The sequence below is a fragment of the Sphingopyxis witflariensis genome (assembly GCF_002205635.1).
Lineage (GTDB): Bacteria > Pseudomonadota > Alphaproteobacteria > Sphingomonadales > Sphingomonadaceae > Sphingopyxis > Sphingopyxis witflariensis.
Window position 1 is genome coordinate 1 of record NZ_NISJ01000006.1, and the last position, 56282, is coordinate 56282.

At 63.8% G+C, this 56282-nt stretch carries 56 protein-coding genes (1 of these 56 running past the window's edge); 25 read left to right on the top strand and 31 right to left on the bottom strand.

Annotated elements, in window-relative coordinates:
* Window positions 1-164: 164 nt before the first annotated feature.
* The gene (locus CDQ91_RS11890) at window positions 165-680 is read left to right on the top strand and encodes an MFS transporter (protein WP_419722565.1); all 516 of its coding nucleotides are present in this window, start codon (window positions 165-167) and stop codon (window positions 678-680) included.
* Between the two features lie 55 nt (window positions 681-735).
* Here the strand turns inward: CDQ91_RS11890 and CDQ91_RS11895 are convergent, their stop codons facing one another.
* Together CDQ91_RS11895 and CDQ91_RS11900 are read right to left on the bottom strand one after the other, a co-directional pair.
* Window positions 736-2106, bottom strand: coding sequence for an amidohydrolase (locus CDQ91_RS11895; RefSeq protein ID WP_088472964.1), 1371 nt, complete (start codon window positions 2104-2106; stop codon window positions 736-738).
* Between the two features lie 34 nt (window positions 2107-2140).
* Window positions 2141-2710 carry a TetR/AcrR family transcriptional regulator gene (locus tag CDQ91_RS11900; RefSeq protein ID WP_088472965.1) on the bottom strand — a complete coding sequence of 190 codons (570 nt, stop codon included), beginning with the start codon at window positions 2708-2710 and terminating at the stop codon, window positions 2141-2143.
* A 300-nt stretch (window positions 2711-3010) separates the two neighbouring features.
* Here CDQ91_RS11900 and CDQ91_RS11905 point away from each other — a divergent pair, with 300 nt between their 5' ends.
* Together CDQ91_RS11905 and CDQ91_RS11910 are read left to right on the top strand one after the other, a co-directional pair.
* A complete protein-coding gene (locus tag CDQ91_RS11905) occupies window positions 3011-5905 on the top strand; it encodes a TonB-dependent receptor domain-containing protein (RefSeq protein ID WP_088472966.1) in 2895 nt (964 codons plus the stop codon).
* A gap of 21 nt (window positions 5906-5926) precedes the next feature.
* On the top strand, window positions 5927-7099 hold the full coding sequence (locus CDQ91_RS11910; protein WP_088472967.1) for a lipase family protein: 1173 nt from the start codon (window positions 5927-5929) through the stop codon (window positions 7097-7099).
* Window positions 7100-7349: 250 nt separating this feature from the next.
* Here CDQ91_RS11910 and guaA read toward each other — a convergent pair whose 3' ends face one another.
* Window positions 7350-8936 carry a glutamine-hydrolyzing GMP synthase gene (gene guaA / locus CDQ91_RS11915; RefSeq protein ID WP_088472968.1) on the bottom strand — a complete coding sequence of 529 codons (1587 nt, stop codon included), beginning with the start codon at window positions 8934-8936 and terminating at the stop codon, window positions 7350-7352.
* A gap of 196 nt (window positions 8937-9132) precedes the next feature.
* Between guaA and CDQ91_RS11920 the strand changes: the two genes are divergently transcribed.
* Window positions 9133-11661 carry a TonB-dependent receptor plug domain-containing protein gene (locus CDQ91_RS11920; protein WP_088472969.1) on the top strand — a complete coding sequence of 843 codons (2529 nt, stop codon included), beginning with the start codon at window positions 9133-9135 and terminating at the stop codon, window positions 11659-11661.
* On the opposite strand, the gene CDQ91_RS11925 is transcribed toward CDQ91_RS11920, so the two are convergent.
* The 7 genes from CDQ91_RS11925 to CDQ91_RS11955 all read right to left on the bottom strand — a co-directional run bounded on the left by CDQ91_RS11925 (window position 11658) and on the right by CDQ91_RS11955 (window position 18583).
* On the bottom strand, window positions 11658-12710 hold the full coding sequence (locus tag CDQ91_RS11925; protein WP_088472970.1) for a glycosyltransferase family 4 protein: 1053 nt from the start codon (window positions 12708-12710) through the stop codon (window positions 11658-11660). The two genes, CDQ91_RS11920 and CDQ91_RS11925, sit on opposite strands and share 4 nt — an antisense overlap.
* Window positions 12707-13588, bottom strand: coding sequence for a UDP-2,3-diacylglucosamine diphosphatase (locus CDQ91_RS11930; RefSeq protein WP_088472971.1), 882 nt, complete (start codon window positions 13586-13588; stop codon window positions 12707-12709). Before CDQ91_RS11930 ends, CDQ91_RS11925 begins: the two co-directional genes overlap by 4 nt.
* Window positions 13589-13735: 147 nt before the next feature.
* Complete coding sequence (locus tag CDQ91_RS11935; protein ID WP_088472972.1) at window positions 13736-15169, bottom strand: aldehyde dehydrogenase family protein; 1434 nt, start codon at window positions 15167-15169, stop codon at window positions 13736-13738.
* A gap of 86 nt (window positions 15170-15255) precedes the next feature.
* Entirely contained in the window at window positions 15256-15549 is a 294-nt protein-coding gene (locus CDQ91_RS11940) for a GIY-YIG nuclease family protein (RefSeq protein WP_088472973.1), read from the bottom strand.
* 97 nt (window positions 15550-15646) lie between these two features.
* Window positions 15647-17293, bottom strand: coding sequence for an acetolactate synthase large subunit (locus CDQ91_RS11945; RefSeq protein ID WP_088472974.1), 1647 nt, complete (start codon window positions 17291-17293; stop codon window positions 15647-15649).
* A 175-nt stretch (window positions 17294-17468) separates the two neighbouring features.
* Entirely contained in the window at window positions 17469-17957 is a 489-nt protein-coding gene (locus CDQ91_RS11950; protein ID WP_144036765.1) for a hypothetical protein, read from the bottom strand.
* Window positions 17958-17989: 32 nt separating this feature from the next.
* Window positions 17990-18583: a hypothetical protein gene (locus tag CDQ91_RS11955; RefSeq protein WP_088472976.1), complete on the bottom strand. Its 594-nt coding sequence runs from the start codon at window positions 18581-18583 to the stop codon at window positions 17990-17992.
* 122 nt (window positions 18584-18705) lie between these two features.
* On the opposite strand from CDQ91_RS11955, the gene CDQ91_RS11960 reads away from it, so the two are divergent.
* Window positions 18706-19149, top strand: a complete 444-nt coding sequence (locus CDQ91_RS11960; protein WP_237245956.1) for a hypothetical protein — start codon at window positions 18706-18708, stop codon at window positions 19147-19149.
* A gap of 79 nt (window positions 19150-19228) precedes the next feature.
* On the opposite strand, the gene cobT is transcribed toward CDQ91_RS11960, so the two are convergent.
* Window positions 19229-21052 (bottom strand): cobaltochelatase subunit CobT, encoded by a 1824-nt coding sequence (gene cobT / locus CDQ91_RS11965; RefSeq protein WP_088472977.1) that lies wholly within the window; start codon window positions 21050-21052, stop codon window positions 19229-19231.
* 64 nt (window positions 21053-21116) lie between these two features.
* The gene (locus CDQ91_RS11970; protein WP_088472978.1) at window positions 21117-22112 is read right to left on the bottom strand and encodes an IS30 family transposase; all 996 of its coding nucleotides are present in this window, start codon (window positions 22110-22112) and stop codon (window positions 21117-21119) included.
* Between the two features lie 214 nt (window positions 22113-22326).
* Between CDQ91_RS11970 and CDQ91_RS11975 the strand changes: the two genes are divergently transcribed.
* The gene (locus CDQ91_RS11975) at window positions 22327-23520 is read left to right on the top strand and encodes an MFS transporter (protein ID WP_201791894.1); all 1194 of its coding nucleotides are present in this window, start codon (window positions 22327-22329) and stop codon (window positions 23518-23520) included.
* On the top strand, window positions 23517-23651 hold the full coding sequence (locus CDQ91_RS21880; protein ID WP_272897615.1) for a hypothetical protein: 135 nt from the start codon (window positions 23517-23519) through the stop codon (window positions 23649-23651). Before CDQ91_RS11975 ends, CDQ91_RS21880 begins: the two co-directional genes overlap by 4 nt.
* Here CDQ91_RS21880 and CDQ91_RS11980 read toward each other — a convergent pair.
* The 4 genes from CDQ91_RS11980 to CDQ91_RS11995 all read right to left on the bottom strand — a co-directional run bounded on the left by CDQ91_RS11980 (window position 23648) and on the right by CDQ91_RS11995 (window position 27026).
* Window positions 23648-24838, bottom strand: coding sequence for an alpha/beta hydrolase (locus CDQ91_RS11980; protein ID WP_088472980.1), 1191 nt, complete (start codon window positions 24836-24838; stop codon window positions 23648-23650). The genes CDQ91_RS21880 and CDQ91_RS11980 overlap by 4 nt on opposite strands.
* Window positions 24835-25824, bottom strand: coding sequence for a cobaltochelatase subunit CobS (gene cobS / locus CDQ91_RS11985; protein ID WP_088472981.1), 990 nt, complete (start codon window positions 25822-25824; stop codon window positions 24835-24837). The genes CDQ91_RS11980 and cobS overlap by 4 nt, the downstream gene beginning before the upstream one ends.
* Window positions 25825-25931: 107 nt before the next feature.
* Window positions 25932-26369, bottom strand: a complete 438-nt coding sequence (locus tag CDQ91_RS11990) for a nuclear transport factor 2 family protein (protein ID WP_088472982.1) — start codon at window positions 26367-26369, stop codon at window positions 25932-25934.
* A 27-nt stretch (window positions 26370-26396) separates the two neighbouring features.
* On the bottom strand, window positions 26397-27026 hold the full coding sequence (locus CDQ91_RS11995; RefSeq protein WP_088472983.1) for a J domain-containing protein: 630 nt from the start codon (window positions 27024-27026) through the stop codon (window positions 26397-26399).
* Window positions 27027-27054: 28 nt separating this feature from the next.
* Between CDQ91_RS11995 and CDQ91_RS12000 the strand changes: the two genes are divergently transcribed.
* The 4 genes from CDQ91_RS12000 to CDQ91_RS12015 all read left to right on the top strand — a co-directional run bounded on the left by CDQ91_RS12000 (window position 27055) and on the right by CDQ91_RS12015 (window position 29177).
* Window positions 27055-27333, top strand: coding sequence for a BolA family protein (locus tag CDQ91_RS12000; RefSeq protein ID WP_164499254.1), 279 nt, complete (start codon window positions 27055-27057; stop codon window positions 27331-27333).
* Window positions 27330-27794 (top strand): NUDIX hydrolase, encoded by a 465-nt coding sequence (locus tag CDQ91_RS12005; protein WP_088472984.1) that lies wholly within the window; start codon window positions 27330-27332, stop codon window positions 27792-27794. Before CDQ91_RS12000 ends, CDQ91_RS12005 begins: the two co-directional genes overlap by 4 nt.
* Entirely contained in the window at window positions 27784-28152 is a 369-nt protein-coding gene (locus tag CDQ91_RS12010) for a cupin domain-containing protein (protein ID WP_201791895.1), read from the top strand. Before CDQ91_RS12005 ends, CDQ91_RS12010 begins: the two co-directional genes overlap by 11 nt.
* Before the next feature lie 95 nt (window positions 28153-28247).
* The gene (locus CDQ91_RS12015) at window positions 28248-29177 is read left to right on the top strand and encodes an alpha/beta fold hydrolase (RefSeq protein ID WP_088473163.1); all 930 of its coding nucleotides are present in this window, start codon (window positions 28248-28250) and stop codon (window positions 29175-29177) included.
* 4 nt (window positions 29178-29181) lie between these two features.
* Here CDQ91_RS12015 and CDQ91_RS12020 read toward each other — a convergent pair whose 3' ends face one another.
* Window positions 29182-29955 carry an SDR family oxidoreductase gene (locus CDQ91_RS12020; RefSeq protein ID WP_088472985.1) on the bottom strand — a complete coding sequence of 258 codons (774 nt, stop codon included), beginning with the start codon at window positions 29953-29955 and terminating at the stop codon, window positions 29182-29184.
* Between the two features lie 96 nt (window positions 29956-30051).
* Here CDQ91_RS12020 and CDQ91_RS12025 point away from each other — a divergent pair, with 96 nt between their 5' ends.
* Together CDQ91_RS12025 and CDQ91_RS12030 are read left to right on the top strand one after the other, a co-directional pair.
* Entirely contained in the window at window positions 30052-30834 is a 783-nt protein-coding gene (locus tag CDQ91_RS12025) for a helix-turn-helix domain-containing protein (protein ID WP_158213669.1), read from the top strand.
* Window positions 30835-30837: 3 nt separating this feature from the next.
* Window positions 30838-31089: a hypothetical protein gene (locus CDQ91_RS12030; RefSeq protein WP_088472987.1), complete on the top strand. Its 252-nt coding sequence runs from the start codon at window positions 30838-30840 to the stop codon at window positions 31087-31089.
* On the opposite strand, the gene CDQ91_RS12035 is transcribed toward CDQ91_RS12030, so the two are convergent.
* On the bottom strand, window positions 31073-31465 hold the full coding sequence (locus tag CDQ91_RS12035) for a hypothetical protein (protein ID WP_237245976.1): 393 nt from the start codon (window positions 31463-31465) through the stop codon (window positions 31073-31075). The genes CDQ91_RS12030 and CDQ91_RS12035 overlap by 17 nt on opposite strands.
* 16 nt (window positions 31466-31481) lie before the next feature.
* On the opposite strand from CDQ91_RS12035, the gene CDQ91_RS12040 reads away from it, so the two are divergent.
* Window positions 31482-32621: a serine hydrolase domain-containing protein gene (locus CDQ91_RS12040; RefSeq protein ID WP_237245957.1), complete on the top strand. Its 1140-nt coding sequence runs from the start codon at window positions 31482-31484 to the stop codon at window positions 32619-32621.
* On the opposite strand, the gene CDQ91_RS12045 is transcribed toward CDQ91_RS12040, so the two are convergent.
* The gene (locus CDQ91_RS12045; RefSeq protein ID WP_088472990.1) at window positions 32616-33437 is read right to left on the bottom strand and encodes a PhzF family phenazine biosynthesis protein; all 822 of its coding nucleotides are present in this window, start codon (window positions 33435-33437) and stop codon (window positions 32616-32618) included. The two genes, CDQ91_RS12040 and CDQ91_RS12045, sit on opposite strands and share 6 nt — an antisense overlap.
* On the bottom strand, window positions 33434-34009 hold the full coding sequence (gene pdxH, locus CDQ91_RS12050; protein ID WP_088473164.1) for a pyridoxamine 5'-phosphate oxidase: 576 nt from the start codon (window positions 34007-34009) through the stop codon (window positions 33434-33436). The genes CDQ91_RS12045 and pdxH overlap by 4 nt, the downstream gene beginning before the upstream one ends.
* Window positions 34010-34148: 139 nt before the next feature.
* Between pdxH and CDQ91_RS12055 the strand changes: the two genes are divergently transcribed.
* From CDQ91_RS12055 to CDQ91_RS12090, 8 genes are all read left to right on the top strand, one after another.
* The gene (locus CDQ91_RS12055; protein WP_088472991.1) at window positions 34149-35090 is read left to right on the top strand and encodes a DnaJ C-terminal domain-containing protein; all 942 of its coding nucleotides are present in this window, start codon (window positions 34149-34151) and stop codon (window positions 35088-35090) included.
* A 3-nt stretch (window positions 35091-35093) separates the two neighbouring features.
* Window positions 35094-36179 carry a YihY/virulence factor BrkB family protein gene (locus tag CDQ91_RS12060; RefSeq protein ID WP_088472992.1) on the top strand — a complete coding sequence of 362 codons (1086 nt, stop codon included), beginning with the start codon at window positions 35094-35096 and terminating at the stop codon, window positions 36177-36179.
* Window positions 36180-36181: 2 nt separating this feature from the next.
* The gene (gene fabI, locus CDQ91_RS12065; RefSeq protein WP_088472993.1) at window positions 36182-37009 is read left to right on the top strand and encodes an enoyl-ACP reductase FabI; all 828 of its coding nucleotides are present in this window, start codon (window positions 36182-36184) and stop codon (window positions 37007-37009) included.
* On the top strand, window positions 37002-37532 hold the full coding sequence (locus CDQ91_RS12070) for a GNAT family N-acetyltransferase (protein WP_088472994.1): 531 nt from the start codon (window positions 37002-37004) through the stop codon (window positions 37530-37532). The genes fabI and CDQ91_RS12070 overlap by 8 nt, the downstream gene beginning before the upstream one ends.
* A 4-nt stretch (window positions 37533-37536) precedes the next feature.
* Window positions 37537-38613 carry a chorismate synthase gene (aroC, locus tag CDQ91_RS12075; protein WP_088472995.1) on the top strand — a complete coding sequence of 359 codons (1077 nt, stop codon included), beginning with the start codon at window positions 37537-37539 and terminating at the stop codon, window positions 38611-38613.
* A 7-nt stretch (window positions 38614-38620) separates the two neighbouring features.
* Window positions 38621-40405: an SLC13 family permease gene (locus tag CDQ91_RS12080; RefSeq protein ID WP_088472996.1), complete on the top strand. Its 1785-nt coding sequence runs from the start codon at window positions 38621-38623 to the stop codon at window positions 40403-40405.
* A gap of 94 nt (window positions 40406-40499) precedes the next feature.
* Window positions 40500-41846, top strand: a complete 1347-nt coding sequence (locus CDQ91_RS12085; RefSeq protein ID WP_088472997.1) for a dicarboxylate/amino acid:cation symporter — start codon at window positions 40500-40502, stop codon at window positions 41844-41846.
* Between the two features lie 47 nt (window positions 41847-41893).
* Complete coding sequence (locus CDQ91_RS12090; RefSeq protein ID WP_088472998.1) at window positions 41894-43225, top strand: dicarboxylate/amino acid:cation symporter; 1332 nt, start codon at window positions 41894-41896, stop codon at window positions 43223-43225.
* A 39-nt stretch (window positions 43226-43264) separates the two neighbouring features.
* Here CDQ91_RS12090 and CDQ91_RS12095 read toward each other — a convergent pair whose 3' ends face one another.
* A complete protein-coding gene (locus tag CDQ91_RS12095) occupies window positions 43265-44164 on the bottom strand; it encodes a hypothetical protein (protein WP_174688503.1) in 900 nt (299 codons plus the stop codon).
* Window positions 44165-44334: 170 nt separating this feature from the next.
* On the opposite strand from CDQ91_RS12095, the gene CDQ91_RS12100 reads away from it, so the two are divergent.
* Window positions 44335-45726, top strand: coding sequence for a cytochrome P450 (locus tag CDQ91_RS12100; RefSeq protein WP_088473165.1), 1392 nt, complete (start codon window positions 44335-44337; stop codon window positions 45724-45726).
* Between the two features lie 101 nt (window positions 45727-45827).
* Window positions 45828-46544 carry an extensin-like domain-containing protein gene (locus tag CDQ91_RS12105; protein WP_088473166.1) on the top strand — a complete coding sequence of 239 codons (717 nt, stop codon included), beginning with the start codon at window positions 45828-45830 and terminating at the stop codon, window positions 46542-46544.
* Here CDQ91_RS12105 and CDQ91_RS12110 read toward each other — a convergent pair whose 3' ends face one another.
* The 10 genes from CDQ91_RS12110 to CDQ91_RS12155 form a co-directional block, all read right to left on the bottom strand.
* On the bottom strand, window positions 46545-46901 hold the full coding sequence (locus tag CDQ91_RS12110; RefSeq protein ID WP_088472999.1) for a HesB/IscA family protein: 357 nt from the start codon (window positions 46899-46901) through the stop codon (window positions 46545-46547).
* Window positions 46902-47014: 113 nt separating this feature from the next.
* A complete protein-coding gene (locus CDQ91_RS12115; RefSeq protein WP_088473000.1) occupies window positions 47015-47509 on the bottom strand; it encodes an SUF system Fe-S cluster assembly protein in 495 nt (164 codons plus the stop codon).
* Window positions 47506-48708: an aminotransferase class V-fold PLP-dependent enzyme gene (locus CDQ91_RS12120; protein ID WP_088473167.1), complete on the bottom strand. Its 1203-nt coding sequence runs from the start codon at window positions 48706-48708 to the stop codon at window positions 47506-47508. The genes CDQ91_RS12115 and CDQ91_RS12120 overlap by 4 nt, the downstream gene beginning before the upstream one ends.
* A gap of 38 nt (window positions 48709-48746) precedes the next feature.
* Window positions 48747-49478, bottom strand: coding sequence for a SufD family Fe-S cluster assembly protein (locus tag CDQ91_RS12125; protein WP_088473001.1), 732 nt, complete (start codon window positions 49476-49478; stop codon window positions 48747-48749).
* A gap of 106 nt (window positions 49479-49584) precedes the next feature.
* Window positions 49585-50439: a Fe-S cluster assembly ATPase SufC gene (gene sufC / locus CDQ91_RS12130; protein WP_088473002.1), complete on the bottom strand. Its 855-nt coding sequence runs from the start codon at window positions 50437-50439 to the stop codon at window positions 49585-49587.
* A complete protein-coding gene (locus tag CDQ91_RS12135) occupies window positions 50426-50875 on the bottom strand; it encodes a hypothetical protein (RefSeq protein WP_088473003.1) in 450 nt (149 codons plus the stop codon). The genes sufC and CDQ91_RS12135 overlap by 14 nt, the downstream gene beginning before the upstream one ends.
* Window positions 50875-52362, bottom strand: a complete 1488-nt coding sequence (gene sufB, locus CDQ91_RS12140) for a Fe-S cluster assembly protein SufB (protein ID WP_088473004.1) — start codon at window positions 52360-52362, stop codon at window positions 50875-50877. The genes CDQ91_RS12135 and sufB overlap by 1 nt, the downstream gene beginning before the upstream one ends.
* Window positions 52359-52868 carry an SUF system Fe-S cluster assembly regulator gene (locus CDQ91_RS12145; RefSeq protein WP_237245958.1) on the bottom strand — a complete coding sequence of 170 codons (510 nt, stop codon included), beginning with the start codon at window positions 52866-52868 and terminating at the stop codon, window positions 52359-52361. The genes sufB and CDQ91_RS12145 overlap by 4 nt, the downstream gene beginning before the upstream one ends.
* A gap of 287 nt (window positions 52869-53155) precedes the next feature.
* On the bottom strand, window positions 53156-54043 hold the full coding sequence (locus tag CDQ91_RS12150) for an AraC family transcriptional regulator (protein ID WP_088473005.1): 888 nt from the start codon (window positions 54041-54043) through the stop codon (window positions 53156-53158).
* 101 nt (window positions 54044-54144) lie between these two features.
* A complete protein-coding gene (locus CDQ91_RS12155) occupies window positions 54145-55911 on the bottom strand; it encodes a DUF885 domain-containing protein (protein ID WP_237245977.1) in 1767 nt (588 codons plus the stop codon).
* A gap of 114 nt (window positions 55912-56025) precedes the next feature.
* Between CDQ91_RS12155 and CDQ91_RS12160 the strand changes: the two genes are divergently transcribed.
* Window positions 56026-56282: the beginning of a quinone-dependent dihydroorotate dehydrogenase gene (locus tag CDQ91_RS12160; protein WP_088473168.1), read on the top strand. 811 nt of this gene lie beyond the right edge of the window; only the first 257 of its 1068 coding nucleotides appear in the window; it begins with the start codon at window positions 56026-56028; its stop codon lies off the right edge, out of view.

Here is a 56282-nt window from a genome sequence, read left to right on the forward strand (position 1 = left end):
GCACAACCTCCGCTTCACGCAGCTTGCCAATAATCTCTTCCGGGCGATGCTTCTTGCTCGGCATTCATAATCTCCTTCGTAATCCAAAATATCATCAATTTTGGACCACTCAGAAGGGGGCAGATCAGGTTTTTTGCTTTACCGCACTGGGCTTGGCGTTGCTGATGCTACCGTTCGCCTTGCACGAGCGGCTCGGACTATCGGCCCGGGGCACGGCCTTGATGATGACGCCCTGGCCGCTCGCCGTGCTTCTGACGACGCCGATGACCTCGCGTCTCCTGAATCGCGTTCACCCGGCACGGCTCTGCGCCGTGGGGGCTTTCGTTCTGGCGTGTGGTCTCGCAACATTGGCGGCGGTCCCGTCCGGCTCGGGTGCGTCGGTGCATGTCGTTGGTGTCATTTTCTGCGGGATCGGATTCGGACTTTTCCAGACTCCGAACAACCGCACCATGTTTCTCGCTGCGCCCGCAGACCGCGCCGCTTCGGCTGGAGGGGTGCAGGGAACCGCACGGCTTGCAGGACAGGTGACGGGCGCTCTGGCAGCTTCGATCTTGCTTTCAGAGGCGGCCGTCGAAATCGCTTTCTCATCCGCTTTTGGTGTTGCCGCGATTGCTGCCTTTGCGTCTGCCGGGATTAGCTGGTGGAACAAACGGGCGAAGAGCCGCTATTCACCCGATTGAGGCCGAAAGCCGACAGTCAGCAAACGGCCAATGGAAGCGGCTCCACGGCGACCGGCTATTTTTTTTGCCCGTCGCTCATCGCCATCAGGACCGACAGGGCGAGCGTGGCGGCGCCGCGCTTGATCGTCGGTTCGGGGACGGGTGCGAAGAAAGGGGAGTGGTTGACGGGCATCGCCTTGCCCTCGGCCTTGTATTGCGCGGCCATCGCGGGGTCCTGGCCCCCGATCGCGAAGAAGACCGAAGGGACACCGGCGTTGATAAATTCCGAAAAATCCTCGCTCGCGGTGCCGCCGGCTTCGCTGGCGGGTACGAAGGCGACCGCCTTGCCAAAGGCTGCGGTCAGCACCGCGGCCGAGCGCGCCGACAGCGAGGAATCATTGTAGACCGCACTGGTTCCGCCGGGACGCTCGATCGTGGGCGCCGGCGCGCGGGCCATGTCTGCGACACTCCGCGCCGTGCGCTGAACGCCGTCGATGAGCAGTTTGCGTGTGGCATCGTCGTGCGACCGCAGCGTCAGCTTCAGGTCGGCATGGTCGGGGATGATGTTGTTGACTGTCCCCGCGACGAAGCTGCCGACGGTGATGACGCCGAACGCCTTGGGGTCTTTTTCGCGGCTGATCACCGACTGGACATCCGTGACGAAGCGGCTGCCCATCATCACCGGATCGATGCTCTTGTCGGGCATCGATCCGTGCGCCCCGACGCCGTGGAAAGTGATGTGGATCGCGTCGGAGGCGGAGCTGACCACGCCGTCCTTCACGACCACCGTGCCGGCGGGCAACGGGGCGACATGCGCGGCGAAGCCGGCATCGGGTTTGGGCCAGCGGGTGAACAGGCCGTCGGCGATCATCGCTTCGGCGCCGCTCACCGATTCTTCAGACGGCTGGCCGATGAACATCAGCGTGCCGTGCCACTGGTCCTTCATCGCGACCAGCGCCGCCGCCGCGCCAACCCACCACGCCATATGGCTGTCGTGCCCGCAACTGTGCGTGACATAGGTGAGCTTGCCGTCGACGGTCTGCTGCGCGCGGCTGGCATAAGGCAGGCCGGTTTTTTCCTCCATCGGCAGCGCGTCCATCTCGGTTCGGACGAGGATGGTCGGGCCTTCGCCATTTTTGAAGATCGCGACCACCCCGGTCTTGCCGACCTTTTCGGTTACCGTGAAGCCTAGCTTGCGCATTTCGGCCGCGAGCCGCGCCGCGGTGCGATGTTCCTGATAGCCGACCTCGGGGTTGGCGTGGAGATCCTTGTAGAGCGCGTCGAGGTGCGGATATTGCTGATTGAGGGAGGTGTCGATCCGCGTGCGCGCGGCGACGACATCGAAGCCCGGATGGGCCGCCGACTGGGTGGCTACATTCTGGGCCAAAGCCGGGGCGGCGCAGGCGAGCAGTGGAACGGCGGTCAGGGTCAGCAATATCTGGCGCATGGTGAATACTCCGTCGGGATTGAAAATGGGGCGGTCAGCGCAGCAGCGTCGTCACAAGGCGCTCGAGGAAATCGTCGGCGACGGGGCGGCCGGCAAGATAGCCTTGGTCGATCGCCGAGGTCAGGACGAAGAGAATCTCGAACGGCCCGAGCATCGGCTGGAAGCCCTGCGCGGCCAAAGCGCGTGAAAGCACGGTGACATTGGTCTTTCGCCGTGCGCGCTGTGCGTCGCGGATCGGCGTAATCAAAGCGGGCGCGATTCTGTGCGCCTCATAGATGGCGGGCAGGCAAGTGCTGACGACCGGGTCGTCGTAGCGGTTGCGGACGCGAACCGCGAAATCGAGCACATCGGCCTTCGCATCACCGGTGTCGGCAAGCAGCGCGTCGTCGAACCGGTCGTTGAAGGCATCGACCAGTGCGGCGATCGCCGAAGGCCAGCGGCGATAAAAGGTCGGGCGCGGGATTCCGGCGTGCGCGCAGATGCGATTGACCGAGAGTCCTGCAAAGCCCTGTTCACCCAATATGACGACCGCGCTGTGCTTGATCCGCTCGTCGAGATCGGACTGCCGCGGTCGTCCGACCGCCATATTCTTTTCATCGTCCAATGCGGCGCACTCCCTCGCTCATGAGATTTCATGCCTCATGCAATCCCATTGATCGACGACAAAATAATTTCGATGCAAGTTTGCATCGAAATGCTGTGATGCGTCAAGAGTTTCCGTTCGGGGTCGTCATCGCATCGTGCCGACGTGAGGATTGACACTGACGTCCATCCTGCGTCAAAGATCGTTTCGATGCATAACTGCATCGAAACTGTTCGCGGCGGCGATAGATGGTGACAAACATCCGGATCGGCGACCGCGATGGTCGTCGCGACAGGATAAACAGGGAAGGGGTTTTTCGGAATGTCGGACAATATCAAACGGATGCTGGTGATGTCGGCGTCGCTGCTCTCGCTGGCGAGCGCGCCGGCTTTTGCGCAGGACGAGTCAGCGGGCGAGGGCGCCTCGGCAACGAGCGAGATCGTCGTCACCGGGTCGCGCATTGCGCGCCGTGATTTCAGCGCTTCGAGCCCCATCGTCACGCTGGGCAGTGATGCGGTGTCCGCGACCGGCAGTGTCACGCTAGAGGGCGCGCTCAACCAGCTTCCGCAATTCACGCCCGATTCGACCGCTTTTTCGAACGATCTGAATGCGACCGGTCAGGCGACGCTCAATCTGCGTGGTCTCGGCGCGCAGCGCAATCTCGTCTTGCTCGATGGTCGCCGTCTGCAGCCTTCGAACGCGAGTCAGGTCATCGACATCAACACGCTGCCGACGATCCTGATCGGCGGGACAGAGATCATCAGCGGCGGCGCTTCGGCCGTTTACGGGTCCGACGCCATCTCGGGCGTCGTCAACTTCAAGCTGCGACAGATCGACGGCGTCGAGATCAGCGGACAGAATACGCTCACCAGCCGCGGCGACGGCGGCATACGCGAAGTGTCGGTCGGTGCCGGAACGCGTTTCGCCGACGGGCGCGGGCAGGTGACGGTGGGTGCGTCCTATACCGACCGTGACGCGATCGGCATCAATGCCCGTTCCTTCTTCCGCGAGAATCGCGGTGTGTCGGGCACCATCCCGCTCGGCCTATTCACGCCGGGCGCCAACGCGCCGAACCAGGCCGCGGTCGATGCCGCCTTTGCGGCCTATGGTTTCGCTCCGGGGACCGTTCTCAACAGCACGTCGATCGGCGTCAATCCCGACGGCACGCTCTTTTCGACCGGACGCGGCGTTTTCAACTATCGTGACAATATTCCCTTTGTGAACAACACGGGCACGGCTTTGCTGCAGGTGCCCGGCACCACCTATTCGCAGATTCCGATCGAACGCATCTCGACCTTTGGCCGTGCGACCTTCGAGGCGTCGGACAATTTGAAGCTGTTCGTTCAGGGGCTTTATACCGATTATACGTCGACGACGATCCAGGACGCGGCGCCCAATGCCGGCCTGTGGACGATGCGCGTTCCGGTAGCGAATCCGTTCATCCCGAGCGCGCTGCGGCCGCTGCTCGGTGCGCGTGCCAACCCTGCAGGACCAGTGGTTGTGACCAAGCGTTACAGCGAGGTCGGCCCCCGCAGCGTCGATCATGAAGCGACGACCTGGCAGATATTGGGCGGCGCATCGGGCAAATTCGGCGACAGCGGCGTGACCTGGGAACTTTACGGGTCGACCGGCAAGAGCGTTGTCGACGACATCTCTTTCGGTTCGGTCTTCACCGACAAGGTTCAGCAGCTTGTGTCGGCGGCCGATGGCGGCGCTTCGATCTGTGCCGGGGGCTATAATCCCTTCAGCGCGACAAATTCGGCCGAATGTGTCGCTTATATCAGCGGGACGACGCGCAATCGCACCGAAACGCGGCAGGATGTCGTCGAACTCAATATCCAGGGAGGACTCGCCCAGCTTCCCGCGGGCGAATTGCGCTTCGCCGCCGGGGCGGGCTACCGCCGCAACACCTTCAGCTTCGAACCCGATCCGCAGCAGATCACCGGCAATGTCGTCGCGATCGCGAAAACTTCGCCGACCGCCGGTTCAACGAGCGCGAAGGAAGTCTATGCCGAGCTGCTCGTCCCCGTGTTGCACGACATGTTTGCGATCCAGAATCTGACGCTCGATTTCGCCTACCGCTATTCCGATTACAAGCAGAGCGGGGGTGTCTCGACCTACAAGGTCGATGTCGACTGGACGGTGGTGGAAGGGCTGCGCCTGCGCGGCGGTTATCAGCGCGCGATCCGCGCCCCCAACGTTGGCGAACTCTACACGGCCACCACCGGACTCTATCCGACGATCGGGCTGATCGCCAACGGCGCCGGCGATCCGTGCGACATCCGCAGTGGCTTCCGCACCGGGGCTAATGGAGCGAAGGTTCGCGACATCTGCATTGCGCAGGGAATGCCGGCGGGGATCGCCGACGTCTATGTCAACAATGTCGCGCAGGTCGCGGCCTTCCTGTCCGGCAACCAGAATCTCAAGCCCGAAACGGCCGATACCTATACGATCGGTGCCGTGCTGGCGCCGCGCGCGTCTTCGCCCTGGCTTTCGGGTTTCCGCGCGTCGGTCGACTATTATAATATCGCGATCGACGATGCGATCGCGACGATCCCGGTCTCGGTGTCGCTCAACAAATGCTTCAACGCCGACGGCAGCAATGCGGGCTATGACGCGGCGAATTTCTATTGCGCGCTGATCGGCCGCGATGCGGCGTCGGGCGGTATCACCAACGCGCTGCAGCCCTTCCTCAACCTGGGTGGCTATCGCACCGCGGGCGTTGACGTTCAGCTCGACTGGACGGTGCGCCTCGCCGATGTCGGCATCGGCGATGGATCGGGACGCTTCGGCATTTCGTCGGTGATCAACTATCTCGACAAGTTCGAAATCCAGAACCTGCCGGGCGCACCGTTCCAGGATTTCGCGCGCACGATCGGTTCGGGGACGACGCTGCCGCGCTGGCGTTCGACGACCTCGTTCACCTATGGCACCGATCGCTTCAACGCCCTGCTGCGCTGGCGTCATGTTGGCGCGATGATCGATGCATCGATGGTCACCAATGCCGCGAGCACGACCCCAGGCGTCAAAGCCCATGACTATTTCGACCTTTCGCTGCGCGTCGATCCGGTCGAGCGGTTCAGCGTGCGGTTCGGGGTGAACAATTTGTTCGACAAGACGCCGCCGGTGGTCAGTGGGGTTCTCGGCCAGACCGATGCCGGCACATACGATGTGCTCGGCCGCACCTTCTATCTGGCCGCCACGGCCCGCTTCTGAGAACAGGCGAGGGAGAGATTTATGTCGATACTGATACGATCTGTCGTGGCGTGTGTGGCGCTCGGTCTTGCGGCGGCGCCGCTGTCGCTGGCGGCGCAGACGTCCGCGCCCGCAGCGCAAGGCGTGTCGGGCGCCGCAGGAGTGCTGATTGACAGCCAGCCGCTGGCGGCCGGGTTCGGCCTGGAGGGAGCGGCGCAGGCTTTCGCGATCCGTTACACGTCGACCGACGGCGTTGCGGGCAGCGGAACGGTCCCGGTGACGGGGGCGCTGTTCATCCCCAAGGGTACGCCGCCGAAGGGCGGCTGGCCGCTCATCGCGTGGGCGCACGGCACTGTGGGTATCGGCGATGATTGCGCACCGTCACGCAACGCGCGTTCGGCGCGCGATCGTACCTATCTCGATCACTGGCTTGGCGAAGGCTATGCGATCGTCGCGACCGATTATCAGGGGCTCGGCGCGCCCGGCCCGCATCCCTATCTGAACAGCCGTGCCGCGGCTTACTCGACGCTCGACGCGATCCGCGCGGTGCAGGGCGGTCGGTTCGGTATCGCGGGCACCGTGCTGCTCGTCGGCCAGTCGCAGGGTGCGGGCGCGGCCTTCGCCACCGCCGGCTATGCGCCGGACTATGCCCCCGGCCTCGACATTCGCGGCACGGTGGCGACCGGTATCCCCAATCTCGCGGCGGTCCCGGCCGGGGCGGCGGGCGATGATGAAAAGGTCGATCGGCTCATCGCCTATCTGCTCTACATCGCCTCGGCGGCGCAGCAGATCGATCCGAAATATGACCCGGCCGCAGTGTTGACCGATCGCGCCATGCCGCTGTTCGAGCGCGCTGCCGACACCTGCGTCGTCGACATGTTCGGCGCGGTCGTCGAGGCTGGACTGACGCGGGCCAACACGTTCAAGACCGACTTCTGGCGCCATTATGCGCCGATGCTGACCCACGCCGGCTACCCCACGCTCAACATTCGCACCCCGGTGTTCATCGGGTCGGGGGCGCAGGATGTCGACACGCCCGCGTCGATGCAGAAGGCGCTGGTGGACGCCGCCTGCGCCGCCGGATCGACGATCGAGGCGCATGTCTATCCGGGCCTCGATCATTCGGGGACGGTCAACCGCTCCTTCGCCGACTCCCGGCTTTTCGCGCGTCGCGTCATGGCAGGCGAAGCGATTGCCACGACTTGCGCGGCCTGACCTGTTGCTATGTGGAGGATTTCGGGCGGCTCAGCAGGGTCCTGCAAGCCGCCCTTGCTCCCGGTGGAGCCGACAATAGTTCGCGCTCGAATATTGGGCGCCGCATCGCGCGGCCGATCCCGTCTGCACGGCCGACAGATGGGAAGGCTGCCCACCGATTGTGGTCGAATGTCTTCGACAACAAAATAAATTTATCAGTTAGTTGGGGCTAAACCTTGATGAAAATTCGCAGCCTTTGGCATGGCCGGAATCATTCCCACTCAATGGTTCCGGGCGGTTTTGACGTATAGTCATACACCACCCGGTTGATCCCTTGAACCTCGTTGATGATCCGCGTCGAACAGCGGCTTAGGAAGCTCGCATCGAACGGATAAATGTCGGCGGTCATTCCGTCGGTCGAGGTGACGGCGCGCAGCGCGCAGACATTGTCATAGGTGCGATGGTCGCCCATTACGCCGACGGTCTTGACGGGTAGCAGCACCGCGAAAGCCTGCCAGATCGCATCATAGAGCCCGGCGTTGCGGATCTCTTCGAGGTAAATGGCGTCGGCCTTGCGCAGCGTGTCGCACGCGGGCTTGGTCACCTCGCCGGGGATACGGATTGCGAGGCCGGGGCCGGGGAAGGGGTGGCGACCGACGAAAATGTCGGGAAGACCCAATTCCTTGCCGAGCAGGCGGACCTCGTCCTTGAACAATTCGCGAAGCGGTTCGACGAGCGCCATCTTCATGCGCGCGGGCAGGCCGCCGACATTATGATGGCTCTTGATCGTCACGCTCGGTCCCCCAGTGAAGGACACGCTTTCGATGACGTCGGGATAGAGGGTGCCCTGCGCAAGGAAGTCGGCGCCGCCGAGCTTCTGCGCTTCCTCGTCGAACACATTGATGAATTCGCCGCCGATGAACTTGCGCTTCTTTTCGGGGTCGATGACCCCGGCGAGGCCCGCCATGAAGCGTTCCTCGGCGTCGACGACGACCAGCGGGATATTATAATGGTCGCGGAACAGGCGCTCGACCTGCTCGCGTTCGTTGAGGCGCAGCAGTCCATGGTCGACGAACACACAGGTCAGCTGCTCGCCGATCGCTTCGTGGATCAGCACCGCGGCGACCGCGCTGTCGACGCCTCCCGACAGGCCGCACAGCACGCGCTTGTCGCCGACCTGCGCGCGGATGTCGGCGATCTTGCTGGCGCGGAATTCGGCCATCGTCCAGTCGCCCGAACAGCCGCAGACATGGCGGACGAAATTGGCGATCAGCTTCGCGCCGTCGGGGGTATGGACGACCTCGGGATGGAACTGGGTGCCATAATAGCGACGCTCATCGTCGGCGATCAGCGCGAAGGGCGCGCCATCGCTGACGGCGACGATGCGGAAGCCGGGGGCAAATTCGGTGACCTTGTCGCCGTGGCTCATCCACACCTGATGGCGCTCGCCGACTTCCCACAGGCCGTCGAACAGGACGCAGGGCTCGGTGACGGTCAGAAAGGCGCGGCCGAATTCGCCGTCGCGCTCGCCGTCCTTGCCACCGGGTTCGACCTGGCCGCCCAGCTGTTGGCTCATCACCTGCTGACCGTAGCAGATGCCGAGGATCGGCAGGCCGCTGTCGAAGATCGACTGCGGTGCGCGCGGGCTGCCATCGGCGGGAACCGATGCGGGCGACCCCGACAGGATCACGCCCTTGGGCTGCATCCGCTCGAGCGCGGCCTCGGCCGCGTTGAACGGGACGATCTCGCTATAGACGCCGGCCTCGCGGACGCGGCGGGCGATAAGCTGGGTCACCTGACTGCCGAAATCGACGATCAGGATGGATTCAGGGGCGAAGGACGTGTCTGGAGTCGGCATGGCTGGCCGATAAGGGCATGCGCCCATGCTGTCCAGCGGTCGATGGCCACTGCCGGTCGAACTTCGCTCGCCCTGCCATATTGTTGCGACAAATCGCGACTAGATGAACCGCGGGCCAAATCAAATGTCAGGACGGGTTCAGCCGGCCGACCGTAAGAAACAGCGATAACAAGAATAGAAGAAGGCGCCTCTCCCAATGAATAGGACTCTCTCGATCCGGGCCGTTCTGCTTGCCGCGACCGCCATGGCGGCGACGCCGGTGCTGGCGGCCAACGAAGCCGGCACCGTCGCGCTCGCCGTTTCGGCCGCAGCCGCCGACCAGCCGTCAGATAGTGCGCCGGCCGCGCCCAGCCAAGATGACGATTATGACGAGATCGACGGCGAAGAAATCGTCGTCACCGCGCCGCGCCTGGCGGGACAGCTCGACACCAATATCTCGGCCGAGGTCGAACTCGATGAAGCGGCGATCGCCAGCTATGGCGCCTCGTCGATCGAGGAGTTGCTCGACGCGCTCGAACCGCAGACGCGTTCGGGCCGCGGTCGTGGCGGCGGCCGTCCGGTGATGCTGGTCAATGGACGCCGCATTTCGGGCTTTGGCGCGATTCGCAACCTGCCGCCCGAGGCGATCGCGAAGGTTGAAGTTTTCCCCGAGGAAGTCGCGCTGCAATATGGCTATGCCGCGACCGAACGCGTCGTCAATTTCGTGCTCAAGCCCAATTTCCGGCAGATTTCGGTCGAAGGCGAAGCCGGGATGCCGACGCAGGGCGGCCGTTTCCAGAGCGAGTTGGAACCAGCCTTTGTGGCGATCGGCCAGAACGGTCGTATCAACGTCAACGCCGGTTGGGAACATAAGGGTCTGCTCCGCGAAAGCGGCCGCGACATCGACTATAGCTCCGATCCGGGCCGCGCCGACGAAGCCATCGCGCGCAGCCTGCTTTCGGCGACCGACGAATATGTCATCGACGGCACGATCGTCCGCAACATCGACAAGGTGACCGAGGCGTCGCTGAGCGTGCGTTTCGACCAGACCGACAGTTTGAGTCTGCTCGGCCCCACCCTCGAAGACCCCAGCAATCCGCGTCGCCGTGACAGTCGTGCGCAGAATTTGACGACGTCGGCGAGTGTCAACGGGATGCTCGGCGACTGGCGCTGGTCGACGACGGGCAATTATGCCGATGCCGACACGCGGACCTTCACCGATAGCGGGGACGGGATTACCCGCGACCGTTTCGACAGCAGCCAGCAGAGTTTTGGCGCCAATGCCAATATTTCGGGCAGCGTCATGGAAGGCTGGGCCGGGCCGATCCGCGCGTCAATCACCGGCGGTTATAGCGGGCTGCGCTTTGACAGCGAGGCGCAGGGGGCCGTGACCCAATTGTCGCGCGATACCCCCAGCGTCTTCGGGTCGCTCACCATCCCGCTGTTCGATCCCGAATATGAAGTTGGCAATTTCGGCCGCGTATCGCTGACCCTGAATGCGCAGGCCGAACGGCCGAGCGATTTTTCGGCGCTGAAAAGCTGGGGCACGACGCTCAACTGGGGCGTCACCGACAATCTGTCGTTGATCGCCAGTTACAAGAATGACGAAGCGGCGCCCAGCATGACCCAGCTTGGCGCGGCGCCGCTGGAGACCGACGGCGTCACCTATTATGACCTCAAGACCGGTCAGACGGTCCAGATCACGACGGTCACCGGTGGCAACCCCTTTCTGCGCGCCGAACAGCGGCGCGATCTGAAGGTTGGGCTCAACTGGGACGTGCCGATGCTCGAGGGGCTGCGCTTCTCGATCGATTATAACCGCAACCAAAGTTACGACACGGCGAACAGCTTCCCGCTGCTGACCGATGCGATCGAGGCGGCTTTCCCTGACCGCGTGACGCGGGCGCCTGACGGAACTTTGCTCGCACTCGACCAGCGGCCGGTCAATTTTGACCGCGCGACCAACTCTCAAATCCGCTGGGGCTTTAATTTCGGCAAAAGCTTTGGCCAGAAGGAAGCCGAGGCCGGCAGCGCACGCGGTCGCGGTCGTCCCGATGGCGAACGGCGCGGTGCGCGCGGCGGCGAAGGCGTGACTCCGCCGCCCGGCGGTGCTGGCGAAGGCGCGCCTCCCGCGGCGGAGGGCGAACGTCCCCCGGCCGCTGCGGGCGAGCGGCGGCGTGGCGGCCCTGGTGGTGGTCCCGGCGGCGGGTTTCGTGGCGGTCGTGGTGGTCCGGGTGGCCCCGGCGGCATGATGGGTGGTCCGCAACAGGGTGGGCGCTGGCAGGTGTCGCTTTATCACACGGTCAAGCTCACCGACAAAGTGCTGATCGGTCCCGGCGTGCCCGAACTCGACCTTTTGAACGGGTCGGCGACCGGCAATGGCGGCGGCAGCAACCGTCATCTCGCCGAACTCGACGGCGGGCTCTTCTATCAGGGGATGGGGGCGCGGCTGAGTGCCAAATATGACAGCGGCAGCCGCGTTGTCGGCGGCGCCAATGGTGACCTCGATTTCGGCGATCTCGCGACCTTCAACCTGCGCTTCTTCATGGACTTCAACCAGAAGCCGAAGCTGATCGAGGCTGCGCCCTTCCTGAAGGGATCGCGCTTGCGCCTGTCGATCGACAATCTCTTCGATGCGCAGCGCAAGATCACCGACGGCAGCGGCCGGGTGCCGCTCAATTACCAGCCCGGCTATACCGACCCCTTGGGCCGCTATGTCGAGTTGGAGTGGCGCAAGTCCTTCTAGGCCGCGAGGCGCCGAGCGGCGACGGCCGCTTCGGATGACGGGTCGGCGGGGATGAAGGTCAACGCTTTCAGAAACTGCGCGGTGCAGGCGGGCCAGCTATAGCGGGTGCCGAGCGCGGCGGCATCGCTGCGCTTGCACGCCAGCGCCGCCGCAATCGCCGCATCGAGATCCTCGTCGAGCGCCCCTGCGCCGTCGCGGATGATGTCGGCGGGCCCCGGAACCGGAAAGGCCGCGACCGGGGTGCCACAGCTTAGCGCCTCGATGACGACCAGCCCGAACGTGTCGGTGCGGCTGGGGAAGACGAAGACATCGGCGCCGGCATATGCGGCGGCGAGCGTTTCGCCCGACAATTTGCCCAGGAAGACGGTTTCGGGGTGTCGCGCCTTCAACTCGGCTAGCGCAGGGCCGTCGCCGATGACCACCTTCGTTCCCGGGCTGTGGCTGCCCAAAAACGCACCGATATTCTTCTCGACCGCGACGCGGCCGACATAGAGCTGGATCGGGCGCGGCAGTTTCGCGAAGTGCGGATGCGGTGCGCGGTCGGCGCGGAACAGGTCATGATCCACTCCGCGCTCCCACATCATCGTCTGGCCCAGACCCTGTTCGGCAAGCTCGCGCGCGAGGCTGCGGGTCGCGACCATGATGTGCTGCGCCGGGCGGTGGAACCAGCGGATAAAGCGCCAGACAAAGGCGGGCGACAGCGGCAGCCGCGCCGCGACATATTCGGGAAAGCGGGTGTGATAGGCGGTGGTGAAGGGGAAATCATTCTTCACGCACCAGCGCCGCGCCGCGAGCCCGAGCGGGCCCTCGGTCGAGATATGGATCGCCTGCGGGGCAAAGGCGCGAATATACCGCCCGACCTTGCGCCAGCCGGCGAAGGCGAGGCGGATTTCGGGATAGGAGGGGCAGGGGATCGAACGGAACAGGTCGGGCGAGACAACTCCGACTTCATGCCCTGCGGCGCGCAATTCGGCGATTGTTGCCTGCAAGGTGCGGACGACGCCATTGACCTGCGGCTCCCAGGCGTCGCTGACGATAAGGATCCTCATGCTGCGCGCGCCGGGGCTGGCAGCTGGAGCGTGGCGGGCACGACGCGCGCCGCGACCTCTTCGGCCCAGTGCAATATCTCCATCGTCCCGTCATGATGTTCGACCAGCGCGGTGCAACCTTCGACCCAGTCGCCGTCGTTATAATATTCGGTGCCCTCGATCTCGCGCATCTCGGCGCTGTGGATATGGCCGCACACCACGCCATCGACCCCGCGAGAGCGTGCGGCGTGGGCCACCACTTCCTCATAGCGGCCGATGAACTGGACGGCGTTTTTGACCTTATGCTTGGCGACCATCGACAGCGACCAGTAAGGCAGGCCGAACGCGCTGCGGATGCGGTTCACCACCACATTGCATTTCATCAGCGCGGTGTAGGCGGCGTCGCCGACGAAGGCGAGCCAGCGGTGCGCCAGCATCACCGCGTCGAATTCGTCGCCATGAACGACCAGCAATTTGCGGCCGTCGGCGGTCTCGTGGATCGCCTCGCGGCGGATTTCGACCCCGCCGAAATCGAAGCCGTCGAACGGCTTGCACATCTCGTCATGGTTGCCGGGGACATAGACAACGCGCGTGCCGCGCTTGGCGCGCTTGAGCACGCGCCAGACGACGTCATTATGCTCGGGCGGCCAGAAATGGCGCTTCTTGAGGCGCCAGCCGTCGATGATGTCGCCGACGAGATAGAGCGTCTCGCAATCGACATGGTCGAAAAAGTCGATCAGCATCGCGGCGTTGCAACCGCGGGTGCCAAGGTGAATGTCGCTGACCCACACCGTGCGATAACTGCGCCGTTCGCCGATCAGTCGTTCGGGGACATGCGGGTCGGTGGTGAAGGGGTCGGGAAAGCGGGCGGGGATGGGCAGGGTCGAAATCGTTGCCATGTCACACTCCGAAAGCAGCCTTAGCTGCCCTCGGCCTAGACAGGAGATTTGTTACAGCCTGAGATTCGAAGTGGCGTCAGTTTGAAGACGCTTTGGCGGCGGTTGTGTGACGACGGCCTTCATCCCCTCCCGCAGGCGGGAGGGGGATCAGATCCGCCGGATCACCAGATTCCGGATCTCGCTCATATCCTCCATCGCAAAGCGGATTCCTTCGCGGCCCAACCCGCTGTCCTTGACCCCGCCATAGGGCATATTATCGACGCGATAGGAGGACACGTCGTTGACGACGACGCCCCCGACATCAAGATGATCCCACGCCTCCAGCACCTTGTGGATGTCGCGCGTGAACAGCCCGGCCTGCAGCCCGAACTTGCTGTCGTTGACCTCGGCGAGCGCGGCGTCCCAGTCGGTGAAGCTGGACAGGATCGCGAGCGGGCCAAAGGCTTCCTCGCGATAGGCGTCGGCGCTGCGGTCGACATTCTCCAGCAAGGTTGCCTGGAGCATCGCGCCGTCGCGCTTGCCGCCGACGAGCAGCTTCGCGCCGCCCGCGACCGCGGCCTGAATCCAGTTGTCGAGCCGCGTGGCTTCCTTTTCGGAGATCATCGGACCGATGAAGGTGTCGCGCTGCTTGGGGTCGCCCGCAACCAGCGTCCTGGTCTTGGCGACCAGCATGTCGCGGAATTTGTCGTAAATATCGGCGTGGATGATGATCCGCTGGACCCCGATGCACGACTGGCCCGACTGATAGAACGCGCCGAAGATGATGCGCGCGAGCGCATGGTCGAGGTCGGCGTCCTTGTCGACGACCACCGCGGCATTGCCGCCGAGTTCGAGCACGACCTTCTTCTTGCCCGCCTTCGCCTTCAAATCCCAGCCGACACCCGGCGAGCCGGTGAAGCTCAGCAATTTCAGCCGCTCGTCGGTGGTGAACAGGTCGGCGCCCGCGCGCGTCGCGGGCAATATGCTGAACGCCCCCTCGGGCAGGATGTCGCATTCGGCGAGCACCTCACCCATGATGATCGCGCCCAATGGCGTAAGCGAGGCGGGCTTCATCACGAAGGGGCAACCGATTGCGATCGCCGGCGCGATCTTGTGCGCGGCGAGGTTGAGCGGGAAGTTGAACGGCGAGATGAAGCTGCACGGCCCGATCGGCACGCGCTTCCACATTCCCATATAGCCCTTGGCGCGTGCCGAAACGTCGAGCGGCTGGACCTCGCCATAGTTGCGCGTCGCTTCCTCGGCGGCGATGCGGAAGGTGTCGATCAGGCGCCCGACCTCCCCCTCGGCGTCATTGATCGGCTTGCCCGCCTCGACGCACAGCGCATAGGCCAGCTCGTCGAAGCGTTCGCGAAACCGCCCGACGCAGTGATTGAGGACGTCCTGCTTCTCATAGCTCGCCAGCCGCGCCATCGGCTCGGCGGCGCGCACCGCCCCGGCGATCGCTTCGTCGATTACATCGGGGGTCGCGAGCGCGGTGCGAAACGCGACCTCGCCAGTATATTTGTCGGTGACCGCAAGGTCGGTGTTCGGCTGCACCGCCTTGTTGTTGAGATAGAGCGGATAGACGTCCTTGAGTTTCATTCTGCTTCTCCAACATTCTTCAACGCTGTCACCCCGGCTCCCCACTTTGTCATCCCCGCGAAAGCGGGGACCCAGGGGCGACATATTCAGCCGTTGAGATGCTCATAAAGATCGAGCCACTGCGGATTATCGCGTTCGATCAGTTCCAGTTTCCAATCCCGCCGCCACTTTTTCATCGCCTTCTCCCGCGCGATCGCTTCATTCACGTCGGCAAAGGCTTCGGCGTGCACCAAGCGATGAACGTCGTATTTCGCAGCAAACTTGGAGCCCTCTCCGTTCCGATGCTGCCAGATTCTCTGAGATAGGTTGCCCGTCACGCCAATGTAGATCGTTCCGTTGCGTCCGCTCGCGAGAATATAGACGTGATAGGTCTGTTCCATGATGCCCCTGGGTCCCCGCTTTCGCGGGGATGACAGAAATTAGCGCTCTCATGTCATCCCCGCGAAAGCGGGGACCCAGCGACGGCCAAGCTCGATCTTACAATTCCTTCGACAGCTTCTTGATGTCGATGTTCAAAATCTGGTCATTCTCCGAATAATCGACCGGGCAGTCGATCAGATGCACCCCCGGCGTATCGCGCGTGTGGGCGAGAAGTTCCTTCAGATGCGCGGCGCTTTCGACGCGGTGGCCGTGGGCGCCATAGGCTTCGGCATATTTGACGAAATCGGGGTTGCCATAGGTCAGCCCCCAATCCTTGAAACCCATATTCGCCTGTTTCCAGCGGATCATGCCATAGCTGTTGTCGTTGAGGATCAGCACGGTCATGTTGAGCCCCAGCCGAACCGCGGTCTCCATTTCCTGACTGTTCATCATGAAGCCGCCGTCGCCGCAGATCGCCATGACCTTGCGCTTCGGATAGAGCATCGCCGACATCATCGCACTCGGCAGCCCCGCGCCCATCGTCGCCAGCGCGTTGTCGAGCAGCACGGTATTGGGGCGATAGGCGGTGTAACCGCGCGCGAACCATATTTTATAGACGCCGTTATCGAGGCAGATGATCCCGTCGTCGGGCATCGAGTCGCGAACCTGCTGCACCAGATGCGGCGGGAAGATCGGGAAGCGGGCGTCTTCGGCCAGCGGCGCGGTGTGCGCGACCTCGCCCTGACGATAGGCGAGCAGATGGTCGAACTTCCACCCGCCGTTGGGGACGATATCCTCCTTCATCTGCCAGATCGCATTGGCGATATCGCCGATCACTTCGATGCCGGGGAAATAGACGGGATCGACCTCGGCGGTCTTGGTCGAGACGTGGATGACCGTCGGGCCGCCCTGCTTCATGAAGAAGGGCGGCTTTTCGATCACGTCATGGCCGAGGTTGACGATGCAGTCCGACGCCTCGACCGCGCGGTGGACGAAATCGCCCGACGACAGCGCGGCGCAACCGAGGAATTTCGGATGGCGCTCGTCGATCACGCCCTTGCCAAGCTGGGTGGTGAGGAAGGGAATACCGGTCTTTTCGATGAATTGCAGCAGCATGCGGCTGGTCATCGTGCGGTTCGCGCCCGCGCCGATGACGAGGACGGGCGAGGTCGCTTCCTCGAGCGCCTTCACCGCCTCGCGGATCGACTTCACATCGGCGGTCGGGCGGCGCGACAGGCTGCGCTTGATCGGCAGACTGTCGGTATGCTCGTCGGCGATATCCTCGGGCAGCTCGATATGCACCGCGCCGGGCTTTTCCTCTTCGGCAAGGCGAAAGGCCTCGCGCACGCGGCTCGGGATATTGTCCGACGATGCCATCTGGTGGGTATATTTGGTGATCGGCCCCATCATCGCGACGACGTCGAGGATCTGGAAGCGGCCCTGTTTCGATTTCTTGATCGGTTTCTGGCCGGTGATCATCATCATCGGCATGCCGCCCAATTGCGCATAGGCGGCCGCGGTGACGAAATTGGTCGCGCCGGGGCCCAATGTGGCGAGGCAGACGCCGGTCTTGCCGGTATGGCGCCCGTAAGTGGCGGCCATGAAGCCCGCGCCCTGCTCATGCCGTGTCAGGATCAGCTTGATCTTTTTCGATCGCGAAAGACTGTCGAGAAAGTCGAGATTTTCTTCGCCCGGGACGCCGAAAATATATTCGACGCCTTCTTCTTCCAGACAATCGATAAACAGGTCGGATGCTTTTTTCACAAGTGTCGCCCCTCCGTCCCGCACCACATGATGCGGCCCCAAGTCGGTGCCGGCGACCCTCGACACAAATGACGGCACAGCGGTCCCGTCATACGGTCGCGAGTCCCTGCTGCCCCGGAAGAGGTTGTAACGAGGGGTAAAGGGGTTGTCACTCGCGCCGTGGAGCGTGTTGCGATCAGGGCTTGGCGATCCACAGATCACGGACGAGGCGGCCCGAAACTTCCGATCCCGCCGGGATTTCTGCGCTGCGTCCCGTGGCGACAGAGGGCAGGATGCAGAATAGGGCTGCTGTCGCGAGGCCATCGTCGGCGCCGCGTTTGCCCCGTGCCTCGAGCATCCCGCTGACGCGCAGGGGACCGCCGGGCAGTTCGGCATAGAGCAATTGGACGTCGAGCTTGCCCGATTTTCCGAACGCGCCGCGTTTGTCGGCGCGCGTCAGCTGGGCGACCACGATCGTGCCGACCGGGATCGCCGTAACACTATCGGCAACCACCGGCGCCGCGACCTTCAGATAGAGAAGGTCGCCCTTTACATTCTTCCTGGTCGAAATGCTGTCGCGGGTAACGAGGTCGATCAATGTGCCTGCGGCTATCCGGACCGGAGCAGCCTGTCCGGCAGGAGGTGAGGTGGGCTCGGTGCCGCCTGCCGGGCAGCCGATGGCCACCGCGATCGCCACAGCGATGGCGCGACAGGATCTCACGGTGCGGTCGGCAGCGGGCGCGGGATTTCGGTATCCTGTTCGACAAAGCCGGTCATCAACTCACCGGCCTTGATCTTGGCATTATTGCCTTTTGCGAACAGGCCCAGCGGCCCCAGTGCAAGTATGCCCAGCGCCGTTTCGCCGCCGCCGCTGGCTCCCTTGGCGCTGTTGTTGCCGGTGACGGGTATGCGGAAACCATTATTCTCGACATAGACAAGCCGCGCCTCCAGCGATCCCGATTTTCCGACATTGCCGCTCGATTTTGCCTGCATCACTTCGCCCCATGCGATCGCGCCCACGGGCAGGACGGTGATGCCATCGACCAGAACCGGCTTATCGACGCGCAGCCTGAAGCGATGCCCGGCCATATGCGTTTTCGTCGTCACTTCGGATATCACCATGAAGTGAATGGGGGTGTCGCGCTTCAGGAGCAGCATCGGAACGCCTCGTTCGGTTGCATTCGCGACGACGACGGGCGGTGCGATCACGCTGGTTTCGGCGGGCGCCGCCGGCTCGGCCGTATCGGCGGCTGCAGGCTGCGCCGCTACGGACAGCAAAGCCGCAATTACAGCACCGTGAAATAACGCCATCAGATTCCCCCTAAAGTCCCGTTGGGTGTAAGCCATGATTAAGTAAAATTGCCAAGACAGAATTTTGTTGACCTTGCCCGGCCGGGCGAAGAACTAGGGCCAGTCTAAAGGGGGAGCAGAATATGAAGCGAATCAAGATATTGGTAGCAGTCGGTATCGCAGCCATGGCGGTTGCGACGCCGACTTTGGCGAAGAAAAAGGACGTCGCCCACGTCATGGTCAATGAGGAAATGGGCGTGCCCGTCTTCCCCCATGACATCACTGACAAGCCGTATAAAATTGTCGGCGTGGTCACCGCGGGCGTTCGCAAGGCGACGATTTTCAGCAAGGAGCCGTCGCAGAAGAAAATCTATGACGAGATTTGGGAACGCGGCGAAAAGCTGGGCGCCGATGCCGTGATCGGCGCGAAATATGGTGACAGCCATGTTACGGCGCTTAGCTGGGGCAACACCAAGGCTGGCGGCGTCGCGGTCAAATTCCTGACCGCCGAAGAGATTGCTGCTGGAGCCAAGGGCGATACGCTCGAGGGCTTCGACCCCGCAGCCTGGACCGGCAAGACGAAATAGGAACGCGCGGCTCCGGCCGGACTATCGTGAAATACAGAAAAGGGGAGCGGCGCCGCCGTTCCCCTTTTTGCCGTCCGGTTCAGTCGATGTCGAACAGGCTCGCCAGCTGCTCGACCATCGTGCCGCCCAATTGTTCGGCGTCCATGATCGTCACCGCGCGGCTGTAATAACGCGTCACATCATGGCCGATGCCGATCGCGCACAGCTCGACGGGTGAGCGATTCTCGATCCATTCGATCACCTGGCGCAGATGCTGGTCGAGGTAGGCGCCATGATTGACCGACAATGTGCTGTCGTCGACCGGTGCGCCGTCCGAAATCACCATCAGGATGCGGCGTTCCTCGGGGCGGCCGATGATGCGGCTGTGCGCCCATGTCAGCGCCTCGCCGTCGATATTTTCCTTGAGCAGCCCTTCGCGCATCATCAGGCCGAGCGACTTGCGCGCGCGGCGATAGGGCTCGTCGGCGGGCTTGTAGATGATGTGGCGCAAGTCGTTGAGGCGGCCGGGATGCGCCGGGCGTCCCGCCGCGAGCCAGTCTTCGCGGCTCTGCCCGCCCTTCCACGTCCGCGTCGTGAAGCCGAGGATTTCGGTCTTCACGCCGCAACGTTCGAGCGTGCGCGCGAGAATGTCGGCGCTGATCGCGGCGATGCTGATCGGCCGCCCGCGCATCGAGCCGCTATTGTCGATCAGCAGCGTGACGACGGTATCGCGAAAATCGGTATCGCGCTCGACCTTGTATGACAGCGACTGGCCGGGCGAGACGATCACGCGCGCGAGGCGTGCGGCGTCGAGCTGGCCTTCCTCCTGATCGAAATCCCATGCGCGGTTCTGCTGCGCCATCAGGCGGCGCTGAAGGCGGTTGGCGAGCTTGGTCACCGCGCCCTGCAGATGCGCCATCTGCTGGTCGAGATAGGCGCGCAGCCGCGTCAGTTCGTCGGCGTCGCACAGCTCGGTCGCGAGGATGATCTCGTCATGCTTTTCGGTGAAGCGCAGATAGTTGAAATCGGGAACATCGGTGGGCAGGCGGTTGGGACGCACGGGCAACATGCCCTCATCGCCTTCGCCGCCCATTTCGGGCTCGCCGTCGGCATCCATTTCCTGCGCGTCGGGGTCGCTGTCGCCGTCGTCTGCCTGATCGCCGGCCATTTCGGCGCGGGCGTCGACTTGGCTTTCACCGGCGCCGCCGTCCTCGCTATCCTGTTCTTCCTGGCTTTCCTCGGCCTCCGATTCATCCTCGTCGCCGCCGTCCTCGCTGCCCTGTTCCATCGGCTCGTCGCTCTGGATCAGGTCGAGGTGACGCAGCGCGAGCTTCGCGGTCTCGGCGAAGGCGGCCTGATCGTCGAGCAGCATCGACAGCGCGGTGATGTCGCCGCCCGCATCTTTCGCGATCCATTCGCGCACCAGCGACAGGCCGGTTTCGGTGCCTTGCGGCGGCGTGTCGCCGGTCAGCGCTTCGCGCAGCATCAGCTCGAGCGCGCTTGAAATCGGCACATCGTCGCGGTTCTGCGCGCGGCTGATCGGGTCGCTGCGCATCCGCATCGTGAGGCTGGCCGACAGGTTGCTGCGCATCCCGTCCATGTGACGCGCGCCCAGCGCCTCGATCCGCGCGCGCTCCATCGCGTCGAACGCGGCGGCGGCGAGCGGTTCGGACGGGCGCGCCGCAGCGTGCAATTTCTCGCTGTGATGCTTCATCCGCAGCGCATAGCCATCGGCAAAGCCGCGCGCTTCGGCGACCTGATCGGCGGGCAGGGTGCGCGACGGCGTCGGAACCTTGATCGCCTTGCCGATCTGCGCGGGCGCGTCGGCGGTGAAGCCGACCTCGACCTCGGCATCGCGCGTCACCGCACGCGCCACGCTCGACAGCGCGGCCTTGAAGTCGTCGAGAGGAGAAGAAGCGGACATGGAATCGGCTCTAACCAGCTTTTGCCGTTGAAGGAAGATAGGGAGGAACGACTTTTCCTCTTCGTCACCCCGGACTTGATCCGGGTGTGGATTCACATTTGAAGTGCAACGTGCGGAAGGTTTCGGCTGGGGTTTTGAATCCGAGGCATTTTCTGGGTGTGTTGTTGTAGTTTGCGATGATGGCGTCGATGGCTTTGGCTGACAAGTCGTCGAGGTTGGTTTTTCGGGGCAGGTTGCGGCGCAGCCTGCCGATGGCGTTTTCGACACCGCCTTTCTGCCATGGAGCGTGCGGATCGCAGAAGTAGGCGTTGAGGCCGAGCTGCTGTTCGATGCGGTGATGGCGGGTAAATTCGGTGCCATTGTCGAAGGTGATCGAGCGTCGCAGCGCGGCTGGCAGGGGTCTCAGCATCCCGACGAGCGCGTCGGCGACGGGATCGGCCTTGAGGCTGGCCTGACGCAGGGCGATGGCGATCCGCGAGTGGCGTTCATGGGCGATCAGGATCGCCTGTCCCGAAGTGGAGAAGAGCATGGCATCGGCCTCCCAATGGCCTGCCTGCTTGCGGGTGGCGATGCTGTCGGGGCGGTCGTGGACCGAGAGACGGTCGGTATAGCGCGGCCAGCCGCCCTTGGTGCGCCAGCCGCGCTTGTACTTGGCGCGCGGGAGGTAGAAGCGCCAGCGCCGGTCGTTGGTGCGTTTGAGCTGGGCATAGACGAAGCGGTAGATGGTCTCATGGCTGATGACCTGATGGCCTTGTTCATGGGCCAGACGCCCCGCCACCTGCTCAGGCGACCAGCCCTGCGCGAGCCGGTCGAGCACTTGTTCACGCAAGGCATCGTCACGCTCGAGCCGCGTCCCGGTCCAGCGCCGAGCATCGGCCTGCGCCTGCGCATAGGCAGGCTGGTAACCGACCTTGGCTCCACAGTTGCGCTTCAACTCGCGCGCGATGGTCGACGGCTGGCGATCCAGAGCTGTAGCGATCTGCCGGATCGATTGCTCGTCTTCATAAAGACGGGCAATCGAACAGCGCTCCTCAATCGATAACTGACGGTATCTCGACATGGCAACACCTGTGTGAGGTGTTGCACTTCGTTTGTGAACTCAGGGGGGGCTATTGCTGCGGCTGGTCATGGACCCCGGATCAAGTCCGGGCTGACGATGGGGGGGGGGGGGAGGGGGTGCGAAGGGCGTGTAGGCCAGGCCATCGCTATGCTCGCTTGACCCGGCGCGAGGCCAAGGGCATCCGCAGCCCATGGCCTCCCCCACAATCTCCCCCATGAAAAAGCCCTGGATCGTCATCCTCTGCGCGGCGCTCATCGTCACGCTGGCGATGGGGGTCCGCCAGTCGTTCGGCCTGTTCCTGCCGCAGATGAGCGTCGATATCGGGATCAGCCGGTCGGACTTCGGCCTCGCGATGGCGCTGCAAAACCTGCTGTTCGGGCTGGTCCAGCCCTTCGTCGGCGCGCTTGCCGACAAGCATGGCGCGGGGCGCGTCGTGCTCGGCGGCGCGCTGCTTTATGCGGTCGGGCTGATCGGTGCCGCGCTCGCGACCGAAGCGATCGGGCTGCATATCAGCTTCGGCTTGCTGATCGGCATGGCGCAATCGGCGACGACCTTCGTCGTCGTGCTCGGCGCTGTCGGCCGGGTGGTGAGCCCCGAAAAGCGCAGCAGCGCCTTTGGCATGGTCACCGCGGGCGGGTCGCTCGGGCAATTTCTCGTCGTGCCGCTGGCGTCGCGGTTGCTCGGCGACCTCGGCTATCATGAGACTTTGTGGATCATGGCGGCGATGGTCGCGCTCTGCGGCCTTCTTGCGATCGGCGTTGCAGGGCGGACCGACGGGCCGGGTCTGAGTGCCGAGGTCGATCAGACCGCGCGCGAGGCGCTGCGCGAGGCCGCGGTGCATCGCGGCTTCTGGCTGCTCAACGCGGGCTTTTTCGTCTGCGGCTTCCACATCGCCTTCATCGCGACGCATCTGCCCGCCTATCTCGACGACAAGGGGCTCGGGATTGAAATCGGCGCGCAGGTTCTGGCGCTGGTCGGGCTGTTCAACATCCTCGGCTCCTATGCTTTCGGCCGCGCGGGCGATGTTCTGCGCCAGAAATATGTGCTGTCGGGGCTCTATGTCGCGCGCTCGGCGGTGATCGCGCTGTTCCTCTTCCTGCCGCTCAACCACGCGAGCGCGCTGGTGTTTGCGGGCGCAATGGGTTTCCTGTGGCTCGGCACCGTGCCGCTGACCAGCGGCATCGTCGGGCGCATCTTTGGCATCCGCTATCTCTCGATGCTCTATGGCATCGTGTTTCTGAGCCATCAGCTCGGCAGCTTTTTCGGCGCGTGGATGGCGGGGCTGATCTTCGACGCGACCGGCAGCTATAATATCGCATGGGGCTTTTCGATCGCGCTCGGACTGTTCGCCGGGCTCGTCCACCTGCCGATCGCCGACGGTCCGGTCAAACGGCTGCAAGCGGCATGAAGATTGCGCGGCAGGATTGGGTGGCGCTCGGGCTGTTCGCGGTCATTGCGACCGGCGGCCTGTGGCTGTGGAGCGGCGAGGGGCTTGTGATCTGGCTCACCGACGTTGCGGTCATGTGCGGCTTCGGCTAGGGTTGCTCCGCCGTCGGCACGCGGTTGCAGATCGCATCGTCGCCATCCTTGGGAACCGCGGGATCGGGAAGCAGCCGAAAGACATAAGCGAGGTGCGTCGTGACACGCTCGGGCCGCGTTTTTTTGTCCGCGACGACGTCAACGAAATCGCGGCATGCGACCGCGCTGCGCAGGAAATTGCTGTGTCCCGTCGAGGTGCGCGATACGTCGGTGGTATCGATCACGGTCATGCCCGAGATGGCGACGGGATAGCAGCGCGCGGGAAGCCCCTTGGCCTGAAGGTCCGCCGCCTCGAACGGATCGAAGCAATAGGGTGAGCCAAGGCGCGGATAGCCGTGGAGCGCGCGCGAGGCGGCGAGCGCCTTATCCTTCAGCGATACGTAAACGCTGATCCGCCGACCGCGCGCTACGCGCGCGGGGGCCAGGACGTCACCGGCAATGTCGCGCTCGAATGTCTCGCGGTCGATATCGGGCGAGGCGAGGATGATGTTCGAAATATTGCTGCTGTCGGCGGTCGCCGACGCCCGGTCGACATAGGCGATCGCGGGCACGACCAGTCGCGCGCCCAGCGAATGAGACACGATGACGATTTCCTTGACCCATGTGCGTTCGGCCAGTGTCTTCAGGAAATCGCGGAAATTGCGGACGTCGTGATACATGTTGGTCTCGTCGACCGCATAGCCCAATATCTCACCCTGTGACGGCCAGCTATATTCGATCACCGGCCCGTCGAAGCCGGTCATGCGCTGGATCTGCGCCGCATCCTTCGACGTCGTCTCGAACGTCTCGCGATAGCCATGGATGTAAAGCAGCACGCGGCCCTGTTTGCGGTCGGTCTCGGCCTGCAGCGCGCGCCACCAGTCGGCCGAATCCTGAAACGCCATTGGCGTGCGCAATGCCTTGTCACGCCCGACCTTGACCTCGACCGGCGCGGCAAAGCGGCCATAGCGCATCCGGTCACCGCGATGGCGCAGCAGGCGGATATCGTCGGTGCGGCAGTCGGGCAGGCGGCTCGTCGCGAAGAACAAAGGCAGCGCCGCGCCATCGACCGCCGCGCCCGGCTGCGCGGTGCAGCGCGGGTCGGCGACATAGTCGGCGTGGCGAATTTTGCCATATTCAACCGGCGTGATGCAGCCGGACAGCGCCAGTGCGGCACACGCCACCGCGAGGTGGCGCGCGGCGATCACTTCGCGACCACGCTTTCGGGCAGATCCTCGCCGAATACGCGCTGATAATATTCGGCGACGATCATCCGCTCGGCCTCATCGCATTTGTTGAGGAAGGTCAGGCGGAATGCGAAGCCGATGCTGTTGAAGATCGCCGTATTCTGCGCCCAGCTGATCACCGTGCGCGGCGACATCACGGTCGAGATATCGCCGTTGATGAAGCCCTGACGCGTCAGATCGGCGACCTTCACCATATTCGCGACTGTGGCGTCGTCGGTGCCGGGGACCTTGGCGAGGATGATCGCGCTTTCGGTCGCGGCGGGCAGATAGTTGAGCGTGACGACGATGTTCCAGCGGTCCATCTGGCCCTGGTTGATCTGTTGCGTGCCGTGATACAGCCCGCTCGTGTCGCCGAGACCCACGGTGTTCGCGGTCGCGAACAGGCGGAAATGCGGGTTCGGGCGGATGACGCGATTCTGGTCGAGCAGGGTCAGCTTGCCCTCGGCCTCCAGCACGCGCTGGATCACGAACATCACGTCGGGGCGGCCCGCGTCATATTCGTCGAAGACGAGCGCGGTCGGGGTCTGCAATGCCCAGGGGAGCAGGCCTTCGCGGAACTCGGTGACCTGCTGGCCGTCCTTGAGCACGATCGCATCGCGGCCGACCAGGTCGATACGGCTGATATGGGCATCGAGGTTGACGCGGATGCACGGCCATTTCAGGCGCGCTGCAATCTGTTCGATATGGGTCGACTTGCCCGTGCCATGATAGCCCTGCACCATCACGCGGCGGTTGTGCTTGAAGCCCGCGAGGATCGCCAGCGTGGTGTCGCCGTCAAAGACATAGGCGGGATCGAGATCGGGGACGCGTTCGTCGGCTTCGCTGAATGCCGGCACCTTCATGTCGATATTGACGCCGAACACCTCGCGCGCATCGATTTCGGTATCGGGCGCCGAGAGGAGCGTCGAACCATGATGGTCGGGAAGGCTGTTCGGGATATCGGTCATGTCAAAGGCCCAACGAGAAATTCAGGGAGAGATTCGCCAGCACACCGGCGTATCGGCTAGCGCGGTATAGGCATGGGTTGCGGCTTGCAACGCCTTTTGCGGCGATTTTAGAGCAGATCGAGCGCCTTGAGGACCGCCGACTGGTCGTAATAGGGGCGTTCGCAGACGATCCTGTCGCTGCCCGGACCGAACTGAAAGCTCGCCGCCATGCGGATGCGGAACGCCTTGCCGGTCGGCTCGATCCGCCGCAGACCGATGTTGAGTGGCCCCAGATGCGTGCCGGTCAGCCAGAATTCGACCAGCACCGTATCGGTCGCGGCGTCGGCGGCGATCGCGATCACTTCATTGGCCTGATCGGGGAAGGGCGTGCGCGACGTGGTGAAATAGGACCGCACCGCCGCTTCGCCGTCGAAGATCGTGCCGGGACCGAGCAGTTCATATCTGGGGTGGGCGAAAGTTGCGAGAACGCCGTCCCAGTCCTGCGCGATCTCCAACGCCATATGGCGGCGAACCATTTCGATTCGGGCTGCATCAAGTTCGGTCATTGGCCCACTCCCTCAGGCGTGCATCCCCTATGCGAACGCCTTGGTTTTGCGCAGCAGCTGATAGGCCGCAACCACCTCGTTCAACCGCGACTCATGGCTGCGATCGCCGCCATTGCGGTCGGGATGATAGCGCCGAACAAGCTCGCTGTATCGTTTTCGCAGCATCGCGCGGTCGGCGTCGACCGAAAGCTCCATCAACTGCATCGCGCGATGTTCCTCGCGGGTGAAACGGGGATCGGCGGCTTCGCGCCGCGCCTCGTCCATCCGCTGGCGAAAACGCGCACCCAGCGCGTCGATCGGGTCCTTGAAGTCGGCCCAGCGCGGCGGCAGGTCGGCGCTGCCCGCGGTGCGGAAGGTCCGGCTTTCTGTTTCCCAGCCCGCGGTCGGCGATTGCGCCGCGATGATCTGGTCGGCGCTCATGCCGCTGAAATAATCATAGCCCGCGTTGAACTCGCGCACATGGTCGAGGCACAGCCAGCGATAGGCGGGCGGCCCGTCGGGCGAGCGCGTCGCCGACATGGGCGCGCGAAATTCGCCCTGCTCGCGGCATCCGGGCGCGGCGCACCGATCTTCGCGCACGACGCGGCCATGAAAACGATTGGGACGAGCGGAGGAGGGCAAAAAGACGCTTTCGGGACGATGGGGAGCCCTTATCATTTGGCGATCGAACGCTTATGGTCAAGTCATGACGATCAAAGGCCCTGTGCAAATCGAGATGGAAAGCCTGCTCAGCGCAGCCTTTCCCGACGCAAATTTCATCCTGAACAACGATAGCGCCAGCCATCATGGCCATATGGGCGACGACGGCAGCGGCGAGTCGCATTTCAGCCTGACCATTGAATGGGCGGGCTTTGCCGGCATGAACCGCGTCGCGCGTCAGCGCACCGTGAACAAGGCGCTCGGTGACCTGCCGGGGCAGCGCGTTCATGCGCTCGCCATCAAGGCCACCGCACCGGGCGAATGAGCGACCGGCCGAAACGTCCCGCTGCGCGTTTGCTGGTCACCGACCCGGCGGGACGCTTACTGATGTTCCGCTTTACTGCGGAAGGTCGCGCGCCTTTTTGGGTGACGCCGGGCGGCGCCGTCGATCCGGGTGAGAGTTTTGAGGCGGCGGCACGCCGCGAGCTTTATGAAGAGACGGGCATCGAAGCCGATCCCGGGCCGGTGGTCGCGGTGCGGCACGTCCGCTTCGTCACGCTGCAAAATGTCGATGTCGACGCCGAAGAACGATATTTTTCGATCCGCGTCGATAGCGACGCGATCAGTTCCGATGGCCACACCGAATTGGAACAGAAAGTCATGCTGACGCACCGCTGGTGGTCCCCCGGCGAATTGGAAGCGCAGGATGAAGCCTGGTTTCCGCGGGATGTAACGACGCTGTGGCAGGACATATTGGCGGGCGCGGGAGAAGACGATGATCGATAAGGTGAACCTTGCCGAAGCCTTTGCGAGCTTCGACGACCATTGGAACCCGCGCGTCGCGGGCGATATCAATGATTTTCAGGTCAAGCTGGTGAAGCTCGCCGGCAAGTTCGACTGGCATCATCACGAGCATGAAGACGAATTGTTCCTCGTCGTCGCGGGGCGGATGAAAATGGCTTTCCGCGACCGCGATGTGATCGTCGAGCCGGGGGAGTTCATCATCGTGCCCCACGGCACCGAACATTGCCCCGAGGCGCTGGAAGGCGAATGTCAGGTGCTGCTGCTCGAACCCAATTCGACGCTCAACACGGGAAACGTCCGAACCGAAAAGACGCGCAGCGCGCTGGAACGGCTCGATTAGTCGCCCATTCGGCGAGTTCGGGGCGTTGGCCTCTTGCCAGCCGCCGCGATCCCCGCCAACTTGGTTTCGAAAAGAAACCAATGGGAGCGGTGTCGATGACGGGCGAATTCGAACAGGTGCGGTTGAAGCTGTCGACGGGCGTTGAACTCGACGTCGTCGATATGGGGCCGCGCGATGCGCCGGTGCTGATCTTCCTCCACGGTTTCCCCGAATCGCACCGCACCTGGCGCCACCAACTGCCGCATTTCTCGAAGAATTTTCGCTGCATCGCTCCCGATCAGCGCGGTTATCGCGGCTCGTCGAAGCCGCAGGATGCCGACAGCTACACCCCCGACAAGCTGATCGCCGATATTTTCGCGATGGCCGATGCGCTTGGCGTCGGTCAGTTCACCATCGTTGGTCACGACTGGGGCGGAGCGATCGCGTGGGGCGTCGCGCTCGGCGGTCAGCCCGGCGGGCTGCACCCGGCTTGGGCGGGGCGCGTCACCCGCGCGGTCATCGCCAATGCGCCGCACCCCGCAGTCTTTCAGCGCCTGCTCGTCACCAACGCCGACCAGCGCGCCGCGAGCCAATATATCCGCACCTTCCGCGATCCGGCGAGCGACGCGATCATCGAGGGGCATGGCATCGCCGGTTTGCTCGCCCACGCCTTTGCCGGACGGGTGCCGAGCGGCGGCATGGCGGAGCCCGACGAAATCGCCCGTTTCCTCAAGGATTGGGAGGATCGCGACACCTGCCGCGCGATGATCAACTGGTATCGCGCTTCGCCGGTGATGGTCCCGGCGATGGACGAGCCTTATGATGCGCCGCCGGCGGTGCCCTTTCCGACGCTTAATATTCCGACCTTGGTCGTCTGGGCGCTCGACGATGTCGCATTGCCCCCGTGCAACCTCGACGGGATCGACGAGCTGGTGCCCGATGTGACGATCGTCGAGGTGCCGGGTTGCGGTCATTTCGTGCCGTGGGAGGCGCCCGATGCGGTCAATGCCGCGATGGACGCCTTCCTTGGGCAGGCGGCGGACTGATCGCCTATTTGGTCGTGTAGCCGCCGTTCACGAGGATCGTCTGGCCGGTCATCCACCAGCCGTCGCTGACCAGAAAACGGATCCACGGTACAATATCCTCGATGTCGGTCAGACCTGTCGAGGAAAAGGGCGACAGCGCGGCGGCGGTCTTGTGATAGGCGACGGCATCCGCCCCTTCGGCCGGATAAAAGAAGGGTGTGTCCATCGGACCCGGCCCGATCGCAGTCACCGAAATGCCGCGATCGCCAAACTCCTTCGATGCAGCGCGGGTATAATGTTCGACCGGGGCCTTCGTCCCGGCGTAGCTCGAGTAAAAGGGCGTGTATGCGCCGAGCAGCGACGTGACGAGCGTGCAGATTTTGCCATTGTCGCTGACATGTTTTCCAGCCTCTTTCAGGAAGAAAAAGGCGGTCTTTGAATTGACCGCGCTCATTGCGTCAAACTCGGCTTCGCTGATCTCGAGCATCGGCTTTTTCAACACTTTGCCAACCGTATTGATCGCGATGTCGATGCCGCCCATCGCCGCCTTTGCGTCGGCGAACAAACGCTCCATCGCCGCTGCGCTCGTCAGGTCGGCCTGGAACGCATGCGCCTCGGTGCCCGCCGCCCGGATCGCATGGACGGTGTCGTCGGCTTCGGCGCGTGAGGCGTCGCTATTATAGTGAATGGTCACGGCGCGCGCGCCCTCTACTGCGAAATCGCGTGCGATCAGGCCGCCCAGATTCTTTGCGCCGCCGGCGATCAGGATTTTTTTGCCTTCGATATTGTGAATACTCATTCTGCTGGTCCCTGAATGATGGAGAGAGGAGGCCGGTTTAGGAAAGGCCGCGATTCGAGGCTTTCAGATTCTCCCAGAGTTTCGCATAGTGCGGCGATGCAGACGGGCGGACTCAAGGCAGCCTATGTCGAGGAGCGGATCGACGGACCGGCCAGCTGGACGATCGAGCGCGACGACCATGCGCTGATCCTGCACGAGGCGGGAAGCTATCAACGGCTGGAAACATGGCTCGACGGGCGGCGAACCTCGCTCGGATCACCGCTGTCGGGCGAAATATGGTTTGCACCTGCCGGGCAGCAGTATCGCGGCGCGGCGCAGGGCGGTGCGGTCGGCTATATCGCAGTCGATATTCCTTCGGACCGTCTGACCGTCGGCCCCGGTGCGGGCGCTTTGGCGGGGTATCGCGACCGGGGCATGGCTGCGCTGGTGCGTGCACTGCTTGCCGGAGACATCGATGCCGCCGGTGCGCTGGTCGCGGCGCTGGCCGATCTGATGGAAAGGCGCGGCCCGTCCCGGCCGGTTCCGCCCGCGATGACGCGGCGTATCGACGCGCTGCGCGCCGCCATCGAGGATCGCCTCGATACACATTTGACGGTTGAGGACATGGCGGTGGAGGCGGGGATGTCGGTGAACAGTCTGATCGTCCATTTCGCCCGTGCCACGGGACGGACACCCGCCCAATATGTGCTGCATCAGCGTTTGCGGCGGGCGTGTCGCTATCTCGACAGCCTTCCCGTTTCGGTGACCGAAATTGCTCTTGCGACGGGCTTTTCGAGCCATGCCCATCTTTGTTCGGCCTTTCGCGCCAAGCTGGGCATGTCGCCGGGCGAATGGCGACGCCGCGGCGATTCCGTTCTCATGACGACCAGGGGGGCTTAATATATGTCGCACACCGCCATCATGCTGCTGGCAGGGGTTGCCCTGCTGATCGCGATACGCCTGACCATACGCGACGGGGCGCGGGCGACGCGGCTGTTTCTGCTGCTCTGGCTGGCCGTTTCGATCGCCAACCTTCTCGTCGGTGTGTTCTACGCCGGGTACGGCTGGGCGGAGGAAGCCGTCATATGGCTGCTCATATTCGGTGCGCCCGCCGGGATCGCGCTCGCAACCGCGCGGATCAATCCTCGGGCGTGAGCAGGCAGCCGCTGGCGCCGGCATAGCGGGCGCTGCGCGAGGCGAGCAGCGGCACGCTGCCGGTCACCGTCCTGGTCGCAGGGTCTTCGGCGAGCGACACCAGTTCCATGCCGGGTTCGAAATCGCTCTGACAGCTGTCGAGGCTGCGCCCCTGCACATAGCGGCACGAACAGCCGACGCGCGCGGCATAGGCGGAGCCGAGCTCGGCCTGCGCCTTGAACGACGGGAATTTCCAGATCAGGAAGCCGGTCATCAGTAGCGCGAGGATGACGACCCACGGCAGGCAGCCGCCCCGCGCGCGGGATCGAGTGGCCGGTGTTGGCGTCGGCTCCGCGCTTGGCGTTTCGGGTGGGTTGATGTTACTCACCGGACCCATGATCACGAAAAAACTCATGCTGGCAAGTGCGGCGGTCGTGATGCTCGGGGGCTGGTCGCTGAGCCAGGCGGCGGGGCAGGGCGGCATTGCGCCGGCATCGCCCGCACCCAAAATGGGGGCTTCGCTCGATCATGACGTGCGGGGCGACATGCTGCCGCCGCTGCCCGCGCTCGATCCCGCAATCAAGGCGAAGGCCGATGCGCTGTTCGCCGACGAGGATGACGTCGGACAGACGCGCGCTCTCTATGTGCTGCGCGATGGTGAACCAATTTACGAGCGCTATGCGCCGGGTTTCGGGCCTGAGACAAAGCTGATCAGCTGGTCGATGGCGAAGAGCATCACCGCGGTGCTGACGGGCTTTCTCGTCGCCGGGGGGCAATTGTCGCTCGATGGTCCGGCCCCGGTCGCGGCGTGGCAGCGCAGCGGCGATCCGCGCGGCGCGATCACGCTCGCGCATCTGCTCCACATGTCCTCGGGCATTGAGCATGTAGAAAATGGCGATCCGGTGTGGCAGGGCGATACCGTCGCGATGCTGTTCGGCGGTGGGGCGCAGGATATGGCAGGCTTTGCCGAGGCGAAGCCCGCGGCGGCGCAGCCCGATGAACTGTTTAATTACAGCTCGGCGACCAGCGTCATTCTGTCCGACATTATCACCGACGCGCTGACCCCGTCGCGAAATCCCGCCGCGCGGCGCGATGCGATGCGCGACTTCATTCAGGGGCGGCTGGTCGAGCCGCTCGGCATGACTAGCCTGACCCCGGAATTTGACGCGAAGGGCACGATGATCGGCGGGTCGATCATGCACGCGACCGCACGCGACTATGCGAAGTTCGGCGAATTTCTGCGCAACCATGGCGTCGTCGACGGCCAGCGGCTGCTCCCCGAAAGCTGGATGAAATTCATGCTGACGCCATCGGCCAATGATGCGGGCTATGGCGGTCATATCTGGCTCAACCGGCGCCGCCCGGCGGGCGCGCCGGCGGCGCTATGGCCCGATCGCGGTCCGAACGACCTGTTCGCGTGCATCGGGCATCAGGGGCAATATATCATCGTCTCGCCGTCGCAGCGGGTGACGATCGTGCGGCTCGGCGTGACAAATGACGACCAGTTCCCGGCATTGCGCCGCCATCTGGCCGATTTGACCGAGGCCTTATAGCAGGAAGTCCCCGACCAGCGTCGTGACGCAGGTCCCGGTGAGTTCGACCCGGTCGCCAACAAGCCGACAACCGACATGGCCGCCGCGCACGCTCGCCTGATAGGCGGCGAAGTGATCGCGGCCCAACTGACCGGACCAGTAAGGCGTCAGTACACAATGCGCCGATCCGGTCACCGGGTCCTCGTCGATCCCGGCGCCGGGTGCGAAAGCGCGACTGACGACATCGGCGTCTGAAATATCGCCGTCGCCGCGCGCGGTCGCGATGATCAGTATGTCACCGTGCTTTTTCAGCGCGCGCATATCGGGCGCCAGCGCCCGCACGGCATCGGCATCGCGATACACGATCAGCGCATAGCCGCCGTCGTGCCACAGCGTCTCGATCGCATCGCCGCCGAGCGCCGCGACGATCTGGGGCAAGGCTTTGGGCGCCGGCGGATAGGCGGGCAGTTCCATGCGATAGCCGGCATCCTCACCGTTGCGCGCGACGCGCAAGATCCCGGCCTTGCGGGTTCGAAAGCGCATGTCGCCCCGCCACGGCGCCGCCGTCAGCAGGACATGTCCGCTCGCCAGCGTTGCATGGCCGCACAATGCGACCTCGGTCGTCGGGGTGAACCAGCGCAGCTCATAATCGGCGTCGTCGCTCTCGTCGGGGATCAGAAAGGCGGTTTCGGCGAGATTATTCTCGGCCGCGATCGCCTGCAGCACCCCGTCGCCCAGCCATTCCTCCAGCGGCATCACCGCGGCGGGATTGCCGGTGAAGGCGCGATCGGCGAAGGCGTCGACCCGGCTGATCGGCAGGCGGCGTTGCGCGCTCATGGGTAAAGCAATCCGCTGGTCCAGCTATCGCCGTCGCGGGTGAAGCGCGTTCGTTCGTGCAGCCGGTGCGCGCGGTCCTGCCAAAATTCGATCGCGGCAGGCGTCACACGCCAACCCGACCAGCGCGGCGGCCGCGGCACATCCTGTCCCGCAAAACGCGTCTCGACCTCGGCGAAACGCGCTTCGAATGTCTCGCGTGCGTCCAATGGGCGCGACTGGTCGCTCGCCCAGGCGCCAAGCTGGCTGTCGCGGCTGCGCGTCGCAAAATAGGCGTCGGCGGTGGCGTCGTCGACCGGCGTTACCGACCCTTCGATGCGGATCTGGCGGCGCAGCGACTTCCAGTGGAACAGCAGCGCGACATGCGGGTTCGCCGCCAGCTCGCCGCCCTTGCGGCTGTCGAGATTGGTGTAGAAAATGAAGCCGTCGGGGCCGTGGCCCTTGAGCAGCACCATGCGCAGCGACGGGTGGCCGTCCGCCGTCGTCGTTGCGAGCGCCATCGCATTGGCGTCATTGGGTTCGCTGGCGCGCGCTTCGGTGAACCAGCTGTCGAACAGGGCAAAGGGATCGGTGATCATGGGCGCGGTCATATCGTGCGCTGCGGGTGCGGTCGAGCCACCATCGTCATCTGAACTTGACCCGTCGCGGGGCGATTCCCACATCGCGTGCAATCGGGCCTTCCCGGCTTAACAATATTCGGGCTACAGGAACAATATGGCAGATCCCTATTCCATTCTTGGCGTCGCGAAAGGCGCAAGCGAAGCGGAAATCAAAACCGCATACCGCAAACTCGCCAAGCAATTGCACCCCGATAAAAACAAGGACAACCCCAAGGCGTCGGAGAAATTCTCCGAGGTCACCCGGGCCTATGACATTTTGTCGGACAAGACGAAGCGCGCGCAGTTCGACCGCGGCGAGATCGACGGCGACGGGAATCCGGCGATGCCATATGGTTATGGCGGCAGCGGCGGTTTTCGCGGCGACCAGCGCAGCGGCCCCGGCGGCTTTAGCGGTTTCGGAAACGAAAGCTCCGACTTCGGCGATATTTTTGAAGGCCTGTTCGGTCGCGGCGGCGGTGCAGCTGCCGGTGGCGGCGGACCGTTCGGCGGTTTCGGTGGGCGCAGTGCGCCGCCGGCCAAGGGCGCCAATGTCGCCTATCGCCTCGCGGTCTCCTTCATCGACGCCGCAACGCAGGCGCCGCAACGCATCACGCTGGCCGATGGCGGTACGATCGACCTGAAAATCCCCGCCGGGGTCGAAACCGGCACCCAGATGCGCCTCGCGGGCAAGGGGCAGCCCGGACCGGGCGGCCATGGCGACGGCATCGTCACCATTTCGGTCAAGGATCATCCCTTTTTCATCCGCGAAGGCGCGAATATCCGCCTCGACCTGCCCGTGACGCTGAACGAAGCGGTGCAGGGCGCGAAGGTGAAGGTTCCGACCGTCGACGGTCCCGTCATGCTGTCGATCCCTGCGGGCTCGACTTCGGGCAAGGTCATGCGCCTGAAGGGCAAGGGCTTCAGTCAGAAGGGCGGCGGACGCGGCGATCAACTCGTGCGCTTGATGGTCGATCTGCCCGCCGATGACGCGGGCCTCGCGAAGCTGGTCGGCGAATGGACCGATACGCGGGCCGTGCGCGCGGATCTGGGCGTGTGATGCGTGGCTGAACGGAGCGATGCCAGAGCGAAGGTTGCCGAGAAAACGGCGGCTGACGCGCTGGCGCGCGAAGTTACCGAGGAGGTCGGCCAGGAATTTCTGGCCGAGGGCCATTCACCCCATTCGCCCGAGGCGCGCGCCGAACGCGCCAAGCGCATCCATTTGCGCGCGCGGGCGCAGGGGGTCATCGAACGCAGCCGCGAGCGGCTCGGCCCCCGAACGCGGATTTTCCACATCGTCCGCCGCGTTGTCGTCGGCACCTATACCGACGGCTTCATCCACGCTGGCAATCTCGCCTATCTGGCACTGATCGCGCTCTTCCCCTTCTTCATCCTGCTCGCCGCTGCCCTCAGCTTGCTGGGCGGCAGCGTCGGCGGCGAAGCGGCGATCGAGGCGGTATTCTCGACGATGCCGCCGACCGTCGCCAAGGCGCTGGCGGGACCGATTCGCGAAGTGATGAGTGCGCGCACCGGGATTTTCCTGTGGCTCGGCGCTTTTGTCGCGCTGTGGACCGTCGGCAGCCTGATCGAAACGGTGCGCGACATTTTGCGCCGCGCCTATGGCACGCACTTCAGCCGCGGTTTCTTTCACTATCGCCTGCTGTCGCTCGGGATCATCACCGGCGCGGTCGTGCTGATGCTCCTGTCGTTCAGCATGCAGGTGCTGATCGTCGGCGTCGAACAATTTATCAGCCGCGTGTTGCCCGATCAATTACAGGCGGCGGGGACCGTCGCGATTTCGCGCGTTGTCTCGGGTCTGGGCCTGTTTCTCGCCATTTACCTCCTCTTCTACTCGCTGACCCCGTCCAAATATCGCAAGCTCAAACATTGCCCCAAATGGCCGGGCGCGGCGTTCACCACCCTGTGGTGGATCGGGGTCACATTGGCGCTGCCGCCTTTGCTCGCCAGCCTGCTCAGCTATGACGCAACCTATGGCAGCCTTGCGGGTGTGATGGTCGCGCTGTTCTTTTTCTACCTCGTTGGCCTTGGTATGGTCATCGGCGCCGAACTCAATGCCGCGCTCGTCGAGGTTGAGGATTTGGGCCATGACGCTATTGGGCGCGTCGACGACGTGATTACCGGAGAATAAGAATGACAGGTTTGATGCAGGGCAAGCGCGGGCTGATTATGGGCCTGGCCAATGACAAATCGCTCGCCTGGGGGATTGCCAAGGCCTTGCACGGCGCGGGCGCTGAACTCGCGATCAGCTATCAGGGCGAGGTGATGGAAAAGCGGGTGAAGCCGCTCGCCGACCAGCTCGGTTGCGATTTCCTGATCGATTGCGACGTGTCCGACATGGCCAATCTCGACGCTGCCTTTGCGACGCTCGCCGCACGCTGGCCGACGATCGACTTCATCGTCCATGCGATCGGCTATACGAACAAGGAAGCGCTGCGCGGCAAATATGCCGACGTCACGCTCGACGACTTTCTGATGACGATGAACATCAGCGTCTACAGCTTCACCGCCGTCGCCGCGCGCGCCGCCGCGATGATGACCCCGGTTGATCCCGAAACGGGCAAGGGCGGCGGGTCGATGCTGACGCTATCCTATTATGGCGCCGAAAAGGTGATCCCGCATTACAATGTCATGGGCGTCGCAAAATCGGCGCTGGAGACCAGCGTCAAATATCTCGCCAATGATTTTGGCCCCGAGGGCATCCGCGTGAACGCCATCTCGGCGGGACCGATCAAGACGCTCGCGGCGTCGGGCATTGGCGATTTCCGTCTGATCCTGAAATGGAACGAGCATAATGCGCCGCTGCGCCGCAACGTCACCATCGACGATGTCGGCGGCTCGGCGCTTTATCTGCTCAGCGACCTCGCCTCGGGCGTGACCGGCGAGACGCACCATGTCGACGCCGGATATCACACCGTCGGCATGAAACAGGAAGACGCGCCGGACATCGCGCTTGTCTGATGCGCCGGTCATCCGACCCGCGCGCGCGGAGGATGGTGATGCGATCGATACCGTCATTCGCGCCGCCTTCGCCGGGACCGGGTTCGGTCATCAGGGCGAGGCGGAACTGGTGCGGATGATCGAAGCCGATGGCGATACTTTGGTGTCGCTGGTCGCCGAAGTGGGCGGCGAAGTCGTCGGGCATGTGCTGTTCAGCAGGATGGATGTCGAGGCCGACGGGGCGCCGCTTTCCGCCGCCGGTTTGGCGCCGGTGGCGGTAAAGCCCGGCCTGCAAGGGCAGGGTATCGGCGATGCGTTGATCCGTGCCGGGCTCGACCGGCTGCGCGAACAGGGTGCCGCGATCAGCTTCGTCTTGGGGCATGAGGCCTATTATCCGCGCTTCGGCTATTCGCCTGAACTGGGCGCGCGCTTCGCTTCGCCCTTTGCCGGGCCGCATTTCATGGCCATGATGCTGGACAAGGAAGCGGCTTGGCCGCTAGGCGGACGCGCGGATTATGCACCCGCATTCGGCCGGATGGGATAGGGCAATGAGTTTCAACAGCTTCGGGCGCGTTCTTCGCTTCACCACTTGGGGGGAAAGCCATGGTCCCGCGCTCGGCGCCGTCGTCGACGGCTGTCCGCCGCGCCTGTCGCTTTCCGAAGCCGATATCCAGCCGTTCCTCGACAAGCGCCGTCCCGGCCAGTCGCGCCACACGACGCAGCGGCAGGAACCCGATCAGGTCCGCATCCTGTCGGGGGTGTTCGAGGGCAAGACGACGGGTACGCCGATCAGCCTGATGATCGAGAATGTCGACCAGCGATCGAAGGATTATGGCGAGATTGCGCAGGCCTATCGCCCCGGCCACGCCGATTATGCCTATGACGCCAAATATGGCATCCGCGACTATCGCGGCGGCGGCCGCTCGAGCGCGCGCGAGACCGCGGCGCGCGTTGCCGCAGGCGGCGTCGCGCGGCTGGTGATCCCCGAGGTGCAGATCCACGCGTGGGTCGCCGAAATCGGCGGCGATGCGATCGATCCCGCGAATTTCGACCTCGAAGAAATCGACCGCAATCCCTTCTTCTGCCCCGACCCCGCTGCCGCGCAGCGCTGGGAGGGGCTGATGGACGCCGCGCGCAAATCGGGCAGTTCGCTCGGCGCGGTGATCGAATGTGCCGCCAGCGGCGTCCCCGCCGGTTGGGGCGCGCCCATTTATGCCAAGCTCGACGCCGACCTCGCCGCCGCGATGATGGGGATCAACGCGGTGAAGGCTGTGGAAATCGGCGCCGGCTTCAATGCCGCGCGCCTGCGCGGCGAGGAAAATGCCGACCCGATGCGTCCCGCGACCGACGGCAGCAACCGCCCCGATTTCCTCTCGAACAACGCCGGCGGCATCGCCGGCGGCATCTCGACCGGCCAACCCGTCGTCGTTCGCGTCGCGTTCAAGCCGACCAGCTCGATCCTGACCCCGGTGCCGACGATCAACAAGGCGGGCGAGGCGACCGACATCGTGACCAAGGGCCGCCACGATCCGTGCGTCGGCATCCGCGGTGCCCCGGTGGTCGAAGCGATGATGGCGCTCGTCCTCGCCGATCATAAATTGCTCCACCGCGCCCAGTGCGGATAAGCATCACATGATCGAGGCGCTGCGAACATTTATCGAGGCGCATCAGGCAGTCATAACGCTGCTGATCCTTGCGGCAATGTTCGTCGGTTTTCTGATGGAGCGGCTGCCCGCGACGGTGATCGCGATCCTCGGTGCCTGCGCCTGCCTCGCGCTCGGTATCCTCGACGACAAGGCAATCTATTCGGTCTTTTCCAACTCGGCGCCGATCGTCATCGGCGCGATGTTCGTGCTGTCGGGTGCGCTGATCCGCACCGGCGTGATCCAGCGCGTCGCCGACCTGATCATGGCGCGCGCCGAAAAGCATCCGCGCCTCGCGATCGTCGAAGTGCTCATCGGTGCTCTCGTTGCCTCTGCCTTCCTCAACAATACCCCGGTCGTCGTCGTCCTGCTGCCGATCATGATGAAGCTCGCCGACGTGACGGGCGTCAGCGCGAAGAAGCTGCTGATGCCGCTCTCAATCGCAGCGGTGCTCGGCGGCACGCTGACGCTCATCGGCACGTCGACCAACCTTGTCGTCGACGGCATCGTGCGCGAGGCGGGAATGCCGCGCTTCGGGATTTTCGAAATCACCCCGATCGGCCTCGTCACCGCGACGTCGGGTATGATCGGTCTCGCGCTGATGTGGTGGCTGCTGCCGTCGGACAAGCCGATCAAGGGGCCCGCGGGAACGCACGACGCGCACCAATATCTGACCGAGCTGGTGCTGGGCGAGGAAGATGATCTGGTCGGCATGACGGTCGAGGCTTTTCGCGACCTGCCGCGCTCGGGACGGATCGTCGGCATCCGCCGGGGTTCGGCGGTGGTGCATGGCGCCGATCTCGAGCACTGGATTCTCGCTCCGGGCGATCGCCTGATCCTCCGCGTCGACGGCGCGACCCTGATGACCTGGCGCGAACAGGGCCGCTTCCTCCTTGGAATCGGCAGCGGCGAACCCGCGACAAGCGACACGGTCGTCGAAACGATGGTCGCCTCCAACCACCCCGCGATCGGCCAGCGCCTCATCGACATTCCTTTCCTCCAGAAAATCCGTGCGCGCGTCATCGGCCTCGACCGTCCGGCGCACGAGCCCGGCCCCGATCTCGCCAGCGTCCGTATTCGCCCCGCCGACCGCCTGCTTGTCGCGGGCGGCCCGCGCGAGGTCGAGGCGCTGCGCGACAACCCGCATATGATCGGCGCCGATCTCGCCAAGGTGCGTGCCTTTCGCCGCGGCAAGGCGTGGATCGCAATATTGTGCATGTTGTCGGTGGTCACGCTCGCCGCGTTCGATGTGATGTCGATCGGCGTCGCCGCGCTCATCGCGATCGGCGTCATCCTTGTCACCCGCTGCATCGACAGCGAGGAAGCATGGGGAACGATCGACGGCGACGTGCTGATCCTGATCTTCGCGATGCTCGCGGTCGGGCTTGCGCTCGAAAACAGCGGCGCGGTCGCGATGATGGTCGGCTGGGTCAAACCTTCGCTCGCCGACGCGCCCGCCTGGGTGCTCGTCTTCGGCATTTATTTCTTTGCGTTGATCCTGTCCGAACTGCTCAGCAACAATGCCGTTGCGGCGCTGATGACGCCGGTCACGCTGGCGATCGCCGCCGAACTTGGCGTCGATCCGCGCCCGCTGGTGATCGCGCTGATGATCGGTGCATCCGCCTGTTTCGCGACCCCGATCGGCTATCAGACCAACACTATCGTCTATGCCGCGGGCGATTATCGCTTCGTCGATTTCGTCAAGATCGGTGTGCCGCTCAATATCATCACCGGCGTATCGACCTGCCTCGCCATCGTCTTTTTCATGACCTGACGCGATTGCAATCGCGCGATTGCTCCTGATCCGAGGGGCTGTTACCCCCTCCGCCATATCATCCGGGAAACCCGGAACCAGGGAGCATCTTTTCATGGCGAAACGCCTGACCTTATTCATTCTGATCGGAATGGTGATCGGTATCATCACCGGTGCCATCGCCCATGCGCAGATCGGTGCCGACAAGGCCGCGGCGACGCAGATTGCCGGCTATTTCAGAATCCTGCCCGACGTATTCCTTCATCTGATCAAGATGATCATCGCGCCGCTCGTGCTTGCGACGATCGTCGCGGGCATCGCCAATATGGGCGACAGCGCGGCACTTGGCCGGATCGGCGCAAAGTCGCTTTTCTGGTTCATCGGGGCCAGCTTCATGTCGATCACGCTCGGGCTGTTGCTGGTGAATTTCCTCCAGCCGGGTGTCGGTCTCGATTTGACGCCGACCGCCGAGGTGGGTGAGCTGAAGACCGGCGCGCTCAATCTGCGCGATTTCATTCTCCACATCTTCCCCGAATCGATCTTCGGGGCGATGGCGGCGAACGACATTCTCCAGATTCTCGTCTTCTCGGTCTTCGCGGGCGTCGGCCTGTCGGCGCTCGGTGAGCGTGCGGCGCCGCTGGTGCACGCCGTCGACCTGCTCGGCGAACTGATGCTTCAGATCACCAACTATGTGATGCTGTTCGCACCCTTCGCGGTGTTCGGTGCGCTCGCGGGGGTGATCACGGTCAACGGGCTCGGTATCCTGCTCGACTTCCTGCGCCTGATCCTCGAATTCTATCTCGGCCTCGCCTTGCTGTGGATCATCCTCTTCTCGCTCGGTGCGATCTTCCTCGGAAAGCGCATCCTGACGCTGGCGCGCTACATCGTCGAACCGCTGCTGCTCGCCTTTTCTACCGCCTCGTCCGAGGCCGCGCTGCCCAAGCTGTTCGAACAGCTTGATCGCTTCGGCGTCCCGCGCCGCATTTCGGGCTTCGTCCTGCCCTTGGGCTACAGCTTCAACCTCGATGGCTCGATGATGTATATGAGCTTTGCGACGCTGTTCATCGCGCAGGCCTATGGCATCGACCTGTCGATCGGCACGCAAATCTTGATCCTGCTGACGCTGATGGTGACATCCAAGGGGATTGCGGGCGTCCCGCGCGCCAGCCTTGTCGTCATCACCGCAACGCTGACCCAATTCGGGCTTCCGGTCGAGGGCGTGGCACTGATCCTCGGCATCGACCAGTTCCTCGACATGGGCCGGTCGGCGACGAACGTGGTCGGCAATGCGGTCGCGACCTCGGTCATCGCCAAATGGGAAGGCATGCTGGAGGCGCCCGAGCCGGCCGATGCCGATTGGCCCCACGCCCCGGCCCACACGCCGCATCATGGAACCCAAGGGCTCGATCTTCGTGATGATATGGCGGGGGATGAAACCAAGCCAGCGGTCGACAAAGCATAAGGCGCAGCTTTCCGGCCGCCCAAGGGGGCGAGCAAGGGAGCTGTGCCATGGCCGAAGCGAGCATGATAACGCCGATTGCGGGCGGTGAGGATGCGCGTGCCAAGCGCCTGCAATGGCGGATGCTCATCGGCTTTCTCGGTGGACTGATCGCCGGTCTGGCTGTGCATTATGGCGCCGCCGACGCGCTGTGGGTGGAAAACGTCACCACCTATGTCACCGGCCCGGTCGGCCAGATTTTCCTGCGCCTGCTATTCATGCTCGTCATCCCGCTGCTCGTTTCGGCGTTGATCGTCGGGGTTGCCGAAATGGGCGAGATGCGGGCGCTCAAGACGGTGGGGCTGCGCACGCTCGTCTATACCGTCGTCGTGTCGTCGATCGCGGTCGCGGTCAGCCTGTTGGTCGTCAATCTGCTCCAGCCGGGCGCCGGGGTCGATCCTGCGCTCGCGCGCACGCTGATCGCGCAGGGGGCCGAGGGCGCAAAGGCGATCACCGAACGGGCAGGTGAGGCGAAGACCGGCATGGACGCGCTCGTCGCGATCGTCCCCAATAATGTCTTCAGCGCGATGAGCGAGAATGACGTGCTCGCGGTCATGTTCTTCGCGCTCTTCTTCGGCATCGGGCTGATGCTCGTCCAGACGCCGCAAACCGTCGCGCTGAAATCGGTGGTCGAGGGTGTGTTTGAGGTCGCAATGAAGCTGATCGGCCTCGTCATCCAGCTCGCGCCGATCGCGATCTTCTGTTTCATGTTCAACCTCGCGGCGCAATTCGGATGGGATTTGATCATCCGCCTGTCGGCCTATGTTGCGGTCGTGCTGCTCGCGCTGGGCTTGCAGATGTTCGTGGTCTTTCCGATCATCCTCAAGACGCTGGCGAAAAAGTCACCGGTCGCCTTCTTCCGCGAGACGCAGGAGGCCTTTGTCATGGCCTTTGCCACGGCATCGTCGAACGCGACGCTGCCGACCTCGCTGCGCGTCGCGCATGACCAACTGCGGCTGCCCGATCGCGTCGCGCGCTTTGTGCTCACCATCGGCGCCACCGCGAACCAGAATGGCACCGCGATGTTCGAGGGGGTGACGGTGATCTTCCTCGCGCAATTCTTCGGCATCGAACTGACGCTGACGCAGCAGATTTTCGTGATGCTTGTGTGTATCCTTGGCGGCATCGGCACCGCCGGCGTACCCGCAGGCTCGCTGCCGGTGATCGCGCTGATTCTCGGATCGGTCGGCGTGCCACCCGAAGGCATCGGGCTGGTGCTGGGTGTCGACCGTTTCCTCGATATGTGCCGCACGGTGCTGAACGTTATCGGAGATCTGGTCGCCGCGACGGTGGTGTCGGCCGGCGTCACAGATGAGCCGGCGACAGAGGCCGCTTCGGGCTGAAGCGCTCTGGCGAGCGATTCAGCCCGAAGCCGTCACCTTTCAATCATTGCGAGCCCGACCGGGACGCCTGCTTTCGGTCGAACGCGGCATCGGCCGGTCCGGGCGCGCCTCGGGGGCCGGGCGCGGGGTCGCGGTGGCACCATCGCCGCGTCCGGGACGCACAATCGACGGACGAGTGGGGCGGTCGGGGCGCACACCGGGCTGGCTGGTGACGGGCGGGCGAGCGCCACCCGGAGTTCCGGCAACGGGCGGGCGACCGCCACCCGGGCGGTGGGGCCGATCGGGCCGCGCACCGGGCTGGCCGGCGACGGGCGGCTGCCAGCCATTGTCGGGATTTCCGGTGACCGGTGGGCGTCCGCCGGGGCGATGCGGCCGATCGGGGCGTGTACCGGGCTGACCGGTGACGGGCGGACGCCAGCCGCCGCCGGGATTTCCGGCGCCGGGGCGATTGGGCCGGTCCGGGCGAACGCTCGGCTGACCGGGGACCGGGGGGCGGCCGACGCCGCCGTGTCCGGGCCGACCCGGACGGTCATAATCGGGACGCCCATTGCCGGGGCGGTTGCCGCTATGGCCATGATGTTTCCACCAGGCGCGGCGGCCACCCCAATAGTTCAGATACTGGTCGCGCAGCGGATAGCGGTTGCGATAGCGGTCGAACATCCACGTCCCGTAACCGGGGTAATAATAATCATCGTACCAGCCGCCGCCAAAGCCGATCTGGACGAAACCGCTGCCATAATCGGACCCGTCGTAGCAGTCGTAGCCATAGCCATCGTCATAGGCATAAGGGTCATAATCATAATAGGAATCGGCGCAGCGTCCGCCCGCCGACGCATAGCTCGCGCCATTGACGCCGCCATAGTAACAGCCGCCAAGCGCCGTCGTCGCCAGCACACCAAGCGCGATGGAAAGGGGACGTTTGAAACTCTTGGGCATCATGCCCTCCTAAAACGGGTCCGGGAGCAGACCGCCTATCATGCGGTGAAATTGCCCGAGTCGAGTTGAATTTGCGGTGAATGGTGCGGCGATGTGGAATAAGGCTTACTTGCATCGCTGTCAGTAGTTCGATACGCTCACGGCCAACGCAAAGAACAAGAGGATTGGCCGCGATGAACGCTCCTGCAAAGATTGCCTTTTCCGAAGCGCGCTTCGGCCCCGACACCCGGCATTGGCTGCCGCTCAATCCCAATTCGGCGCTCGATCATATTCCGGGCGAGGATGGCTATCCGGTGATCGGCAACACACTGGAACAATTGGGTGATTATCCGGCCTTCTCGCGCCGCATGGTCGCCAAATATGGCCATGTCTTTCGCAATCACAGCATGGGCGGTCGCAGCGTCGGAATGTACGGGCCCGACGCGAACGAACTGGTGATGTTCGACCGCGACAAGATTTTCTCGTCCGAACAGGGCTGGGGGCCGGTGCTCAATCTGCTCTTCCCGCGCGGGCTGATGCTGATGGATTTCGAAAAGCATCGCGCCGACCGCAAGGTCCTGTCGGTCGCGTTCAAGCCCGAACCGATGCGCCATTATGCCGATTCGCTGAACGCGGGGATCAAGGACCGCATCGGCCAGTGGAGCGGCAAGACCTTCAAATTCTATCCGGCGATCAAGAAACTGACGCTCGACCTCGCCGCGACCAGCTTCCTCGGCATCCCCTTCGGGCCCGAGGCGGACAAGGTGAACAAGGCCTTCGTCGACATGGTGCAGGCATCGATCGGTATCGTCCGCGTGCCCTTGCCCTTCACCGCAATGGGCCGCGGCGCGAAGGGGCGCGCCTATCTGGTCGAATATTTCGCCCGCATGGTTCCGGAGCGGCGCGAGGGCGAAGGCGAGGATATTTTCAGCCAGATATGCCGCGCTCGCGACGATAATGGCGAGCATCTGAGCGTCGGCGCCATCGTCGACCATATGAACTTCCTGATGATGGCGGCGCACGACACGATCACCAGCTCGGTCACCACGCTCGTCTGGCAACTCGCGAAACATCCCGAATGGCAGGACAAGCTGCGCGAGGAGATGCTGGCTGTTTCGCCGGCGGGCGAGGGCGTCGGGCACAACAGCCTCGGCGAGCTCGAGCTGACCGAATGGGCGTTCAAGGAGGCGCTGCGGCTGGTCCCGCCCGTGCCGAGCTTCCCGCGCCGCGCGCTCAAGGATTTCGAATTTGGCGGCTATCGCATTCCCGCCGGCACGATCGTCGGGGTCAGCCCCGGCTTTACCCATATGATGGAAGAGCATTGGCCCGAGCCCGAAATCTTCGACCCGATGCGCTTTTCTCCCGAGGTCGCGCGCGCGCGGCACAAATATGCCTGGGTGCCCTTCGGCGGCGGCGCCCACATGTGTCTGGGGCTGCATTTCGCCTATATGCAGGCGAAAATCTTCTTCCACCATGTGATTACGACGCACCGCATCGTTGTCGCGGAGGGCTATGATCCCCAGTGGCTGATCCTGCCGATCCCGCGGCCCAAGGACGGGCTGACGGTGAGTTTCGTTCCGCTGTAGGGCGATAAAACAGCGCCTGCCCCTGTCGCCCGCGCTCAATCCTGATTGAACGGCACGGGGGGCTTTCAACCGGCGCGAAATTGCGGCAGGCGATGGCGGATATGAAAAGTCTCCGTCCCTATTTACTGTGGTTCGCCGCCGCGCTGCTGCTGAGCTTTGCCGCCGTCTATGCGATGCTATGGGTGCGCGACCATCCCCAGCATTGGCCCGGCGCACGTTTCGAGCTTGCGCAACCGCAGGGTTGGGCGACGCACCGCAAGCTCGCCGCGCTGGCCGGCGATGATGCCGCCTGCTTCGCGGCGTTCGATCGCGCCGACGCCGGCTATCTACGCCGCCCGGTGGTGGGCGAGGGGACGTGCCGCGCCAGCCAGCGGATGCTGCTGACCGGCAATAAATTCGTTCCCACCATGGCGCCCGCGGGCGCGGCGCCCGGATGCGCGGTCACCGCCGCGATGGCCCTGTGGACCCGCGACGCGGTACAGCCGCTTGCCGAGCGTCATCTCGGGCAAAAGGTCGTGCTGGTGGAAAATCTCGGCAGCTATAATTGCCGCAAGATTGCGGGGGAGCAAGCGCAGAGCCAACATTCGACCGCCAATGCCATCGACATTTCGGCCTTTGTTCTGGCCGACGGCTCGCGCATCTCGGTGCGCAATGACTGGAATGATATTGGCGCGCGCGGGGCGTTTCTGCACGCCGTCCGCGACGGGGCGTGCGGCCTGTTCAGTACGACGCTGTCACCCGATTATAACGCCGCCCACGCCGATCATTTTCACCTCGACATGGCGGTGCGGACCGCGGGCTGGACGGTCTGTCACTGATTAGACGGTAAAGCTCTCGCCGCAACCGCACGCGCCCTTGGCGTTGGGATTCTCGAAGACGAAACCGGCGGCGAAATCATCCTCGACCCAGTCCATCACGCTGCCGATCAGATACAGCACCGACGCGCCGTCGATGTAGAACACCCCGCCGGGGGTCTCGATCTTCTCGTCGAACTTCTGCTCTTCGGTGACATAGTCGACCGAATAGGCAAGCCCCGAACAGCCGCGGCGCGGGGTGGACAGGCGCACGCCGATCGCACCCTCGGGCGCGGCCGCCATCAGCGCAGTGACGCGCGCCTCGGCATTGGGCGTCAGCGTGACTGCGGCGGGGCGGGTGCGGGTTTTCGTCTCGGTCATTCCAAATCTCCCTCCTCCCGCTTGCGGGAGGGGTCGGGGGTGGGCCTGTCTAATATAGGGATGGTTCGGCCCGCGCCCACCCCTGGCCCCTCCCGCAAGCGGGAGGGGGACTCTTAAAGCATCCCCAGCTCAAGCCGCGCTTCGTCGCTCATATTCTCGGGCGACCACGGCGGATCCCAGACCAGATTCACCTCGGCATCGCCAACCCCCGGAACCGCGCCGACGCGCAGCTCGACTTCGGCGGGCATCGATTCCGCGACCGGGCAGTGCGGCGTCGTCAGCGTCATCGTCACAAGCGCATGGCCGTCGTTGATCTCGACATTATAGATCAGGCCAAGGTCATAGATATTCACCGGAATTTCCGGGTCGAAAATATCCTTCAGCGCGTTGATGACGGCCTCGTACAGGTCGCCGCCGACGCTGTGCGGATCGGCCGCAGCGGGCTTGGCGGCCAGAAAGCCTTCCAGATAGTCGCGCTTGCGCTCCAATTTTGCGCCCAACGTTTCTGGCGCAGTTTCCACGTCCGCGACGCGCGCCTTTGGCGGGGCCTCGACGCTGTTCACTTCCTCGACCCGAATCCCGGTCTCACTCATGCGGTCCTCGCTCATCCGAAAATCCTCTCGACGCGCGACAGCCCCTCGATCAGGGCCGCGACATCGTCGTCATTGCTGTAAACGCCAAAACTCGCGCGCGCGGTCGCGGGGACACCCAGATGCTCCATCAGCGGCTGTGCGCAATGGTGCCCGGCGCGGATCGCGACCCCGCTTTCATCCAAGATAGTGCCGATGTCGTGCGGATGCACCCCCGCCATCGAAAAGCTTACGATTCCCGCGCTGTTTTCGGGACCGAAGAGCGTGATGCTGTTCTTGCGCGCCAATGCCTCGCGTAGTGTACCGACCAGCCCAACCTCATGCGCATGGATCGCGTCGACGCCGATCGCCTCGACATATTCGACCGCAGCCGCCAGCCCGATTGCCTCGATAATCGCGGGGGTCCCCGCCTCGAAACGCGTCGGGGCGGGGGCATAAGTCGTCTTCGCAAAGGTCACGCGGTCGATCATCGACCCACCGCCCTGCCACGGCGGCAGCGTATCGAGCTTGTCGCTCCACAGCACGCCGATGCCCGTCGGACCATAAAGCTTGTGGCCCGAAAAAACATAATAGTCGCAGCCCAAGGCCGCGACATCGACCGGCAGGCGCGGCACCGCCTGGCAACCGTCGATCAGCAGTTCAGCGCCGACGCGGTGCGCAAGTTCCGCCGCGCGCGCGACGTCGAGCGGGCTGCCGAGCACGTTCGACACATGTGCGAAGGCAACCATATTATGTTCGGGGGTCAGCAGCTTTTCGGCGGCGTCGAGATCGATGCATCCGTCGGCGGTCAGCGGGCACACATCAACCTGCCAGCCCGCAAGCTGCCAGGGCACGATATTGCTGTGATGCTCGAGCATCGACAACAGCACGCGGCCCTTCTTCGGGTGCGAGTAAGCGACAAGATTGATTGCCTCGGTCGCGCCGCGCACGAACGCGATCTCATTCTCGCGCGCGCCGATAAAGCCCGCAATCCGCCGCCGCGCGGCTTCATAGGCCAGCGTCATATCGGCCGAACGCGCATAGACGCCGCGATGCACCGTCGCATAATCGCGGCCCATCGCGTTGACGGTCGCGTCGATGACGGCTTGCGGCTTTTGCGCGGTGGCGGCGGTATCGAGATAGTGCCAGTCGCCCGCAAGGCCCGGAAACTGTCCCCTGATCCCGTTCGTGTCGAGCGAAGTCGAGACACCCCGAAGGCGCGCACTATCGATGGGCATCTCGACTTCGCTTGATGCGAACGGGGAGGAGAGGTTGGTCACACCAACTCCCCCAGCTTCGCCAGCGCCAATTCCTGCAACCGCGCCTCATCCTCGGCACCGTCAAACACGCCCGCAACAAACGCCTGCAACATCAGCTTCTTCGCCTCGCCCGGCGGAAGCCCACGCGACTGCAGATAATAAAGCGCCATGGCGTCGAGTTCACCGATCGCGCAGCCATGCGCGCATTTCACATCGTCGGCGAAGATTTCCAGCTCGGGCTTGGCATTGGCGGTCGCGCTGCGGTTCAACAGCATCGCCTTCACATCCTGCGCGCTGTCGGTCTGCTGCGCATCGCGTGCGACCGCGACCTTGCCGAGATAGGTGCCGGTCGCGGTGCCGCCGAGCACCGACCGCACAACCTGCCGCGACGTCGCGCCGGGTTCGGCGTGGGTGACCGTCGTGACGATCTCGAGATTCTGCTCGCCGCCGCCGATCTGCGCCGCGCCGAGGGTGAAGTCGGCGCCTTCGTGCAGCGTCACGGCGAGTTCGATGCGGCCATAGGCGCCGCCGATGTTCAGCACATGCAGCGAAGCCACCGCGCCCTTGCCGAGCACCAGCTCGATCTGACGAATGCCGCCGACGTCCTGCACGATCGCGCGGGCGAATGAGCCGCCAGCGGGCACGATGATGCTCTCGGGCGCAGGCAACGGCCACGCCGCAGCAACCGCTTCAATGTCGGAGTAACGCCAAGCTTCGTCGCGGCGCGAGGGGAGGGGGGCGGTGGTCACGCCGCAATCTCCCCCACTTCGTCACCCCGGACTTGATCCGGGGTCCATGCGGTCATCGATGCCGGATCAAGTCCGGCATGACGATGGAAGTGATGGCGGTGAATGCTCACGCCGCAATCTCCGCATAACCATGCGCTTCCAGCTCACGCGCCAGCTCGGGCCCACCCGACTTCACGATCCGGCCCGCCGCCAGAACGTGGACGAAGTCGGGCTGCACATAATCGAGCAGGCGCTGGTAATGCGTAATCAGCAGCACCGCCTTGTCGGGCTGCCGCATGATCGAATTAATCCCGTCGCCGACGGTGCGCAGCGCGTCGATGTCGAGGCCGCTGTCGGTCTCGTCGAGGATCGCGAGCTTCGGGTCGAGGATGCCCATCTGGACCATCTCGTTGCGCTTTTTCTCTCCGCCCGAAAAGCCGACGTTCACGGGGCGCTTGAGCATGTCCATGTCCATCTTGAGCAGCGCCGCCTTCTCGCGCGCCACCTTCAGGAACTCGCCGCCCGACAGCGGTTCCTGCCCACGCGCCTTGCGTTGGGCATTGAGCGCCTCGCGCAGGAACTGGACGTTCGACACGCCGGGGATTTCGACCGGATATTGGAAGCCCAGGAATAGGCCGGCGGCGGCGCGTTCGTGCGGGTCGAGGGCGAGCAGGTCGACCTCCCCACCTTCGTCATTACGCATTCCACCTTCGTCACCCCGGACTTGATCCGGGGTCCATTCCGGCGCCGCAGCAGTGGATACCGGATCAAGTCCGGCATGACGAGGGGAGGGGGTGAACATCACCGAACCCTCGGTGACCTCATAACCCGGCCGCCCGCCGAGCACATAGGACAAAGTCGACTTGCCCGCGCCATTGGGCCCCATGATCGCATGGATTTCGCCCGCATTGATGCTGAGCGACAGCCCCTTCAGGATCGGCTTGTCGGCGACGGTGGCGTGGAGGTTTTCAATTTTGAGCATTTGATTCTACTATCCCGTTCACAATGGGTTTGGGAAACTCATAGGTTTCCGTCCGAAAGCTCAGAGCCGTCCATTGCGCTCGCACGACGTCATCGATGAAAAACTCAGCGAGCTTGTTGCGCTGCCATTCACCGTAAGCCTTGGAATTTCCCCAAGCCGCAGACATCAGCGCGACATACTTTTGCAAATCGCAACTCTGTCGGGCTTGCAGGTCGGCTTGGTTTAACTCTTGATAGCTGGCATCCGAATATAGGTCGAAAGCTGCGGATTCTGCTGACTTGGCGCGCAGCTTCTGTTGCAACGCTATGATTTTGCGATCTGTTTCTGCGCGGCAATCAAGATAAGGTTCAACAATCGAAACCAGCTTGTTCAACGGCAATTGTGAGTCCGTGGCCGCAGTTGAGCCGGTAAGAGCGACGGCGATAAGTCCCAGCATTACCCCACGCTCCCCTCAAGGCTGATCCCGAGCAACTTCTGCGCCTCGACCGCAAACTCCATCGGCAGCTGCTGCAGCACTTCCTTGGCGAAGCCATTTACGATCAGCGCCACCGCTTCTTCCTGCCCCAGCCCGCGCTGCATCGCGTAAAACAGCTGATCGTCGCTGATCTTGCTCGTCGTCGCTTCATGCTCGACGGTCGCGGTCGGGTTGCGGACCTCTATATATGGCACGGTGTGTGCGCCACTGAGCGATCCAAGAAGCAAGCTGTCGCACTGGGTGAAGTTGCGCACCCCCTCGGCATTAGGCGCCACCCGCACAATCCCGCGATAGGTGTTGTTCGACTTGCCCGCGCTGATGCCCTTCGAAACGATGGTCGAGCGCGTGCGCTTGCCATTGTGGATCATCTTGGTGCCGGTGTCGGCCTGCTGGTAATTGTTGGTGACCGCGACCGAATAAAATTCGCCGACGCTGTCGTCGCCGTTGAGCACGCAGCTCGGATATTTCCAGGTGACCGCACTGCCGGTTTCGACCTGCGTCCACGACACCTTGCTGCGCTTGCCCTGACACAGCGCGCGCTTGGTCACGAAATTATAGATGCCGCCCAGCCCCTCGGCATTGCCAGGATACCAGTTTTGCACCGTCGAATATTTGATCTCGGCATCGTCGAGCGTCACCAGTTCGACCACCGCAGCGTGGAGCTGATTTTCGTCGCGCATCGGCGCGGTGCAGCCTTCGAGGTAGGACACATAAGCGCCCTTGTCGGCGATGATCAAAGTCCGCTCGAACTGCCCCGTATTCTCCGCATTGATGCGGAAATAGGTGCTGAGCTCCATCGGGCAGCGCACGCCCTCGGGCACATAAACAAACGTCCCGTCCGAGAAGACCGCGCAGTTCAATGTCGCGAAATAATTGTCGTGCATCGGCACGACCTTGCCGAGCCACTTTTTCACCAGCTCGGGATATTCGCGGATGGCTTCCGAAATCGACAGGAAGATCACGCCCGCGCGCTTCAATTCCTCGCGGAAGGTCGTCGCGACGCTGACGCTGTCGAACACCGCGTCGACCGCGACCTTGCGTGCGCCCTCGACCCCCGCGAGCACTTTCTGCTCCTCGATCGGGATGCCGAGTTTCTTGTAAACCTCGAGGATTTCGGGATCGACCTCATCGAGGCTGCCGAGCTTGGGCTTCGGCTTCGGCGCCGCATAATAATAAGCGTCCTGATAGTCGATCGGCGGCACGTTGAGCTTGGCCCAGTCGGGCGTCTCCATCGTCTGCCAGTGGCGGAACGCCTTCAGCCGCCAGTCGAGCATCCATTCGGGCTCGTTCTTCTTGGCCGAAATAAAGCGGACCGTATCCTCGGTCAGCCCCTTGGGCGCGAAGTCGGTCTCGATGTCGGCCGACCAGCCATGTTCATAATCGGCGACCTTCGCCGCGGCGTCATGCGCGGCCTGATCTTTGACGGGGAGTTCGGTGCTGTCTGTCATTGCAAAATTCCGTTCGCCTCGAGCGAAGTCGAGAGGCCCTTCGTGCGTGCATTGTCGAGGGGTGTCTCGACTTCGCTCGACACGAACGGGTTTGATTTGGCGGGGGCGACCGTAAGGCTCGCCAAACTAATTTCTTGCAACGCACCGCGCACCGCGCCGTTCACGACGTCCCAATGCGGCTGCACCTTGCAGCTGCCCTCGAGCGAACAATCATGCCGTCCTTCGGCAACGCAGGCGGTCAGCGCGATCGGTCCTTCGACCGCCTCGATAATATCGGCAACGCTGATCGCCGCCGCGGGCCGCGCGAGCCGCACCCCGCCGCCGCTGCCGCGCGACGCGACGAGCAGTCCGGCACGGGCGAGGCCGCTCACCAGCTTTTGCGCGGTCGGCCCGGGGATGCCCGTCTGTTCGGCCAGCATCGCGGCGTGAATCGGTACCGACCCGCACTGGCGGGCGGCGGCACTCATCAGCACCACGGCATAATCGGCAAGGTTGGACAGGCGCATATTTTTTTCCGTCGCAGTTGCGAACGATTCTTAACTGGAGTAAATCACTCCACTTATATAGGCGAAGCTTTTGCGCGGTGCAACCAAGGGGGGCTAAACGGCGCTCAAGAAAAAAAAGGCACCCATCCGGCCAAAGCCAAATGAGTGCCAAGATGAAGGTCTCGGTCCTCGTCAGGAGGATGAGCTCTTCTGGGTCGCAGGGGTCAAATATGCCCGGCCCGCGATTCGCGATTGGATGGAAACGCCAAAAGGTGATGGCGCGCGATAATCATTGGCTAATTTCGCGCTTAAGTCTCGGACACCATCGGACTGACCTTGCCGGCCAGCTGTTTGCGGCCCTGCGTCGTCGCCTCGGTATAGGGCGACGGCCGCGAGAGTTGCCCCGGAGTCGCGCCAGCGAATTGCTTGATCTCGCGGATCAGGTGCGACTGGTCGTAAAAGGCATCGCCTAGTTGGGTGGTGTCGAGCGCTTCGCCGCGCGCCAGCGCCGACGCCGCACGCACGGCCCGATATTTGCGCGCCAGCATCCGCGGCGACAGCCCATAATAGCGTTTGGTCATCCGCTCGACCGAGCGGATCGACATGCCGGTCGCCTCGACCAGCTCGGGAACCTGCGGCGAGGCCGATGCCGTCAACCATTCGTCTACGGTGCGGATGAACCACAAGGGCGCGGGCTCGTTTCGCGTCAGCACCTCGCGCGCGAAATTATTGCCGATAACCAGCCGCTCCTCGGCATTGGCGGCACTCTCCAGCGCCGCAGCAACCTCGTCCATCCACGGCCCGAAGCGATCCGCTGCGTCCATCGCCCGATTGGTCAGCTTTTCGGCATCGGCGTCCATCAGCGCCGCCCAGCCGGCGGGGAGCATGCCAAAACCGAACATGCGGGTCGGGCAATGGCTGATCGCGCGGACCGGGCCGCTGGTGGGCCCGACGATATTGGCTTTGCAAACCGGCGCGCGGTGGCCGTCGGCGAAGACATATTCGCCGTCGGCGGCGGTCACGAAGCGGAATTGCGGACGGTCGGCGCGTTCAAATTCGTCGAATCGCGGCATGTTGACGCGCGCGAAATAAAAGCTCGAGACCAGCTCCGCCAGATCGGGATCGGGCGGAAAATATTGCAGATCGAACGGCGCATCACCGTCCGCGCCCGCTGGCAAGACTGTTGTTTCCGACATGACGAGACCGACCCCGGCAGCTTTTGGCGCTGCCTTATATTAACCCGCGCAAATCCTTTTGCCTTTTGAGGCAGCGCGTCAAGCGTCAAATTTTGTGACGATTATCCCCCCTGAGCAGCAATCCAGGCGTCCACCTGCTGTTCCAATATGTTAAGCGGCACCGGTCCCGATTTGAGCACGACGTCGTGGAAGGCGCGAATGTCGTAGCGTCCGCCAAGCTTTGCCTGCGCGCGCGACCGCAACTCCATGATTTTCAGCTTGCCGATCAGATAGGCGGTCGCCTGTCCCGGATAGACGATATAGCGCTCGATCCCCTTTTCGATGTCGCCATCGGGGTTGGGCGTATTCGCCTTCAGATAGGCGATCGCCTGCTCGCGGCTCCAGCGCTTGTCGTGAATGCCCGTGTCGACGACCAGCCGCGCGGCGCGCCACAGCTCCATCCCCAGCCGCCCGAAATCGCTATAGGGATCGGTATAAAAGCCCATGTCCCTGGCGAGTTCTTCCGAATAAAGGCCCCAGCCTTCGGTATAGGCGGTGAAGCCGCCAAAGCGGCGGAACGGCGGCAGGCCGCTCAGTTCGGTCTGCACCGCGCGTTGAAGATGATGCCCCGGCACGCCTTCATGATAGGCGAGCGCCTCCAGCTCGGTCTTCGGCATATCCTTGAGGTCATAGAGATTCACATAATAGGTGCCCGGCCGCGACCCGTCGGGGGAGGGGGAGGAGTAAAAGGCCTTGCCTGCCGATTTCTCGCGGAACGCCTCGACCGCCTTCACCACCAGCGGCGCTTTCGGCAGCGTGTTGAAAAAGGCCGGGAGCCGCGCCTCCATCGCTTTGGTCTTGGCATCGACCTCGGCCAGATAGGCTTCGCGCGATGTGTAATAATATTGCGGACTGGTGCGCAGATGGTCGAAAAATTGCGGCAGCGTGCCCTTGAAACCGACCTTCGCCATGATCGCCTTCATCTCGCCATGGATGCGCGCGACTTCGGACAGGCCGAGGTCGTGAATCTGCGCCGCGGTCATGTCGGTCGTAGTGTAGTTCGCCAGCAGCGCCTCATAATAGGCATTGCCGTCGGGCAGGCGCCAGATGCCGTCCTGTGTCGGCGCGCTCGCTTGCTGGCGCTTCATTTCGTCCAGCAGCCGGTCATAGGCGGGGCCCGCGCTTCCGGCCCATGCCGCGCTCGCGCTGCCGCCAAGACGCGCCTTTTCTGTGGCGGCGATATCGAGTTTATCGACCTTGGCGGTGAAATCCTCGATCACCGCATTGCCGGGTTTGCGGATATTTTCGATATCCGAAATCACATAGGCATAGACCCATTTGGGCGGCTGAATACCCGCCGCCGCGCGCTCCGCCGACTGCGCCGTCAGCGTATCGAGAAGCGGGCCAATGCCGCGGATGCGCTCGATATAGGCCTCGACCTCCGCGACATTCGATACGCGATGGATATTGATCAGAAAGGCGGGGAGCTGGCTCTGCGCGCCGTTCATCTGGTCGAAGAGATAGCCATGGCTGCGGAAAGGAAACAGGCGCTCTGCGCGCTCGGCCTGCGCGCCGAACAGTTCGAACGACAGCGCGTCGTCGGCGGATAGAGCGGCGGGGTCGAAGCTGCTGCGCATCGCCGCGGCGGTCGCCTGTTGCAGCTTGTGGCTCGCAACTTCGGCCTCGTCGCTGACATCGTCCCAGCGACCGTAATCGCCGTCGCGAATCCCGCGATAGGCCTTGCCCTGCGGCGACAGCGACAATTGCGCCTTGTCGTAATATTCGAAATATTGCGCGAGATTGGCGCCTGCCGGCGGCTCGGCGGGCGCTACGATGGTGGCGGGCGTGGCGACGTCGGGGGCCACCGAACAGCCTGCGGCGACGAGCATCAGCATGCTGGCGGACATGGCAGTGACAAGGCGGCGATGCGACACGATTTTCTCCCGGTTTTTCCGATATGCAGGGGGCTTGCCATCGCGCCGTCGCACGCGCAAGGGCGGGGCATGTCCTTCTTTGCTTCCGCTACCGATGCCGCCTATGCGCTCGTCCGCCCGCTCGTCCACGCCACCGATGGCGAGGCGGCGCATAATCTGACGATCAGCGCCTTGCAGCCGTTGCCGCGCGCCCACCGCGCGCTGACCAGCCCGGTGCTGGCGACCGAGCTGGCCGGGATCGCCTTTCCCAACCCGGTCGGGCTTGCCCCCGGTTTCGACAAGGATGCCCGCGTCGCGCATGTGATGCCGCATTTCGGTTTCGGCTT

Bases quoted from the DNA above. Each gene is read 5' to 3' on its own strand.
- CDQ91_RS12095 (WP_174688503.1), bottom strand. From the start codon at position 44,164: ATGATGCCCAAGAGTTTCAAACGTCCCCTTTCCATCGCGCTTGGTGTG.
- CDQ91_RS12085 (WP_088472997.1), top strand. From the start codon at position 40,500: ATGGCGAAACGCCTGACCTTATTCATTCTGATCGGAATGGTGATCGGT.
- CDQ91_RS12105 (WP_088473166.1), top strand. From the start codon at position 45,828: ATGAAAAGTCTCCGTCCCTATTTACTGTGGTTCGCCGCCGCGCTGCTG.
- CDQ91_RS12120 (WP_088473167.1), bottom strand. From the start codon at position 48,708: ATGCCCATCGATAGTGCGCGCCTTCGGGGTGTCTCGACTTCGCTCGAC.
- CDQ91_RS12035 (WP_237245976.1), bottom strand. From the start codon at position 31,465: ATGGGTCCGGTGAGTAACATCAACCCACCCGAAACGCCAAGCGCGGAG.
- CDQ91_RS11995 (WP_088472983.1), bottom strand. From the start codon at position 27,026: ATGATAAGGGCTCCCCATCGTCCCGAAAGCGTCTTTTTGCCCTCCTCC.
- CDQ91_RS12045 (WP_088472990.1), bottom strand. From the start codon at position 33,437: ATGAGCGCGCAACGCCGCCTGCCGATCAGCCGGGTCGACGCCTTCGCC.
- sufC (WP_088473002.1), bottom strand. From the start codon at position 50,439: ATGCTCAAAATTGAAAACCTCCACGCCACCGTCGCCGACAAGCCGATC.
- CDQ91_RS11940 (WP_088472973.1), bottom strand. From the start codon at position 15,549: ATGGAACAGACCTATCACGTCTATATTCTCGCGAGCGGACGCAACGGA.
- CDQ91_RS12150 (WP_088473005.1), bottom strand. From the start codon at position 54,043: ATGTCGGAAACAACAGTCTTGCCAGCGGGCGCGGACGGTGATGCGCCG.
- CDQ91_RS11990 (WP_088472982.1), bottom strand. From the start codon at position 26,369: ATGACCGAACTTGATGCAGCCCGAATCGAAATGGTTCGCCGCCATATG.
- guaA (WP_088472968.1), bottom strand. From the start codon at position 8,936: ATGCCGACTCCAGACACGTCCTTCGCCCCTGAATCCATCCTGATCGTC.
- CDQ91_RS12015 (WP_088473163.1), top strand. From the start codon at position 28,248: ATGACGGGCGAATTCGAACAGGTGCGGTTGAAGCTGTCGACGGGCGTT.
- CDQ91_RS12020 (WP_088472985.1), bottom strand. From the start codon at position 29,955: ATGAGTATTCACAATATCGAAGGCAAAAAAATCCTGATCGCCGGCGGC.
- aroC (WP_088472995.1), top strand. From the start codon at position 37,537: ATGAGTTTCAACAGCTTCGGGCGCGTTCTTCGCTTCACCACTTGGGGG.
- cobT (WP_088472977.1), bottom strand. From the start codon at position 21,052: ATGTCCGCTTCTTCTCCTCTCGACGACTTCAAGGCCGCGCTGTCGAGC.
- CDQ91_RS11960 (WP_237245956.1), top strand. From the start codon at position 18,706: ATGAAGCGAATCAAGATATTGGTAGCAGTCGGTATCGCAGCCATGGCG.
- CDQ91_RS12110 (WP_088472999.1), bottom strand. From the start codon at position 46,901: ATGACCGAGACGAAAACCCGCACCCGCCCCGCCGCAGTCACGCTGACG.
- CDQ91_RS12145 (WP_237245958.1), bottom strand. From the start codon at position 52,868: ATGCGCCTGTCCAACCTTGCCGATTATGCCGTGGTGCTGATGAGTGCC.
- CDQ91_RS12010 (WP_201791895.1), top strand. From the start codon at position 27,784: ATGATCGATAAGGTGAACCTTGCCGAAGCCTTTGCGAGCTTCGACGAC.
- CDQ91_RS12135 (WP_088473003.1), bottom strand. From the start codon at position 50,875: ATGCTGGGACTTATCGCCGTCGCTCTTACCGGCTCAACTGCGGCCACG.
- CDQ91_RS12055 (WP_088472991.1), top strand. From the start codon at position 34,149: ATGGCAGATCCCTATTCCATTCTTGGCGTCGCGAAAGGCGCAAGCGAA.
- CDQ91_RS12115 (WP_088473000.1), bottom strand. From the start codon at position 47,509: ATGAGCGAGGACCGCATGAGTGAGACCGGGATTCGGGTCGAGGAAGTG.
- CDQ91_RS11895 (WP_088472964.1), bottom strand. From the start codon at position 2,106: ATGCGCCAGATATTGCTGACCCTGACCGCCGTTCCACTGCTCGCCTGC.
- sufB (WP_088473004.1), bottom strand. From the start codon at position 52,362: ATGACAGACAGCACCGAACTCCCCGTCAAAGATCAGGCCGCGCATGAC.
- CDQ91_RS11935 (WP_088472972.1), bottom strand. From the start codon at position 15,169: ATGAAACTCAAGGACGTCTATCCGCTCTATCTCAACAACAAGGCGGTG.
- CDQ91_RS12155 (WP_237245977.1), bottom strand. From the start codon at position 55,911: ATGCTCGTCGCCGCAGGCTGTTCGGTGGCCCCCGACGTCGCCACGCCC.
- cobS (WP_088472981.1), bottom strand. From the start codon at position 25,824: ATGACCGATATCCCGAACAGCCTTCCCGACCATCATGGTTCGACGCTC.
- CDQ91_RS11920 (WP_088472969.1), top strand. From the start codon at position 9,133: ATGAATAGGACTCTCTCGATCCGGGCCGTTCTGCTTGCCGCGACCGCC.
- CDQ91_RS11970 (WP_088472978.1), bottom strand. From the start codon at position 22,112: ATGTCGAGATACCGTCAGTTATCGATTGAGGAGCGCTGTTCGATTGCC.
- CDQ91_RS12000 (WP_164499254.1), top strand. From the start codon at position 27,055: ATGACGATCAAAGGCCCTGTGCAAATCGAGATGGAAAGCCTGCTCAGC.
- CDQ91_RS11890 (WP_419722565.1), top strand. From the start codon at position 165: ATGCTACCGTTCGCCTTGCACGAGCGGCTCGGACTATCGGCCCGGGGC.
- CDQ91_RS12025 (WP_158213669.1), top strand. From the start codon at position 30,052: ATGCAGACGGGCGGACTCAAGGCAGCCTATGTCGAGGAGCGGATCGAC.
- CDQ91_RS12090 (WP_088472998.1), top strand. From the start codon at position 41,894: ATGGCCGAAGCGAGCATGATAACGCCGATTGCGGGCGGTGAGGATGCG.
- CDQ91_RS12080 (WP_088472996.1), top strand. From the start codon at position 38,621: ATGATCGAGGCGCTGCGAACATTTATCGAGGCGCATCAGGCAGTCATA.
- CDQ91_RS11925 (WP_088472970.1), bottom strand. From the start codon at position 12,710: ATGAGGATCCTTATCGTCAGCGACGCCTGGGAGCCGCAGGTCAATGGC.
- CDQ91_RS11975 (WP_201791894.1), top strand. From the start codon at position 22,327: ATGAAAAAGCCCTGGATCGTCATCCTCTGCGCGGCGCTCATCGTCACG.
- CDQ91_RS12030 (WP_088472987.1), top strand. From the start codon at position 30,838: ATGTCGCACACCGCCATCATGCTGCTGGCAGGGGTTGCCCTGCTGATC.
- CDQ91_RS12040 (WP_237245957.1), top strand. From the start codon at position 31,482: ATGCTGGCAAGTGCGGCGGTCGTGATGCTCGGGGGCTGGTCGCTGAGC.
- CDQ91_RS21880 (WP_272897615.1), top strand. From the start codon at position 23,517: ATGAAGATTGCGCGGCAGGATTGGGTGGCGCTCGGGCTGTTCGCGGTC.
- CDQ91_RS12005 (WP_088472984.1), top strand. From the start codon at position 27,330: ATGAGCGACCGGCCGAAACGTCCCGCTGCGCGTTTGCTGGTCACCGAC.
- CDQ91_RS11905 (WP_088472966.1), top strand. From the start codon at position 3,011: ATGTCGGACAATATCAAACGGATGCTGGTGATGTCGGCGTCGCTGCTC.
- CDQ91_RS11955 (WP_088472976.1), bottom strand. From the start codon at position 18,583: ATGGCGTTATTTCACGGTGCTGTAATTGCGGCTTTGCTGTCCGTAGCG.
- fabI (WP_088472993.1), top strand. From the start codon at position 36,182: ATGACAGGTTTGATGCAGGGCAAGCGCGGGCTGATTATGGGCCTGGCC.
- CDQ91_RS11930 (WP_088472971.1), bottom strand. From the start codon at position 13,588: ATGGCAACGATTTCGACCCTGCCCATCCCCGCCCGCTTTCCCGACCCC.
- CDQ91_RS11910 (WP_088472967.1), top strand. From the start codon at position 5,927: ATGTCGATACTGATACGATCTGTCGTGGCGTGTGTGGCGCTCGGTCTT.
- CDQ91_RS12100 (WP_088473165.1), top strand. From the start codon at position 44,335: ATGAACGCTCCTGCAAAGATTGCCTTTTCCGAAGCGCGCTTCGGCCCC.